A 57,671-nucleotide genomic window follows, 5' to 3' on the forward strand; every position below is an offset into this window, starting at 1 on the left:
ATCGTCTGTGGGTTACCTGTATTGGTATAGGTTGCTGGGTTTGCTATAGCATTCATAGGTGCTTCTGCATCTGCTTGGGTCTCGTAATAGGTTACTGTATAAACCAATGGGTCTTGACCGCCTAATATAGTAGCGTCTTGTGTGGTTAAATCAAACTGAGCTACGCCATCATTGGAAGCGTCATCGCAAACTACCATATCTGATGGCTCTGTTGCTATGGCTCTATAGTTAACTACTAAATTGAACACCGGAAGTGGTGAGGCTATGTAGCAATTAGAATCTCCTGCACTCTCTACTCGTACATAGATAGGTTGTGGGTTAACGGTATTGGTGTAAGGACTCACTAGTGCATTGGACCCTGAATCGGCATCAGCAAAACTTGTGTAATACGTCACTACAAAATCTGTAGAAGGTTGTGCGCCTAAAATACCTAAATCTTGAACCGTTAAATCAAAATCCTCAAATCCATCATTGCTGTCATCATCGCAGACTTCTAGGTCTAAAACTGGATTAATTATAGGCTGACCAGAAACATTTAAAGTGAAAGTCAATATTTCATAACAATCTGATGTTAAATATTCAATTCTGATGTAAATCACTTGTCCATCAGTACCAGAATATGCTCCAGGGTTTGCAATTGCATTTGTATCATCATCGGCATCAAAAGCGGTTTCATGATAAGTGACAACCATATCTCCTGGTATTGGAGAGGAAGCTAGAACAACAGGAGTATTAGAACTTAAATCAAATATATATGGAGGAACTCCTGTATCACAAATGAATAAATCATTTGGTGGATCTGTAACTATCTCAGGTAGTACATTAATACAAACTTGCTCAGTATATTCACATCCAAAGTCATCAGTAACTCTGTAAGTATAACAATGTGTACCTTCAGTAGCAGGTTGAACTGTTATAACATTTCCTGCTGTATTAGTAATTGATGGATCTGCATCCCAAGCTTCAGAAGTAATTACTGGAGTAAATGATAATTCAGGAGGTTGAATATTTGGGTCAAAATTCATTCCCCAAGAAAATACATATCCATTATCTATAGCTAAATTATCTACAATTCTAATACACCAATCTCCATTAAGTGGGCTACCAACTAAACTTGCAAAAGATTCTACAGGCAAATATGTACCTGGTGCCCATGAGTTTCCTGGAGGGTTAGATCCTGCTGTAATAGTTGGAGCATTTTCTAATAAAACAGATCCTGACATTGAAAAACAATAATCTGCTCCAACACCAGGTGTATTGGTTCCATCATCATTAGCACCTCCAAAGTAAGTACCACCTCCTGCTTGTGTAAATAAGTCGGCTTCTTGACCATTCGGTGAAATTATAGTTATATCTAAATCTCCAGAATATGAGTGCTCCATATTAACACAGACATTCAAAAGCTGATTTGGATCTGTTAATGTTTGAGCTGAATCAAAACAATCTACAGTGATGCAAGTTTCATAAACAGCACCCGAACCATCTGGTAAGAATGTTGTACCACTTACTGGAGGCGTACAGTCGTTTATAAAAGGTACTGCATTTACCACACCTTCGATAGTAGTAGATTCTCCAAAACAAATTGTACTTTCAGCAGCTTGAGTACCTGTAAAATCTGGCTCAGTAGCTACCTGAATAACTTGATTTATTAAATTAGTATTTGGACACCCATCAGGATCAACACTTGTATTTGCATCTCTAATATCAAGATTTACAATATACACTCCTGGTGTTGCATATGAAAACGTAGCTGTTTGTCCTGCAATAGTATTACCATCTCCTAAATCCCACTCATATGTTGCTCCTGTACCATCAAACTCAAAGTTACCACTACCTGTAAGTGTAATTTCCTCATTAGGACAAACTCTTATATAACCATCTCCATTTGGAGCTGGCGTAGCTGAATCAATTTGAGAGGTAATAACCTGACAAGGTGTTAAACAAGAAATATCTGCAGCCCAACCTGTTGTTGTACCAGATCCATCTGAAGTAAACTCAATTGTAAGACACCCTGTAGGGTTAGATTCTGTAGCACTTACAAAACCTGGGTTATTAACTCCATCAAACGACCCAAAAGCAGGAGATGCTGTACTATCTCCATTATAAATAGTCATTATATCTGCACCTAACTGGGTGTTAAAAGCTGTAAAGTTTAATTGAACTAATTGACCTGGATTTTCAGGACAAATAGTGAACACCAATGTTTCATTACTTGAATAAGGCCCAGATGCACCTCCTGAGTCATAAAACGTTCCAGAGCATTGGCTTACTGTACCATTCTGCATTGAAACATCTTGAGAGTATGCTGTAAAAGAAAATATAAACAGTATTAAAAATGTAATTTTTTTCATTGCAATTTTTTATTGGAATTGAGACTTAATTATGATAAAGTAATTGGTGTTATCTACTCGGTACATTTCACCAGACAGACCATTAACATTGAATAAGTATTTTAAAGGATTAAAAGTTTGAGGATTAAAAACCGTATCTCTTCGTAAATCACTAACATAATAGTTTAACAATGGTACTTCTGAAAGTAATGGACATTGTTTTTGGTCGTTAGGATTAGAAATAAGTTTTATTTCAATTCTATTCCTTAATAAGTTTTTAATGTCCTTTAATCTTTGAGGTCTGTTTAACACATACTCATTAGACTTATCTCCATAGACTTCATTAATTTGTTTTAACTCTTTACTATTTAAAGGAGCATTAACATTATCATTATACTTAATGAGCGAAATTGAAGGTTTAATGTTTTGAGAATTTGCTGAGTAAAATGTCATAAAACACACACATACAGCAAGTAGAAACGGTAATTTAATTTTCATTGCTTTATCAATTTTTAAAAGACGTGAAATTTAAGAATTTTTTAATAAAGACTATGTTAATATGTTAATGAAATTAACTTTTACACAGCTTATTTATATAACAACTGAAATTAAAAAACACCTACCTTGTGTTCAATTTTTTTAATTGCTTATCTTTGCCTTCTGTTTAAATTGACCTTATTTTTAAAATTGTAATGAAAATAGAAAAAGACATAGAAGATTTTGATTCTATTGGTAATGACCACATTGGCACTTCTGCCGACACTCCAATGCGATCTGATGCTTTTAACCTTACTAATGATGAAAAAATAGACATTATTAAGGATGACGTTAGACACATAATGGAGACTTTAGGTCTAGACCTGACTGATGACAGCCTTAGCGGCACACCTATGCGTGTTGCTAAAATGTTTGTGAAGGAAATTTTTGGAGGTTTAAATCCTGATAAAAAACCTAGCGCGTCAACCTTTGACAATAAATATAAATATGGTGAAATGCTAGTAGAAAAAAACATAACTGTTTATTCTACTTGTGAACATCACTTATTACCAATTGTTGGTAGAGCTCATGTAGCCTACATATCTAACGGTACAGTTGTAGGTCTTTCAAAAATGAATCGTATTGTCGATTATTACGCAAAGCGACCTCAAGTACAAGAACGTCTTACCATACAAATCGTAAAAGAACTTCAAAGTGTTTTAAATACTGAAGATGTAGCTTGTGTTATTGATGCTAAACACTTGTGCGTTAACTCTAGAGGGATTAGAGATATAGAAAGCAGCACAGTCACTTCTGAATTTGGAGGAAAATTTAAAAATGAAGAAACTCGTAGAGAATTCTTAGATTATATTAAATTAGACACTCAATTTTAGTTTAAACATCACACAAAAAGCAAATGCATCTTTACGACCAGCAACACATTAAAATTTACAACTCATTAAGCGGACAAAAAGAACCTTTTAAATCTATTACCGAAGGGTATGTAGGCATGTATGTTTGTGGACCTACAGTTTACAGTAATGTACATTTAGGTAATGTAAGAACTTTTATGTCTTTTGATATGGTTTTTAGATACCTAAAGCATTTAGGGTATAAAGTACGTTATGTAAGAAATATTACTGATGCTGGTCATTTAGAAAACGATGCTGATGCTGGTGAAGACAAAATCACAAAAAAGGCGCGTTTAGAGCAAATTGAACCTATGGAAGTTGTGCAACGCTACACTGTAGACTTTCACAACATTTTAAGTATTTTCAATTTTTTACCACCAAGTATTGAGCCTACAGCTACAGGTCATATTATTGAACAAATTGAACTTATTAGCACCATAATAAAAAATGGTTTTGCTTACGAAGTAAACGGGTCAGTATATTTTGATGTACACAAGTTTAATGAAACGAATGATTATGGCAAGTTAAGTAAACGTAAGTTGGACGATTTAATCCACAACACACGTGAACTTGATGGACAAAGCGATAAAAAAAATCCGCAAGATTTTGCCCTTTGGAAAAAAGCCGAACCACAACACATTATGCGTTGGCCTTCTCCTTGGAGCGATGGTTTTCCTGGTTGGCACTTAGAATGTACAGCAATGAGTACCAAATATCTTGGTGACCGTTTTGATATTCATGGTGGTGGTATGGACTTAAAATTTCCACATCACGAGTGCGAAATTGCTCAAAACGAAGCTGCTAAAGGACAATCGCCTGTTAACTACTGGATGCATGCTAATATGCTTCATCTTAATGGACAGCGTATGTCTAAATCTACAGGTAACACTGTAAACCCTGACGAGTTACTTTCTGGTGACAACAAATTTTTCAGTAAAGCATATTCACCAAGTGTTATACGTTTTTTTAATGCTCAATCGTCTTACAGAAGTGTATTAGACCTTACTGACGATGGCTTATTGGCAAGCGAAAAAGGGTTTCATAGATTAATGGATGCTATTAATTTACTAGATAACATATCGTCTGCTTCTACATCTACATTTAATGTTTCTGAATGGAAACAGAACTGTTATGATGCTATGAATGATGATTTTAATTCTCCAATATTAATAGCTCATTTATTTGATGCTGCTAAATACATCAACCAAATAAAAGACGGTAAAGCCTCTATTACTTCTGATGATTTAAAACTTCTAAAACAAACTATGTACGCATTTACATTTGATGTTTTAGGGTTACAAAACGAATCAAAGAAAGAATCTGGTACTGATAAATTATCTGCTGCTGTTGATATTTTAATTAAATTACGACAAGAAGCCAGAGCTAATAAAGACTTTGCTTTATCTGATAAAATACGTGACGAATTAGCTGAAGCTGGAATTCAGCTTAAAGATGGTAAAGAAGGAACTACTTTTACGACAAACTAGTCATGAAAAAAATTATAATAGCTCCTTTTTTATTTTTAATAAAGGTCTATCAAACATTAATTTCACCTTTTCTACCTTCAACATGTAGATACCAACCTACTTGTTCTTACTACACAAAGGACGCATTATTAAAACATGGCTTATTAAAAGGTGGAAAACTGGCAATAAAAAGGATTTTTAGTTGTCATCCTTGGGGAGGTTCTGGTTTTGACCCTGTTCCTGAAAAGGAAAACTAATTTTCAAAAATACTTAACACTTAGTCACACTCAAAGTAGTATATTTACCTTTGAAAAAATAAAGACATGCATTTTTTACATATAGACTGGAACCCATCAAAAGGAATAGACTTAAGCTTTTTCACACTACATTATTACAGTATGATGTGGATAGTAGCTTTTATACTTGGTTTCTACATCATGAAACGCATTTATAAAAATGAAAACGAAAGCAACGAATCTTTAGACTCGCTCTTTATCTATTCTGTAGTAGGTATTATGCTTGGTGCTAGATTAGGTCATGTTATTTTTTACCAACCTGAACTTTTTAAAGAAGATTTCTTTAGCGTCTTTTTACCTTTTAGCTTTAAAGGAGGTATTCATTTTACAGGGTTTCAAGGACTAGCTAGTCATGGTGCTGCTATGGCTATGATTGTCTCAATGTATTTATACAATAAGAAAGTGCTTAAAAAATCGGTGCTTTGGATATTAGACAGAGTTGTAATTCCTGTAGCTTCTGGAGCTGTTTTTGTTCGATTTGGGAACTTTATTAATTCTGAAATCATAGGAAAACCAACCAACTCTGATTACGGAGTAGTTTTTACAAAATTGGGTGAAGATTTTCCAAGACATCCAGCACAACTTTACGAAGCAATCTGTTATGTGTTCGTGTTCCTTATTCTATTTTATTTCTATTGGAAAACTAAGAAAAGTGAACAAGAAGGGTTTTTATTTGGCTTGTTTTTAGTGTTATTATGGACTGTTAGATTTTTTGTTGAGTTTGTTAAAGAGGCACAAGTTGAAGAACGTGCTACATGGGCTTTAAACACAGGTCAATGGTTAAGTATTCCTTTTATTTTAATAGGACTATACTTTATGTTTGTTTATAAGCCTAAATCAAAGCTTTCTTAATGAGAAAGAAAATTTACAACATAGTATATGTTGCTAGTTTAAGCATATTTTGTTTAGCAAACACATCTTGTAAAGAAGACAAAAAAGCGATTAAACCAGTAGTTATTTCCTTTAAAAAAGAAGGTGAACTAACACTTTACAAAGGCACTTCAGACTCTATAGTTAAAACCTTAGATATAGAAATAGCTGATGATGATTACCAAACACAAACTGGTTTAATGTATAGAGATAGTATGAAAGATTCTCAAGGGATGCTATTTATTTTCCCAGATGAGAAATACCATAGTTTCTATATGAAGAATACCAAAATTCCTTTGGATATTATTTTTTTAAATGCTGATAAAACCATTATCAATATCCAAAAAAATGCTAAGCCTTATGACGAAACATCGTTACCGTCAAAAGCACCTGCAAAATATGTTCTTGAAATAAACGCAGGTTTAAGTGATGAATGGAAGCTTACTGCTGGTGATAGCATTTCATTCACTACTTTATAAATTTTCAAACTATAAAATAAAAACTTAAACAACTATAAAATAAAAAAGCCACTCATTTAGAGTGGCTTTTTGTTATTCAGAATAGTATATAATTCTTACTCTTTATCTTCAGCTGTTTCTCCTTTGTTTTTTAAAGTATCATACATAACTGGTGTTGCAATAAATACAGAAGAATATGTACCTACAACCACACCAACTATAAGTGCAAATAATAAACCTCTTAAAGAATCAGCTCCAAAAATAAACATTGCTAATAATACCACTAACGTAGTTAAAGAGGTATTCAATGTTCTACTTAAAGTACTGTTAATTGCAGAGTTAATATTTTTTCCACCTTTAAAACCAGCTCTTTCTGCTATCACTTCTCTAATTCTATCAAACACAACTACTGTATCGTTTAGAGAGTAACCAATTACGGTTAAGATAGCTGCAATAAACGCTTGGTCAATTTCCATACTAAATGGCATAAATGAATAAGTAATAGAGAACACTCCTAATACAATAATAATATCATGGAAAACCGCAGCAACTGCTCCAGTTGAGAATTGCCATTTTTTAAATCGTAATAAGATGTATAAGAATACAACTACTAATGACCCAAGTACAGCCCAGAAAGACTCTTTTTTGATATCATCGGCAATTGTTGGACTTACTTTACCTGAGAATACTTTACCTACATTGTTTTTAGCTTTAGAGAAATCGTCATACGATGTTCCTTGTGGTAAGTATTTGCTTAATGATTCGTATAATTTAGTTTGAACGATAGAATCTGCTTCTGCTGAATTTTCATTTACCATGAACTTTGTAGATATTTTCAATTGGTGAGAATTACCAATTGTTTTTACCTCAGCACTTTCAAAAACGCTTTCTACATCAGCTTTAACCTCTTCAGGATTCACATCTTGGTCAAAACGTACTTGGTAAGTTCTACCTCCAACAAAATCAATACCTTGATCTAATCCTTTAGTAGCTAAAGAACCAATACTAACAACAATTAAAATTGCTGAAAACACATAAGCTACTTTTCTCTTACTAATAAAATCGATATTCAAGTTTTTAAATAATCCTTTTGTTAACGCAGTAGAGAACTCTAGTTTACCACCTCTGTTTACATACCAGTCAACTAATAATCTAGTGATGAATATTGCAGTAAATAAAGACGTAACAATACCAATTAATAATGTTGTAGCAAATCCTTTAATTGGACCAGTACCAAACACAAATAATATAATTGCAGTTAAACCTGTTGTAATGTTAGCATCTAAGATAGAAGACAACGCATTAGCAAAACCATCTTTTACAGCTTCTTTTTGTCCTTTACCTTTTGCTATTTCTTCACGTACACGTTCAAAAATAAGTACGTTGGCATCTACCGACATACCAATTGTTAATACAATACCTGCTAAACCAGGAAGCGTTAACACAGCTCCTAACCCTGAAAGTACTCCAAATATTAAAAGAATGTTGAATAATAAGGCAATATCAGCAAAAATACCTGACTTACCATAGTATAGTATCATCCATAATAATACTAATGATAATGCAATTAAGAATGATTTAATACCACTATCAATAGCTTCTTGTCCTAAAGTTGCACCAACTTCTTCAGCTTGAACAATATCAGCCGAAGCAGGTAATTTACCAGCTCTTAATACGTTAGCTAAATCTACTGCCTCGTTTAATGTGAATGAACCAGAAATTTCAGAGTTACCTCCTGAAATTGGACCAGTTGTTACACCTGGAGCAGAATACACAATATCATCAAGAACAATTGCTATTTGGCTTTGTTGCTGATACGCTTTTCCTGTCATTTCTTCCCAAATCTTAGCCCCTTTGCTATCCATTTGCATACTTACAGATGGCTTACCTGTTTGGCTATAAGATTGACGTGCATCAGAAATAACAGCTCCACTTAAAGGTGGTTGATTTTCTCTGTTTCCTACAAGTGCATATAAATCTACATAGTCACTATCTTTTGGTTGGATTCCCCAAACAAATTTCACATAACGTTGTTCAGCTGGCAATAATGCTCTTACCTGTGGATTGTTTAAGTATGAAGTAACAAGCTCTTTATCTTTTGCTTCAAAAGTTGCTACTACAGGTCCTCCTGAACCATAACCTCTTAGTAAATCAAAAATTGGGTTTACTGCTACATCTGTAGAATCAGTAGTTGTTTCACCTACTAAATCATCAATTAAACTATCAGTTTTTTCAGCTACAGTAGAATCAACAGCTACTTCAGTATCTTTTTCAGTATTAACTATAGGCTTCAACGTTTCGTTAGCTTGCGCTAAGAATGGAAGAAATTGCTCTCCTCTATACGCATCCCAAAACTCTAACTGTGCAGTACTTTGTAAAAGTTTTTTAACACGCTCAACATCTTTAGCTCCTGGAAGCTCTACTAAAATACGTCCTGAGTTTCCTAAACGCTGAATATTTGGTTGAGTAACACCAAACTTATCAATACGCTTACGTAATACCTCAAATGCAGAAACGATAGACTCATCAACTTTAGTTTTGATAATACCTTTAACGTCATCGTCAGACATGTCATTTGTAATGTCTGGGTACATTGTTCTGTTAGCAAAAATATCAGGAGAAGCTAATTTTTGGTCTCCTTTTATAGCATCAAAAGCTTTGTAGAAAGACTCTAAATATGGCTCTTGAGCGTCTTTTTGAATTTCCTCAGCATCACTTAACGCCTTGTTAAAAACTGGGTCTTTAGAGTCGTTTGCTAATCCTACTAAGATATCTTTTACAGATATTTCAAGGATAACGTTAATTCCTCCTTTAAGGTCAAGACCAAGGTTCATGGCCTTGTCTTTTACCTCGTTGTACGTGTAGTCGGCAATTCCTATATCGAAAACTTTAATGCTTTCTTGTTTTCCGTCTACATCAACTTTGTTTGTTTTAAGAGAGTCTAGGTATCTTACCTCTTCGGCTGCTCTTTCTTCTGGTGTATCAAATTTACTTATTGCTAATTCTTCAGCAGTACTGTCAATTTGATTAGCTTTGAATGTAAATGATAATTGGTATATACTTACCAAACCAAATAACACTGCAAATAGCTTTACTAATCCTTTGTTTTGCATTACTTTATTTTTTGGTCAAATTTTTTAAAAACGAGCAAATATAGAATTTACTCAGAATTTGACAATTATTTTTTATGATTATAAGTGGTTTTAAATGCGCTTTTCGATAAAACACGAAAAACTATCTTTAATAGGAGTGATAAGCTTTTGGGTATAGAAACTTATCTTTTAATAACTGATTAAGCTAAAGGTCCTGCTCTAACTTCAGGAATTTTGTAGGAATACTTATCTATTGCGTTAGCAATATATCTTCTAAACACATAACTAGACGCTCTTAATTGCTCAGTGGCATCAATATTAAGGTAATATGAAGGCGCAAATACATTTGGGTTTATTAATCGGTCGTGGTCAGATTTTAATTCTACAGCAAGTTTACCGCTTAATCCAATGTCGTAGTTACTATGAATTTCGTAAACATCAACATTGTAGTCAATTGATGCATTTCTTGATGGAAGTTTATTACTCTTTGATTTGTCATCAAAAGCAGTAACACCTAAATCTAGAACATTATCCTGAGATAATTGCTTTTTAATATTGGTAACGTCAGAAGTGCTGTAATAGGTAATTTTTAGTTGACCGTTATCTTGCTCTACAACCTTAATATTTTCAGCTCCTGCATGTTGCAACTGCTGTTTTACATTAGCTATAGCATTTTGTGTATCTTCATGACTTACATGTTCTCCTGTAAATTGTAAAACAACTTCCTGATTAGGTACAGACGATTGCTGCTGGCTAGAAAAACCACCTAATACAGATAAAATGATTACCAGAGTACTAATGTACCATCTCAAATTCATGCGCCAAATATATGAAAAAATAACGATTGTGTTATTGCGTTACATCTTGAATAGGTCTTAATTGAGGAATACTTTTTTGCGAGGATAAAATTATTGCTAAATCTTGCGCTTGTGATAGGGTAAAATCTCCAGCTATTTGAGTTAATCCTCCTTGTATTGGCCCTACAGTAACTCCTGGAGCTGAGTAAACCAAATCATTTAAGGTAACAGCAATGTATGAAGCGTTTTTAAATGCGTTTTCAGTTAATCTTTCCCAAGTAATTGCTCCTTCTTTATTCATTTCTATTAAAACAGCTGGTCTATCCACAACATCAGTCACCTGTTTTGCTTTTAAAATAGATTCACCTGTTAATGGAGGTATATTATTTCTATTAGATTTTGCTGCATACAACGGAAGATTATTATTCTCATCAGCAATTCCCCATAAAAACTTGGTATTAATATATTCTGGTTTCATTTGAAATCTTGTGTCTTTATCGTTTAGCATTTTATTTATTGCTACTGTATCTTCTGCTTTACAAAATGCTATAATTGGCCCATACTGATGGCCTAAAGCAGTAAACATATCCAGGAATGGTTTATTTTTAAGAGAGTCTTTTGCTTTATCCTCATAGAAACTCCCGATTTTTAAAATTTCATGAAAGATTTCTTCTACATGATACAGCTCCCAAAATTCAAGTTTTCCTTTATTTAAGATGATTTTATTTAACCTAAGAGTGTCTAACTCATAATCTGTTATTTTAACCTTCAATTTATTTCTTTCAAACTCAGTAATTTCATGTTGATTACTAAATTGATTAAGTCTTTTATTTAAAACGAAAATGGTTTCTGAAACTTCCCCAGAAGATATACTGTCTTCATTTTCAAATTCATAAAAGAAAACAAACTCTTTTTTCTCCCTTGAAGGATTGCAAGCTAGAATTAATAATACAAAAATTAAATAGTAGATTTTTTTCATTATGAGTATTGTGTTTAAAGATTAAATTGATAGAATGACAAATAAAAAAAGGCTATCAAAATTTTGATAGCCTAAATATATTTAAAATAAAGTTCTGATTATAATTCTAACAATCCGTTAGTTTTACTTACACCTTCAGCACTTTCTTGCATGTGTGCTTTTTCGGCATCACTAAGCTCAATGTTTACGATTTCTTCAATACCATTACGTCCTAAAATTACAGGAACACCAATACATAAATCGTTTAATCCGTACTCACCTTCCAATAAAGCTGAACATGGGAACATTTTCTTTTGATCGCAAGCGATAGCTTGTACCAATCCACTTACTGCAGCTCCTGGAGCATACCAAGCAGATGTACCTAATAATTTTGTAAGTGTTGCTCCACCAACTTTAGTATCTTCTTTTACTTGGTCTAATCTTTCTTCTGATAAGAACTCAGATACTTTAATACTGTTTCTTGTTGCATGCGCAGTTAAAGGCACCATACCTTTATCGCTATGACCTCCAATTACCATTCCGTCAACATCACTAATAGGAGCTCCTAAAGCTTCAGCTAATCTGTATTTAAAACGAGCAGAATCTAAAGCTCCACCCATTCCTATAATTCTGTTTTTAGGTAAACTAGTAGTTTTGTGTACTAAATACGTCATAGTATCCATAGGGTTACTTACAACAATCATTATAGTGTTAGGAGAATGCTCTATTAAACTAGATGAAACCGATTTTACAATACCAGCATTGATACCTATTAACTCTTCACGAGTCATTCCTGGCTTACGAGGAATACCTGAAGTAATTACACAAATATCACTATTAGCTGTTTTGCTATAATCGTTAGTTACACCTGTAATTTTTGTATCAAAACCGTTTAAAGATGCGGTTTGCATTAAATCCATAGCTTTACCTTCGGCAAAACCTTCTTTAATATCTAATAATACAACTTCAGATGCAAAGTTTTTAATTGCAATATATTCTGCACAACTTGCACCTACTGCTCCTGCTCCAACTACTGTTACTTTCATATATAAATAATTTTTAAAATTGTGTTGATTTTTAAGACTGCAAAATTACAAATTATTATACTGTAAATGAAAAAAGCACAAGAATAATCTTGTGCCTTTGTTAAATCTATTATTAACCAAGTTTAAAACGAAAAATTAAGACCTAAACTTGCGCTATCAAACTCTGCTACTGTATAGTCAGCATTGATACCAAAAAAACCTAATTTTAAATTGGCTCCAACAGTAGCTCTAATTCCTGATATATCTTGTTCAACCGAAAATGGGTCAATTATTTCTTCTGAAAATAAAACACCATCGGTTACTCTATAAGTTCCTAATAAATCGGTTGTTGATGTTCCTGTAACATACCCTAAACCACCATAAAAGTTGATTATTTTTAATTTAGTACCAACTATTAATTCAAAAAGCATTGTGTTAACTTCAGTATCTATTTTTTGGTTTTCTCCTTCTACATATTCACCATCAGTAAAATCATAGCTTCCATCTAAATGCGTGTAGGCTATTAAACCAGAAATAGCAACAGGAAATACTTTGTCTGCTGGTAACCATGATGTGAATTCTTGTTGTATACCAAAACCATAGAATCCTACTTTAACATCATCAGTATCTACCTTAGGAAAAAAGCGTCCTTTTAGTTGAGTACCTTTAAAAGGTGAAAAACTAGCTTGTAAAAATGCTGTTGGTATTAAGTTTATGTTTTCTGAACCAATACCTGTAGGTAAGGTTATTTCCACTTCTTGTGCTCCAAAAATAGGATCGTCATAGGTTGCAATAACTGTAATATCAGGATCATTATGCCCTAAAGCTGTAGCTACGGTTTTGGTAGGACTATTATCAGGAAATCTAATATTTTCATAATCTGCTACATTCATTTCAAAAGATTTTTTTTCATCTTTAATAAAAGAAGCATTTCCCATAATAGAAATTTCAAAGCCAAAACGTTTTGGTGCTTTTGCATTGTTAAACCAACCATTGTTGATTCCAAAAGCCACTCCTTCAGAAGCTGGACCTATATAATCTGCCGTAAATCGTTGGGCATCCTCAACACCTGCTGTTAATAGGTCATTTACGTTTTCTTGTGCATTTGTAATTGTAGCTGTAATTACAAACAGCATGAACAGAACGCATTTTTTCATAATACTAAGTAGATTAAATTTTTGGTGAAAATAGTAAAATTTATGATTATAACGTATTTTGTCGTTAAAAAATTACACTTTATCGATGTTTTATTTTTTTACAACATAAAAAAAAGCGAATACAAAATGCATTCGCTTTTAGTATATAATAGCTACTATTAATTACGCATCAATATTAGCGTAAATAGCATTCTTTTCAATAAACTCCCTACGAGGTGGTACTTCGTCTCCCATTAACATTGAGAAGATACGATCTGCTTCTCCACCATTATCAATATTTACTTGACGTAGTGTTCTAAACTCTGGATTCATTGTTGTATCCCAAAGCTGCTCAGCATTCATCTCTCCAAGACCCTTATAACGCTGCACACTTACACTGCCTCCAAATTCTTCAGCAATTGCATCACGTTCTTTATCAGTCCAAGCATAGCTTTTCTTTTGACCTTTCTTGACCAAATATAAAGGTGGTGTTGCAATGTAAATATGACCGTTCTCAATAAGTTCTTTCATGTATCTAAAGAAGAACGTTAAAATAAGTGTTGCAATGTGGCTACCATCAATATCAGCATCACACATAATAACTACTTTGTGATAACGTAATTTCGATAGGTTTAACGCTTTACTATCTTCCTCAGTACCAATGGTAACACCTAGTGCTGTGAAGATGTTTTTAATTTCTTCGTTTTCAAACACTTTATGCGTCATTGCTTTTTCAACATTCAATATTTTACCACGTAGTGGAAGAATAGCTTGAAATGCTCTGTCACGACCTTGTTTTGCAGTTCCACCTGCCGAATCTCCCTCTACAAGGAATACTTCACATTTTTCTGGGTCTTGCTCTGAACAGTCACTCAGTTTTCCTGGTAAACCTCCAATGCTCATTACAGTTTTACGCTGAACCATTTCACGCGCTTTTTGTGCTGCATGACGTGCTTGAGCTGCAAGAATTACTTTTTGAACAATGGTTTTAGCGTCCTCAGGATGTTCTTCTAAATAATCAGTTAACATTTCAGAAACCGCTTGACTTACTGAAGCAGACACTTCTCTGTTTCCTAGCTTAGTCTTTGTTTGCCCTTCAAATTGAGGCTCGGCAACTTTTACTGATACGATAGCTGTTAATCCTTCACGGAAATCATCTCCTGCAATATCAAACTTTAGCTTATCTAACATTCCTGATTCGTCAGCATACTTTTTTAAAGTATGTGTCAAACCACGACGGAAACCAGAAAGATGCGTTCCACCTTCGTGCGTATTAATATTGTTTACATACGAATGCAAGTTTTCTGCATACGACGTATTGTAAACCATAGCAACCTCAACAGGAACTCCGTTTTTCTCTCCTTCAAAAGAAATAACATCGTTCATTAAAGGCTCTCTGTTACCATCTAAAAACTTCACAAATTCTGAAAGTCCTTCTTCTGAATGGAATGTTTCTCCTTCGAAACTTCCGTCTTCTTTTTTGTGACGTTTGTCAACTAAATGTACTGTAATACCTTTATTAAGGTATGCCAACTCGCGCATTCTACTAGCTAAAGTATCGTAATTGTACTCTAGTGTTTGTTGAAATATTTGTGGATCTGGTTTAAAAGTTACAATGGTTCCTGTTTTATCTGAATCACCAATAGTTTTTACAGGGTATAAAGTTTTACCTCTTTCGTATTCTTGTTCCCAAATTTTTCCTTCTCTGTGAACTGTGGCTTTTAAGTGTTCAGACAATGCGTTAACACAACTTACACCAACACCATGAAGTCCACCTGATACTTTATAAGAATCTTTATCAAACTTACCTCCAGCTCCAATTTTAGTCATTACAACTTCTAGTGCCGAAACACCTTCTTTTTTGTGTAATCCAACTGGAATACCACGACCGTCATCCTCTGTGGTAATTGAGTTATCCTCATTTATAGTTACTGTGATATTATCACAATGTCCTGCTAAAGCTTCATCAATGGAGTTATCAACTACTTCATAAACCAAATGGTGTAAACCTCTTACACCTACGTCTCCAATGTACATCGATGGACGCATACGCACGTGCTCCATTCCCTCAAGGGCTTGGATACTGTCTGCACCATACTGTTTTTTGTTTTCTTCGCTCATTTTTATTTTAATATGATTTAGTTCTTATTTTACAGAAAAAAAGACGCTAATTGCGTCTCTTTTGAGATACTAACAAAGATAACAAATTATCATGCCTTTTAAAAGTATTTTAACGAGTTAGTTAATAAATTATCAACATTTGTTAATTACTCAAAAGTGCCTTAAAACGTCTAAAAAGCATCTTAAATTTGATTTTGGGATTTTTTTAGACTCATTCAAAATCGATAAAACACTAAAATGCATTAGAGCGGTTTTAATGCGTTTATAGTTTATTAGAATTACCTTAATAAATCATGATTTTGAGTTGTTGTTCCTTAAATTAATTACACAACTTGATTTAATCAAATAATTAACAAATACCAATGTTATGATAGATGGAAATAATCCTTTAAATAAATTAAAGAAAATCCAATTCCAATCTTGCGGAGCGGTTTTTGACAGTTCTATAAACATCAATTCGCCATACGGATAGGATTCATAAAAGAACGTCATTAAAAAGTTATAGCCTAAGTGAAACCCTAAACCTAACATAATTGACTTTGTTTTATAAAATGTATAGGCCCAAACATAGCCTGTAAATCCTGTTACTAAAATCACATACACGATAGGTATTATTCTTTCTTCCATCATACCATACGAGAATACATGGTAAACTCCAAAACACAATGCTGATAGCAGAATAGCCTTTTTTGACTCAATTCTTTGAATTAGTATATATAGCAACGCTCCACGAAAGACTAAATCTTCGGTCAAAGCTGATTTGATGTGATAGAAGAAAGATTGAAATATTAAACTGAAGTCAACAGTCTCTTTTAGTTTCCAGTTCACATTTAAAATATATGTTTCAGCAGCTACCATCAAAAGACACAGAAGCACCATAAACACAAGTCCTATGAAGAATTGAAGCATTCTATTTGGATAAGGAATGAGACCTAAAACATCGATATTTTTTTTCTCAACAAAGCGTAAGAGTGCCCATGAGATTACTAATATTATTAATAATCCTAACATTTGAAATTACGTTTAAATTAAAGTTATGCTTCTTTTGGTTTCAAAAAAGAGATTGAAAATGGATACTTAAAAGTTCCCGTTTGTAGCGATCTTGAAATATTATATATCGTAATGATAATAGCAAAAAGCACAATCGCTCCTGAAATAAAAAAATTGTAACCAGGAATGATAAAAAAAGATAGTAACGACAAAAAGAACAGCAAGGTAATTGTCCCATGAAAATTTACAATTGCTCTACCATGAGCATCATACACCTTACTATCTTCAGCTTTATGAATCCAAAGAAACAGTGGAAACAAAATACTTCCAAACGGAATAATCAATCCTAAAAAAGGAGAACCATGGAGCAACAACATCCATTTACGATGTATGACTTCCTCCTTGGGGTCTTCAAGAATTAGTAATTCGTCAATCTCTATTTCAAGACCTGCTGCCAACAGTTTTACCGTTTGAAGATGTGGCTGCACATCACCTTTTTCTATACGCTGAATGGTTCTAACCGTAACAGTAGTTTTATCAGAAAGTTGCTCTTGCGTATACCCTTTTAGCTTTCGCTGATAGGTTAAATTTTCGCTTAAAGAATTTTTATTCATTTTGATTATTTTTCTGGTACAAATCTACTTCAGGTTATTGGATTTTAACACGACATTTAAATGTCACCTATATGTCATTGTTAGGTTTTATAAGGGTTTTAAGCCTTCATTAAGTAAACTTACCTGAAAACTCAAAATAATACATTGGGTTAGTCTAGTCTTTAAAGGTAGTTATTTTTAAAATAAAAAAGCCGGTTAAAAACCGGCTTTCATTCTTATAGGTTATTAAAATTAATATGCATCAGTATGTACTTTTGCAACTGCTCTTCCACTTGGGTCATTCATGTTTTTGAATGCTTCATCCCACTCTAAAGCAATTTTTGTACTGCATGCTACACTAGGTTCTTGTGGTACACTTAATGCAGCTGCATCACTTGGAAAATGCTCTTCAAAAATAGAACGATAATAAAACTCTTCTTTATTTTGAGGTGTTTGTATCGGGAACCTAAAATGCGCATTCTTCATTTGCTCATCGGTTACTTCTTCATTCACTACTTCTTTCAAAGTATCAATCCAACTGTAACCAACACCATCACTAAACTGTTCTTTTTGTCTCCAAGCTACACTTTCTGGCAGCATGTCTTCAAAAGCTTTTCTCACTACCCATTTTTCCATACGCTCTGGTGTTATCATTTTATCTTGCGGGTTGATACTCATTGCCACATCCATAAATTCCTTATCTAAAAATGGTACACGACCTTCAATTCCCCAAGCTGCTAAACTTTTATTTGCTCTCAAGCAATCATACATATGCAGTTTACTCAACTTACGAACCGTTTCTTCATGAAACTCTTTCGCATTTGGCGCTTTGTGAAAATACAGATAACCACCAAATAATTCGTCAGCACCTTCACCAGACAACACCATTTTTATTCCCATAGACTTAATAACTCTTGCCATTAAATACATAGGTGTACTCGCGCGAATAGTTGTAATATCATAGGTTTCTAGCTGATAAATTACGTCTCTTACCGCATCTAAACCTTCTTGAATGGTAAACTTTATTTCGTGGTGAACAGTTCCAATATGGTCTGCCACTTTTTGTGCTGCAGCCAAATCTGGTGATCCTTCAAGTCCTACTGAAAAGGAGTGTAATTGAGGCCACCATGCATCTGAAGTATCATCACTTTCAATACGTTTTTGAGCATATTTTTTTGCAATTGCTGAAGTCACCGAAGAATCTAAACCTCCTGAAAGCAAAACACCATAAGGCACATCGCTCATTAACTGCCTGTGAACAGCTGCTTCAAGCGCTTCTTTTATTTTTGAAATACTTGTTTCGTTGTCTTTTACCGCATCATAATCAGTCCACTCACGTTTATGCCATTGCACAAACTCACCATCTTTACTAGACATATAATGACCTGGAGGAAATAGTTCAATTTTTGTGCAAACACCTTCAAGTGCTTTCAATTCTGATGCTACATAAAAGGTTCCGTTTTGATCCCATCCAATGTATAATGGAATGATTCCCATGTGGTCTCTAGCTACAAAATATTCGTCTTTTTCAACGTCATAAATTGCAAAACCAAAAATACCATTAAGCTCATCAACAAAATCAGTTCCTTTTTCTTGATACAACGCCAAAATAACCTCACAATCACTTTCAGTTTGAAACTTATAATCTGGAAACTGTTTACGCAACTCTCTGTGGTTATATATTTCACCATTAGCCGCTAAAACAAACCTCTTATCTTCCGAAAACAAAGGTTGCTTTCCTGAAGCAGGATCAACAATCGCTAAACGCTCATGCGCCATAATCGCTTTGTCATTATCAAAAATTCCGCTCCAGTCTGGACCACGATGACGGATTCTTTTTGACATTTCTAATATTTGAGGTCTTAAATCTTCTGTTTTCTGCTTTAAATCAAATGCACATACAATTCCACACATAATTTCTCTTTTTTATATCAATTGTTACATATTATGAAGCAAATATTCATTTAAGATTACAAAATAAAAAACATAATTAACATTTCAATTACAAATTACAACTAAAAACTATAAATTATAATCATTAGAAAAGTTATTCAACTGTATTTTGTTATTTATATTTACAAAATGAAACACTTAAGCCTACTCGTTTACCTTTTGCCATTCATTCTATATAGTCAAACATGGCAACCTACTTCAATTACTCCAAACATAAATGGACAACGTTTTGATGATGTTTTCTTTATAAACGACAATATTGGTTGGGCTGCGAATGGTTATTATGCAGCAGTTTTTAAAACTACTGATGGTGGTGACACTTGGATAGAACAAGCTAGTTCTAGTGATTTAGGTGGCAGCTACTACTTTAGAAATATTGAATTCATTAATGAAAACATTGGTTTTTTAGGGACTTTAAATGGTAAATTTTTCTCAACAAATGATGGTGGGACAACCTGGAATGAAGTCACCAATATTTCTCCAAACCCTCAAGCTATTTGTGGTTTGAATGCTGTAGGTAGTTCAACAATTTATGGTTGTGGAGCCTATTTTACTCCTGCTTACATTATAAAATCCACTGATAGTGGTTTAAATTGGCAATACATTGACATGTCTGCTTATGCTAATGCACTAGTAGAAATTAAGTTTATTAATGAATTGACTGGTTATGCTTGCGGAAGTAATGCTACTGGAGCTGTTGTTTTAAAGACAACTGATGGTGGATTAAATTGGAATGAAATTTACAACTCCAATATTGCTGGAGAATATGTTTGGAAACTTCAAATCTTAGAAAGTAATAATGATGTTGTATTTGGTGCTGTTGAATCAATGGCTCCACATTTTGGGAAATTAATTAAATCTACAGATGCTGGTACTAATTGGAATAGCTACAACGCTCCTGAAACCTCAATACAAGCGGTTGGTTTTATAAATGAAAATAAAGGTTGGATGGGAGGACATACTACTGGTTTTTATGAAACAGTAGATGGTGGACAAACTTGGACGAACCTAAATGTTGGCTCGAATCTAAATAGGATTTTTATTATTAGTCCAGCTTTAGCTTATGCCTCAGGAACCTCTATCTATAAATTCACCGATGCCTCTTTAAATATTAGCGAAGTAGAATCCAACTCAAAAACACTTGATATTCATATTAAAAATAATCCTGTAGACACAACACTAGAGTTTAGCATTTACTTTCACAACAATGACAATCTACTAATTGAGCTATACGATAGTAAAGGAATTTACATAAAACAGCTTTCAAGAGAAATCATTACTTCAACTGAAATTGAAAAGCATTATACCTTTGATGTGAGTGCACTTTCATCTGGAACTTACTTTATAAACTTCCATAATAATTTCCAAAGACAGTCTCTAAAATTCATTAAACAATAAACTTAGCACGATTTTTGTTTAACAAAAATTAACAATCTTAACTCTATTTTTTATAAGTGAAATCTTAAATTTAGAAACTTAATAAAACAACGTATGAAAAAAGTAATGAATTTATCCAAGCTAGCATGTTTAGCAATTTTATTAGTCTCATTTAGTATGAACGCTCAAGATTTTAAAGATCTTGACAAAAGCCCTATGGATGCAGCAGCATTTCCAAGTAGCCATAGAGTATCTGAAAAAACTGTCAAAGTTATTTACAGCAGACCTCAACTAAAAGGCAGAACAGTTCAATCTTTAGCTCCAAATGGAGAAGTTTGGCGAACTGGAGCCAACGAAGCAACTGAAATAACGTTTTACAAAGATGTTACTGTAGGTGATAAAAAGGTTAAAGCTGGCACTTACTCACTGTTTACTATTCCTGGTGAAAAATCTTGGACTATTATTATAAATTCTGATGTTGATGTTTGGGGAGCTTACAGTTATAACAAAGGCAATGATGTAGCAAGAGTTGAAGTTCCTGTTAGCGAAGGCAAGAAAAGCCTTGAAGCTTTTTCTATAGCATTTGACGACGAAGGCAGTATGCATTTAGCTTGGGGAACTCTAAGAGTTGCTGTTCCAATGAAGTAAAAAATATGAAATACTAAAAAAGCCTTGATTTCTCAAGGCTTTTTTTATTTATGGTATGTTCAAATATTTATGTGTTTGTAACGACACTTTCCATTTAGGATTTTTCATTACATAATCAACAATTTCAGGAACAACTTTATCGCGTTTGCTCCACTCAGGTTGTAAGTACAAAATACAACCTTTATTTACTTTTGCTGCTTGCTCTTCAGCAAAACGAAAATCGTCTTTATTGTAAACAATCACTTTTAACTCATTAGCATTATCATACACTTCTTGAGTTGGCAATTTCAATTTTTTAGGAGATAAACAAATCCAATCCCAAGTACCTGTTAGCTTATAAGCTCCAGACGTTTCAATATGCACCTGCAGTCCTTTTGCTTTAAGCTGCGATGTTAAAGCAGTCATATCCCAAGTTAACGGTTCACCTCCTGTAACAACTATAGTGTCACTATACTTAGCGGCATTTTCAACAATTTTAGACGTTTCAGTTGGCGGATGAATGTCTGCATTCCAACTTTCTTTCACATCACACCAATGACAACCAACATCACAACCTCCTACTCTAATAAAGTAAGCAGCTGTTCCTTTGTGATAACCTTCTCCCTGAATAGTGTAAAATTCTTCCATTAAAGGAAGCATCTCACCTTTATCAACCAATATTTGTGTCTCTGTCTTCATTGCCGCAAAGATAAGTTACTATTAGAAGTTTAGTGTTAAAATGTTAAAAAGATTTTCTGTAGGATTAATTCTAGATTAGTATTTTTATAGAAATTTTTTGAATAATGAGCAGAAACGAAGAATTCTTTAACCACATTACCGAAGGAAACACCAATAAAGGTGAATTCATTACACTTGGCTCTGCCATGTTGGATGGTGAAACTATAAAAAACGCCTATGTAAATGTTCCGCTTAAAACCATGAATAGACATGGACTTATTGCTGGAGCTACAGGTACTGGAAAAACAAAAACACTACAAGTTTTAGCTGAAAATCTTAGCGAAAAAGGTGTTCCTGTGTTATTGATGGATATTAAAGGAGACTTAAGTGGCTTAGCGCAACCTAGTCCTGGACACGTTAAAATTGACGAACGTCATGATGCTATTGGTTTACCTTTTGAGGCTAAATCGTTTCCTGTTGAAGTAATGACATTATCTGAACAAGATGGTGTAAGACTAAGAGCAACCGTTAGCGAATTTGGTCCTGTACTTATTTCAAGAATTTTAGATGTAACAGAAACCCAAGCTGGAATCATTTCGGTTATTTTTAAATATTGTGACGATAATAAACTTCCGCTTTTAGACTTAAAAGACTTTAAAAAAATACTACAATATTGCACTTCTGAAGGTAAAGACGAATTTCAAGAAGAATATGGCCGAATTTCAACAGCATCTACAGGAGCAATTCTTAGAAAAATTGTTGAGCTAGAGCAACAAGGTGGCGACTTGTTTTTTGGAGAAAAATCTTTTGACACCCAAGACTTACTTAGAATTGCTGATGATGGTAGAGGTTACATAAACATTATTAGGTTGACTGATATACAAGACAGACCAAAACTGTTTTCAACTTTTATGTTGAGTCTTTTGGCTGAAATCTATTCTACTTTCCCTGAACAAGGCGATACTGGACGACCAGAATTAATCATGTTTATTGACGAAGCACATTTAATTTTCAATGAAGCTTCTGACGCTTTATTAGATCAAATAGAAAGTATTGTAAAATTAATACGAAGTAAAGGTGTTGGGTTGTATTTTGTAACACAAAACCCTACTGATGTTCCTGAAGCTGTCCTAAGTCAATTAGGTTTAAAAGTTCAGCATGCATTAAGAGCTTTTACAGCTAAAGACAGAAAAGCCATTAAGCTTACAGCTCAAAATTATCCTGACACAGAATATTACGATACTGCTGAAGTATTAACTTCACTGGGAACTGGAGAAGCATTAGTTTCAGCATTAAATGAAAAAGGAAGACCAACACCACTTGCAGCAACCATGATGCGTGCACCTATGAGCAGAATGGATGTTTTAACCGATTCTGAATTGAGCAACTTATTGTCTAGCTCTAAAATGGTTAAAAAATACAACGAAACTATCGATAGAGAAAGTGCTTATGAAATATTAAATGAAAAAATTGAGCGTGCTGAGGCTGAAGAAGCTAAGGAAAAAGCTCGAAAAGAAAAAGAAGCACTTAAAAAAGCTGAGTCAAAACGAAGAACTTCGAGCACAAGAAGCAATAGAATGAATCCGGTTGTAAAAGTACTTACAAGCGCAACGTTTATTAGAAGTGTTTTTGGCATCCTTACTAAAGTGATGAAAAAATAATCTTCAATACCAATACATTAAAAAACACTATAACATTAAAATAAAAACCATGAACAAATCCCTGCTTTACCTTATTATTTTCACTTTAGTTCTAACAAGTTGTAAAAAAGAACAAGACCCTTTTCAAGTTAGCAAACAACATATTGGGTTACTTACCGACTCTACACAAGTCAAAGATTTGGAAGCTTTATTTGTAAACGATTCCATTGTAAACTATATAAAAGGTGATGAATTTATTGAAAACAAAAGTGATATTGAAGTGTTTGAAAAAGGTGGTAAAAAATTATTGATTTTATCTCCTAAACAAGTTTTAGACTCAACATCAACTATTGGCAGTGTTCAAATTATCGACTCTAGATTCAAAACAGATAAAAACATTTCAACACTAAGTACTTTTAAAGATATACAAGACAATTACACTGTATCAAGAATTAATAATTTAATTAATTCTATTGTGATTTCGGTTGATGAAATTAATGCATCCTTTACAATTGACAAAAAAGAATTACCAGCTAATTTGAGATTTGACATGAACTTAAAAATTGAAAAATCTCAAATCCCTGACACAGCAAAAATTAAATACTTTTTTGTTCATTGGAATTAGGATTTAAATAGGTTTACTTTAATTAATGAATCCATTTTTTTCCAAAATATTAGTTGATATTGCTCGCAAACGACTCAAAGCTAGCCAAAAGACTACTACCGAGTTTAGTAAACGACAAATTGTACCTGTAGTAAGAAATCTTCAGGTAGAGTTATCTCATGCCATTAAAGAGTATATTTTTATCATTATTGGTGTGTTTTCAGCAGGTTTTGGACTTAAAGGGTTTTTACTACCTAATCGTTTTATTGATGGTGGTGCTACAGGTATTTCATTACTTTTAGAAAACATCACTAACATAGAATTAAGTTTTCTGCTTATACTGGTCAACATCCCTTTTCTTATCTTAGGAGCAAGAACATTAAGCCTAAAGTTTGCCATAAAAAGTATTATTGCCATTGCTTTTCTAGGGTTTGTAGTGCATTATATTGACTATCCTACCATTACTGAAGACAAACTACTAATTGCTGTTTTTGGTGGCTTTTTTCTCGGTTTAGGAATAGGAATGTCCATGAGAGGCGGAAGCGTTATTGATGGCACTGAAGTTTTGGCAATTTATTTAAGCAGAAAATTATCCCTAACAGTTGGTGATGTTCTTTTGCTTATTAATATCATCATCTTTTCATTTGGTGCTTATGTACTATCTATTGAAACTGCATTATACGCCATTTTAACCTATTTAGCAGCTGCTAAAACTGTAGACTTTGTGGTTGATGGTGTTGAGGAATATGTTGGTGTTACTATTATTTCTGAAAAGCATGAAGAATTACGAACAATGCTTATTGAAAAGTTAAGACGTGCCTGCACTATTTATGCTGGAAAAGGCGGTTATGGAGGAAAAGGGCAAAGTTATGACAAAGACATTATTTATACAGTAGTAACCAGATTAGAACTCGCCAAACTACACACTGAAATTGACAAAATAGACAAAGATGCTTTTATCATAATGGGATTGGTAAAAGACTTAAAAGGAGGTATGATAAAACGAAAACCCCTAAAATAGCACCTAAATAATTAACAATAGCACATAACTATATAAGCAACGCTATATATGGTTAACTTTTTACACAAATGAAAAATTACACAGTACAAAACTCTCCTTTTGTAGTTCCCACTACCGATGGAAAAACAATTAAAGAACATTTTGGATTAGCAACCGATGGAAATTCGCAACTAAGTATTGCACACATGACAGCTCCTCCTGGTTGGAGCGAACCTTTTCAAACACCTGAATTTGACGAATACACGTTTATAATTAAAGGGCAAAAACAATTTATAATTGAAAATGAAGTTGTAATTTTAAAAGCAGGTCAATCCATAAAAATTAACAAAAACGTAAGAGTGCAGTATTCTAATCCTTTTACTGAACCTTGTGAATATTTAGCTATTTGCTTACCAGCATTTTCTATGGATTTAGTAAATAGAGAATAAATGAAACAACTTCTTGCAAAATTTTTGGGATTTAGCTTAAACGTGCTAAGTTACATATCGAAGTCTTTTGCTGCCAATAGAGCTTTGGCTTTATTTTCTATGCCTTTAAAAGGAAAAGCAACAGAAGAGCAAACAGAATTTTTAGAAACATCATTTAGAGAAGAATTGATGTACGACAACATCCCAATAATGACTTACCGTTGGGTTGGAAAAAACAAAACTATACTTTTATTACATGGTTGGGAAAGCAACTCTGCACGTTGGAAAAACCTTATACTTAACCTAAAAAAGAAAGACTATAACATTATTGCTATAGATGCTCCAGCACATGGAAAATCTGGAGGCACAAGTTTTAACGCGATTTTGTATTCTGAGTTTATTAATGTAGCAGTATTAAAGTTTAAACCCGAGATTATCATTGGGCATTCGGTTGGTGGTATGGCTTCTATTTTCTTTCAGTACAAATATCAAACTCCTTTTATAAAAAAGTTTATCTTGCTTGGAGCGCCTTCAGAGTTTAAAGATATTCTTGGTAGGTATACAAAAATGATGGGTTACAACCAACGCATCAACGCCAAGATTAACTCAATAATTCTAGAACGTTTTGGGGTAAAACCTGAAGAATTTTCGTCTTCAGAATATATCAAACAAAACAATTCCGAAGGGTTAATAATTCATGATGAACAAGACCAAATTATCCCTTACAAGGATGCATTGCTTATAAAAAATAGTTTTAAAAACAGTAAATTAATTACTACACAAGGCATGGGTCACTCTTTAAACAACGATACTGTTACTTCGTACATTAATGATTTTATTGATGCCTAATCTTGTTTTATCTTTGCACTATGGAAGATAATCTTAAACGTCTTAATAAATACCTAAGTGAAGTAGGCTATTGCTCTCGTAGAGCAGCCGATAAACTTATTGATGCTGGTAGAGTTACTATAAACGGTAAAGTACCTGAAATGGGAACAAAAGTTAGTCCTGATGACGAAGTACATGTTGATGGTAAACTTGTAGAAAACAAAAAAAAGTCTTTTACCTACTTAGCTTTTAATAAACCTGTTGGCATTGTTTGCACTACAGACACTCGTGTTGAAAAGGATAACATTATCGATTTTATCAACTATCATAAACGTATCTTCCCAATTGGTCGTCTGGACAAACCCAGTGAAGGATTAATACTACTTACTGATGATGGTGATATTGTAAACAAAATATTAAGAGCTAGCAACAACCACGAAAAAGAGTATATTGTTACGGTTGATAAACCTATTTCTCAAACTTTTATTAATAGGATGTCTAATGGTGTACCAATATTAGATACAGTTACTAAAAAATGTAAGGTTACTAAAGTTGGCACCTACGAATTTAAAATTATTCTAACACAAGGTCTAAATAGACAAATACGAAGAATGTGTGAGTATTTAAATTACGAAGTACAAACCTTAAAGCGTACACGTATTATGAATATAAAGCTAGATATGCCTATTGGGAGTTATCGCGAACTTACTCAAAATGAAATGGATGAACTTAATGAGTTATTAGAAGGTTCAACCAAAACATTTCAATCTAAAACAGCTTCAAAACGAAGAAAATCATAGCTTTTAAAATGTTAAGGTATTACTAATTAACAGATGGTTTTTAATTTTCATTGGTAACTTTAAGAAAAGTCAACCATAATGAAACAGCTAACTACATTACTTCTACTCTGCTCCTTTACTGTATTTTCTCAAACAGAATATAAACCTTCAAAAGCCTTTCCTTTTGGAAAAGCAAACCCTGAAGCTCCACAACAAATCAAAGATTTTGAACCCATGATAGGTTTATGTAATTGCAAATCTACTTCACTAAATCAAGATGGGTCTTGGAGTGAACCCATTGATATGACTTGGAGATTCAAGTATATTATGAATGGAATGGCAGTACAAGATGAAACCTTGAAAAGTGATGGAAAACATTCAGGAAGCATAAGACAGTTTAATGCAGACAGTAGCAAATGGTATGTGCATTACTATTCGTCATCTAGCTTACCTAAAACATTACCTGCGTGGGAAGGCACAAAAACTGATGACAATAAAATTGTACTCTACAGAGAACAACAAGCACCTAATGGAGCTGATGGCTTCTATAGACTAACATTTTACGACATGACAAAGTCTGGTTACAAATGGATTGGTGAATGGGTTGACAAAACCGAAACCATCGTTTTTCCTACATGGAAAATCAATTGTACTAAGCAAGAAGATTAACTTCTTAACCTACGTGTCTTTCTCTAGCTAATAAAGTATTTTTAAGTAGCATAGCAATAGTCATTGGACCAACTCCACCAGGAACAGGTGTAATATAACTTGCTTTTTTACTTACATTTTCAAAATCAACATCACCAGTAATCACATACCCTTTTGGAGAAGACTCGTCAGGAACCCTAGTAATACCAACATCTATAATAACAGCGTCGTCCTTAACCATTTCTGCTTTTAAGAAATTAGGAACTCCTAATGCTGAAATGATAATATCTGCTTGAGAAGTGATTTGTGTAATGTTTTTTGTATGACTGTGCGTTAATGTAACTGTTGAGTTTCCTGGGAAACCTTTACGTCCCATTAAAATACTCATTGGTCTTCCAACAATATGACTACGACCAATTACAACAGTGTGTTTTCCTTTGGTTTCAACACCATAACGATCAAGCAATTCTAAAATGCCAAAAGGTGTAGCAGGAATAAAAGTACTCATATCCAATGCCATTTTACCAAAGTTTGCAGGATGGAATCCATCTACATCCTTATCAGGATCAACAGCTAAAAGCACTTTTTGAGTATCAATTTGTTTTGGTAATGGTAACTGAATGATAAATCCATCAATATCTGGATTTTCATTTAGTTCTTCAATTTTATCTAACAATTCAATCTCACTAGTTGTATTTGACATTCTAACTAAAGTAGACTCAAACCCAACACGTTCACAAGCTTTTACTTTACTTCCTACGTAAGTTAAACTTGCTCCATCGTTACCAACAATAATTGCCGCTAAATGAGGAACTTTTTCTCCTTTAGCTTTCATTTTTTTTACTTCAGCAGCAATTTCATCTTTGATATCGTTACTAATCTTTTTTCCGTCTAGAATTGTCATGTTATTAGTTGTGTTGTATTGTTGTTATTTGTAATCTTATTTGAAATAAAAAAACATGAGTTACCTCATGTTTTTCATAGCTTGCATCATACGTTTGCCGCCACCACCTTGCATCATTTTCATCATCTTGCTCATTTGGTTAAACTGCTTAAGCAATTGGTTAACTTCTTGTACTGAAGTTCCTGAACCTTTACCTATGCGTTTTTTTCGGCTTGCATCTATTATTGATGGGTTAGTTCTTTCAGCTGGTGTCATAGAATGAATAATTGCTTCAATACCTTTAAAAGCGTCATCATCTATATCAACATCTTTCATCATTTTTCCAGCTCCAGGAATCATTCCGATAAGGTCTTTCATGTTACCCATTTTCTTGATTTGCTGAATTTGCTTTAAGAAATCATCAAAACCAAATTGGTTTTTTGCAATTTTCTTTTGAAGTTTTCTTGCTTCCTCTTCGTCGTACTGCTCTTGAGCTCTTTCAACAAGTGACACAACGTCTCCCATTCCTAGAATACGATCTGCCATACGAGAAGGATAGAACACATCAATAGCTTCCATTTTCTCACCTGTACCAATAAACTTTATTGGTTTATTTACTACAGACTTAATTGAAATAGCTGCTCCACCACGTGTATCACCATCTAACTTGGTAAGAATTACACCATCAAAATTTAAAACATCATTAAAGGCTTTTGCTGTGTTAACAGCATCTTGACCTGTCATAGAATCTACAACAAATAATGTTTCTTGTGGCTGAATGGCTTTGTGGATGTTTGATATTTCGGTCATCATCGCTTCATCTACAGCTAAACGACCAGCAGTATCTATAATAACCACATTATGTCCATTAGCTTTTGCATGAGCAATACCAGCTTGTGCAATAGCTACAGGATCTTGGTTACCTTTATCACTATATACCTCAACATTTATTTGTTCACCTACTACATGCAACTGATCTACTGCTGCAGGACGATACACGTCACAGGCTACTAATAAAGGCTTTTTGGTTTTTTTGTTTTTTAAATAATTAGCAAGTTTACCAGAGAAAGTTGTTTTACCTGAACCCTGTAAACCTGACATTAATATAACACTTGGTGTTCCTGAAAGGTTAATACCTTCGGCATCTCCACCCATAAGTTCGGTTAATTCGTCTTTAACGATTTTAACCATTAACTGTCCTGGTTGTAACGTTGTTAATACGTCTTGACCTAATGCTTTTTCCTTTACTTTATTCGTAAATTCTTTAGCAATTTTAAAATTGACATCGGCATCTAAAAGCGCTCGTCTTACTTCTTTAAGGGTTTCAGCAACATTAACCTCAGTAATACTACCATGACCTTTTAATACGTGTAGCGCTTTATCTAACTTATCACTTAAATTATTAAACATATATCTCTCTACTTTTTAAGTACATATCGGTAAAAAACTTCAATGCTTTTTAGAAAGTTGCAAAGTTAAGAATTTGTAGTGTATTAAGGAAGTATTAGCAATAATTCTATACGAAAAAAGGATTGTAAAATTATTACAATCCTTTTTAACTAACCTAAAAACTAAAAAACACGAGGTTTTTCAACATGTATAAAGACTCAATCACATGTTCTTTCAATAACCATTATATCATTTTCTCGATGTAGCTGCAACCTATCTTCCTCACATTCTACTACAAGCCATTGACCAGTTATAGCTTGAATATCTGATCCTGCTACATTAGAAAACTCAATAATAACTCCATCGTTTGTTTGAGAGGTCGTCCACGTTGCATCTATAGTTGCAGTTTCAGTATAAATAACCACAATATTATTTGACGACTCAAAATCAAAATTCCAAACTATTAAATTATCACTACCATTGTAGTTTACTACATTCCAAGTACAATCTAAAAGAAATGCATCTACATCTTGCTCTGAGCAAGTTTGACCACAATCTTCAACGACAAGATTAACTTCAAAAATTTCAAATGTATTTCCTCCTGCCAATGTTGCTGATACATATATTGTTTGCGAAGAACTTACAACATTGCTATAAGGTGAGGTTAAAGCATTTACTCCAGTTTCTGCATCCATTAATGTTTCATGGAATGTCATTTCTATATTATCATTACTACAATTTGGGAAAATCTCATATAAATCAAAAGTTGCTATTCCGTCGTTAAAAGGCTCTTCATTATCACAGATTACATATTCTGTATTTGAAAAACATTCAAACGGATTGTTACTTGTACATTGCTGGGTCAGCACTAATACATCTTCACCTTGCTGTAATACTAACGAGTCTTCATTACACTCTACAACAGCATATTCTCCATTGTAATCCTCAAGTCCGTTAAAGTTTATAAACACCTTTAATTCTCCTTCAATCATAGCGATATCCCAAGTACCAGAATATAAAAGGTCATTTTCGTATAGAGTAGATATTTCATTTGAGTCATGAAATGTAAATGTTGTAAATGATGGAGTATAACCATTTAGAGCTGGTATTTGTGGACAAGCCACTAAGTAATCTCTTACATCTTGAAAATCGCAGCTAACTTGATTATCATCACAGTTGATTTCCATAACAATTTCGGTAGTTGTGTTTTCAACTGTTCTAACAAGTTCAAATCTGTCATCAGCACAATCAACAACTAACCAATCTCCACCTAAATCTTGTGAAAAAGCTGTAAGTTGCTCTATTGACAATACAATACCTTGGTCTGTAGATTCTAGATTCCAGCTACCTAGTACAACTTCGGTTAAATCACCTTCACTAATTTGTAAGGCTCCACCACCTCCAAATACTAAATCAAAATCTATGAAATTATCGTCTCCATTGTAAGACACAATTTCCCAATGACAATCTTGTAGTGCTTCAGACACTTCTTGTAGTGTGCAATCATTATCATCATCATAATCGCACTCTTCCTCTGCAGCATTTATAGCAGCTTCAAGTTCTTGATTACTATTAACCTCAACCGTGTCTCCATTAGCATAAACCATTGTAACTGGAAAGTTTAAACTTGCTAGAACAACAGCACTATTGGAGGTTTCTAAACTTTGTAAAAACACATATAATTCAAAATCACTACCAATAACAACTGTATCTATAACCTGAAAGTTTGTATCATACATTGAAAACGAAATTGGGTACTGAAAATCTATACATTCAATCACGTCTTCATCAGCAGTACACTCATCAATAAACTCTTGCAACTGCTCTTGGTTTTCAATTGTAATTTCGGTGTAATCGTTTAAAATAATAGTTATAGGAAAAATATATTCCAATACATCATCATCATTATCAAACTCATTGTAAATCGCTTCAATAAGACCTAAATCTTCAAGAGTATTTATTGTAATTGTTATACCATTTACTAAAACTGTTACAGGTAGATTAACAGATAAACAATTGGCTTCATCCATAATATCATCTACTGAACCATCATAAGCCGAAGTAGATTGCATAAGGCTTACAAGAGCTATTTCAGAGTTGATAATGTTTTCGTTTTCTGGGTTTGGTTCAATTTCTTCATCCTGACAAGAAGTAACCATAATTGGGGCTAATAGGACAAAAAAGGCTAAAACTAATAAATGTTTAATTTTCATAATTCTATAGGTTGTCTTTATTTATACAACAGATGATTTTAAAAAACACCTACCATATATTTTAATTTTATAATTTTATGATCTTAATTTTTCTGTATGCCCAAACCATTACATGACAATATTTGTGACGAGATATTATTTACTTCATTATTTGAGAAGCATGCTAAAAATCTGCACAACTTTTTACACTATAAATTTGGTGAACAGTTAAACCCAAAAGACAAAGTGCAAGAAGCTTTTATTAAACTTTGGCAAAACTGTGGTAAGATTCCTTCAAATAAAGCAAAGAGTTTTTTATTTACGACTGCAAATAATTTAATGCTCAATGAAGCTGCTCATCAAAAAGTAGTATTAAAGCATCAGCAAATTAAACCTAAGCATTATACAAATGAGTCTCCTGATTTTGTAATGGAAGAACAGGAATATTTACAAAAACTAGAAAAAGCCATCGCCAACTTAACCGAAGCACAACGCACTGCCTTTTTACTAAACAGAGTTGAAGGAAAACGTTTTAAAGAAATTGCTGAATTACTAGATATTTCGGTAAAAGCTGTTGAAAAACGAATTTATGGTGCACTAAAAAAACTTAGAGAAGATATAAAAGAATTGTAATTAAGGGTAGGATATTTTAACACCTAACTGTTATATAGTTGTAATTGAAGACATGAAACGAGAAGATTTAATACAAAAATGGCTAGACCATAACTTAACCTCTGATGAACTTGAAGCTTTCAAACAGCTTGAAGATTATGATGATTTGGTAAAGTTATCAAATGGCATGCAGCATTTTAAGGCTCCTGAATATAACACTTCTGAAGCTTTAAGTAATGTTATGCAACACATTAATACCTCAAAGCAACCTCCACAAAAAAAGTGGTTATCTATTGCTATGAGTATTGCAGCTGTATTTGTTATTTCTTTTGGAATTTATTTTTTCACCATTAACCAAGACACATTGGTTAACACGCAATTAGCTGAAAAAACTACAATTGAACTACCTGATGCGTCTTCGGTGGCTTTAAATTCACTTTCTGAAATAACATTCAATTCCCATAAATGGAATAAAAACAGAACTGTAGACTTAAAAGGAGAAGCTTTTTTTAAAGTGGAAAAAGGAAGCAGTTTTAACGTTAACACAGTTTATGGAACTGTAACCGTTTATGGTACTCAGTTTAATGTTAAGCAACGAGAAAGCTATTTTGAAGTAATTTGTTACGAAGGTCTTGTTGGTGTTACTTACAAAGGAAAAGAGACAAAACTACATGCTGGTGAAAGTTTTTTACTATTAAATGGAAAACTAATTGAAAAAGAAAAAGAACTTAAAACACAACCATCTTGGTTAAACAATGAAAGCTACTTTAAAAGTATGCCTTATAAAGAAGTTATTGCAGAGTTTGAGCGTCAATACGATGTGAATTTTCATGTTATTAACTTAGACAGTTCTCAATTATTTACAGGAAGTTTTACTCACAATAACATTGAAAATGCATTAAAATCTATTACCTTACCTTTACATTTAACTTACAAAAAAACGGATAATACGATTACACTAAAGCGTGAGTAAAAAAGGTGTTTTTTATCTTTTCATACCTTTATTTTTTTTGAGTGTTATTGGCATTAAGGCTCAAAACAACTCAAAAGAAACTCAATCGCTTGTTTATATTTTAAGTGCTCTAGAACAGCGTTACAACATTCATTTTAACTACATAGATCAAACTATTGAAGGTGCAACTGCTAGCTTACCAGACGAAACACTTTCACTCGCTCAAGCTTTAGACCAACTAAAGCGCGAAACACAATTAGATTTCATCGTTATTGATGATTATAGTGTAGTTATTTCAAAACCATCTAGCCCTTTTAGTAATATCATTACCCAAAAACTAGAAGAAATAGTCGTCAATAATTACCTTACTAAAGGTATTTTGAAAAAGAGTGATGGTAAAGTGGTTATTGAAACCGAAAAATTTGGTATTCTACCAGGATTAATCGAACCTGATATTTTACAAACCATACAAGCGCTTCCAGGTATTATAAGTGTTGATGAAACGGTATCAAACATTAATGTTCGTGGTGGTTCTCATGATGAAAATCTTATTTTATGGGATGGAATTAAAATGTACCAATCCGGTCATTTTTTCGGATTGGTTTCTGCATTCAATCCATATTTAACCAAAACCGTTAATGTATCTAAAAATGGTACTAGTGTTATGTTTGGTGATGGAATTTCTAGCGTTATAGACATTCAGCAATCCAACTCATTAAGCCATAAATTTAAAGCAGGAACAGGTTTTAACCTTATTAGCGCTGATGGTTTTGCCAAAGTACCTTTAGGTAAAAAAACCGAACTTCAGGTTTCAGCAAGACGGTCGATAACCGATTTTATTTTTACACCAACCTACGACCAATACTTTAAACGTGTCTTTCAGGATTCTGATTTATCAAACAACCAATCCAACAATACACTTACCAGTAATGAAACCTTTTATTTTTATGATATAAGTACAAAGCTGCTATATGATATTTCAGATACTGATCAACTTCGTTTTAATTTTTTAACCATAAACAACAATTTAAGCTATGACGAAGAGACCATGACTGACGATATGAATGAGACATTACGCAGTAGCTTAAAACAAAACAATCTAGCTTTTGGTGGTGAATATTTAAAATACTGGAACAGTTCATTAACCACAACCGCTCAACTTTATCTTTCCAAATACAACTTAAACACCACTAATTATGATGTGGCAAACAACCAACGTTTACTTCAAGAAAATGACGTTAGCGATCTTACTTTAAAAATAAATGCCACCAACCATATTGACCCAAATTTAAAAATACACGCAGGCTACCAACTTAATGGTGTTGTAGTAAGTAATTCTGAGGACGTTAACAATCCTGAATTTCATAATTTCACGAAACAAATTAATCAAACGCATAGTATTTATGGTGAAGCTGAGTTTACTTCAGGAAACAAAAACACCTATGCCAGAATTGGTATAAGAACCAACTACATTGACAAGCTTTCAGAAGTATTTACTGAACCACGTTTAGCGGTAAGCCATAAGCTTAGTAATCTTTTTCGTTTAGAGTTTCTCGCAGAATTTAAAAGTCAAACCATGTCACAAATTATCGATCTTCAAAACGATTTTTTAGGCATTGAAAAAAGACGTTGGGTACTCTCAAACGATGTTGATATTCCTATTATAAAAAGCAAGCAAGGTTCTGCAGGAATTCATTATAATAAAAATAAATTACTGATAAGCGCTGAAGCATTTATTAAGGATGTTGATGGTATTACAAGCAGAAGTCAAGGGTTTCAAAACCAATATCAGTTTACCGATGCAATTGGAAGGTATCAAGTAAAAGGTATTGACTTTTTAATAAACAAACAGTTTACTAATACAAGTGCTTGGTTGAGCTACTCGTTTAGTAAAAACGATTACACTTTTGACGACTTAAACAATGGCAATACATTTCCAAACAATCTTGATGTAAGACATTCTTTAACTTTCGCAGGAACTTATCAAATAAACAGCATAAAACTCGCTTTAGGTGTAAATTGGCACTCAGGAAAACCAGTAACTTTACCTGATGCTGTTCAAAATACTTCTAACAATATTATTGAATACAATTCACCTAACGCCTCAAACCTTGAAGACTATTTACGTGCTGATTTTTCTGCTAATTACACGTTTAAAATGGGCAACACAACCAATGCTATTATTGGTTTGTCTATTTGGAATGTACTGAATAAAGTAAACACTATTAACAGCTATTACATCATTGATGAAAACGATGAAATTTCTGCTATAAAAAACAGGTCGTTAGGCATTACTCCTAATGTTAATTTCAGAATTCATTTCTAGCATTTATTACTTTAATTTTAAACTTATTGACAAGTAATTTCATTATCTTGCTCATGCTAACGACGCAACATTTATGAATACTAAAATCATTAAGCTTTTTCTTCGGTTTGCAATTTCTGCAGGTTTTTTATCAGCTTGTTTTGATAGGTTTGGGTGGTGGCCTGAGTCTATTTCTACTTGGGGAAACTGGAACAATTTTTTAGAGTACACGCAACTTATCAACCCTTGGCTTCCTGAAGCAGTAATTCCTGCATTAGGAACACTTGCCACTGCTTTAGAAATTATTTTTGCCATCTTACTAATTATTGGTTTTAAAACAGAACTTATAGCCAAGTTTAGCGGAATACTATTATTAGTTTTTGCCTTATCAATGACATTTTCAACAGGAGTTAAAGGCGCATTGGATTATTCTGTATTTAGTGCAGCTGCAGCAGCTTTTGCATTAAGTCTTATTAAAGAAAAATATTTTGAATTAGACACACTCATTTCTAAATAACACCCAATACTATAAACAAATGAAACAAGCCTTACTTATTTTAATCTTTTTTACTATTTCACTCTCAACACAATCCCAAACTACTAGTGTAGAAAAATCTACCTTTGGTGTACAAACTGGCTTTTTAGGTATTTGGGTACACAATGAATCTAGGCTCTCAAACAGTATTGCTTTACGAAGCGAAATAGGTTTAGATGCTGGGATTTGGGGAAATGACATTTATGATTCTTATGGCTTTTTACTTGCACCTGTAATCACTTTAGAACCTCGTTGGTATTATAACTTAAATAAGAGAGCTGATAAGTCTAGACGAACTGATGGCAACAGCGGAAATTTTGTTTCAATAAAAACAAGCTATCATCCTGATTGGTTTATCATTGCTAATGAAGATAACATTAACTTTATTAGTGATATTTCAATAATTCCTACTTGGGGAATAAGACGACATCTTGGAAATCATTTTACCTATGAAGCAGGAATAGGTGTTGGTTATGTTCACTATCTTGAAGATTTTGATCGTGGAATACTTGAAACTAGTGATGTAGCAGTTAATTTACATTTAAGAATTGGTTACCGATTTTAATTTTTAATCTTATGACTACTGAAGCACTTCAAAAACTAAAATATCCTATTGGGACTTTTAAAAAGCCCGAACTGATTACCCAAGATCATATCACATCTTGGATTAATGATATTGAACAACTACCAAGCACTCTTGAAGCACTAACTAAAAACCTAACTAAAGAAGAACTTAATTGGGTTTACAGACCAGATGGTTGGACTATAAAACAAGTGGTTCATCATTGTGGCGACAGCCATTTAAATAGTATTATTCGTTTTAAGCTTGCTCTAACCGAAGACGCTCCAACCATAAAACCTTACCTCGAAAACCGTTGGGCTGAATTACCGGATTCAACTGATGATGACCTTTCTAACAGTATAACACTCTTAAAAGGAATACATAGCAAACTCACTAAGCTACTTAAGTCATTAAACAATGAAGAATTGAAGCGCGAGTTTATTCATCCTGAACATGGAAAACGATTTTCATTAGAAGAAACAATTGGTATTTACGCATGGCATAGCAACCATCATACAGCGCATATTAAGCAAGCTTTAGCGCATAAAGGTGAGTTTTAAAAACTACTTAGGATATTGCTTTTTAATATTCCTAATTAGGTCTTCCAATCCATTTATTTTTAACTCATAAACGGTTTGAAGCATCTCTCCTAGTTTCCCTTTTGGAAACCCTTTGTTATGATACCAAACCACATAATACTCAGGCAAATCAATAAGGTCTCTTCCTTCATATTTACCGTAAGGCATTTTGTAATGTGCTAATTTTATAAGAAAATCTTTATCGGGTTGTATCACTTAATCTGCAGATTTATAAGCTTCGTATTTTTCAAGTTCTTTAGCAACAAACTTTTGCCATTTAGTTTGAGCTTCGGTATTTATGGAATTATGACTTTCAGTATCGTAAAGTTTTTGCATTTTAGCTAATTCTTCATTGCTGTTTTGGTGCAATCTATCCAGTGTTTTCTTTAGAAAATTATTAATCTTAACTTGACTTATTTGATGTCTTAATTTTCTAACATGCAACTCAGTTATATCAAAATGCAATTGCTCATGAGCCAAAATATATTGATTGGCTCGCTCTTTTATGTACCAGGATTTTTCAGGATAAAAATGCGCTTCAACATTGGCTGTAAAATCAATTACTTCAGAATTTCTATGTTTTAAACTATAAGAAAATGTAATTCCTGACGCAGTTACAGCAACAGCATCAGTATTTTTTTGAGGTTGACCTTTAAAGTGTTCCCAACTTAGTTTGTAGTTATTTCTCCAAGAGATTGTAACCTCGTTTGAAGTAGATAATAACACAATACTTAAAAATAAGAATATGGATTTAAGCTGTAACATGTTTTTAAAACGCTAGTTACACTCTAAATAGTATAAAGTATTTACTTAGCCTCTACAATTGTTAAATCGTCGTACTTAACAATATAAACCGCTTCATTAAAGTAACCTCCAAAAAGTTTTTTAGAATAACGGAATTTATTCTCAACATACTCTGTTTCTATCTCGCTTCCTGAAGCGTCAAATAAGTCTTCTTCAGACGCTAATCGCATTAGCACATCTAGAGTTAAATCAAAACCTCTTACAGCATATTTGTTAGGTTCAACACCATTATGGTCTCTCTTATAAGCATTCACAAATCCATTTGTAGTTGAAGAGCTAAATGTTTTGTTAGCTGAAGGATAATGAAACTTTAAGTTAGACAAATGGTAGTTTGAAATATTTTCACCTTCAAAAGCATTATTTTTATTAGTAGTCATAAGTACTATTTGTTGCTCATCGTTATGAATACCATTAAGCATACTTATAACATTAGATGCAAAAGCTTCGTTTGAGGTTTCTAGAAAAACTATATTTCTTCCTGGTTTAAAAACACCATCCAAATCAGAAATTAAAATATAATTTGAGTCTTTTCCGTCTTTATCCTTTCTTGAAAAGATTTGTTTTGATGCAGCGAGTTCAGATCTTATCATGCTACTAACCGCTTTATTTTTAGCATCAGAAATGATAACAATGTGTTTTGGTAATGTGTCTAACTTCACAAAATTAATCATTGCTTTTTGTAGCAAATCAGAAGATGGTACAGTTTGATACACGTTATCATATAAGTTCTTTGGTGTTGTAAATGGCGAAATCACAGGAATATTATCGCGTTTTAAATCTGAAGCTACACGATCAAAATTATCTGGCATTAATGGACCAATTACAGCATCATAATCTGAAAAGTCATTTGAATTTAAAATCTTAGTAACCTCACTAGCATGATCTCTAGTATCAAACACTTTTAAATACGTAGAAATTCCTAATCGTTTAGCCGAATCTAAAGCATACAGCATTCCTGCATGAAAATCTAATGAGATAGACAAACGACTGTCTGTTCTAATCGCTCTTTTCACATCAGCAATTGAGTCAATATCTATTCGATTCAATCGGTAAGGCATCATTAAAGCAATACGCTTAGTATTGAAGTTTTTAAGATGACTAGTCAAATTGGTATTTGCTACATCATTAGTTGAAATTGTAGTATCAACATCTGATGGTACTTTTAACACCATTCCTAGTTTTAAACCGCTTTCTTTAAGCTCAGGATTTAGAGTTTCTAACTGCTCTTGTGTTAATCCTAACTTTCGGTTTAAAGCCATATAACCTTCGCTCTTTAAAACCGTATAGTAATTGTAATTTTCCTCAATTACTTTTTCTTCATTATTAGAAATATTAGGAACATTAAGCTCGTCTCCAGGTTGTAAAACCTCATTCATATTAGGGTTTAGAGCTTCTAACTGTGGTACAGTTATTCCAAACTTATAAGCAACACGCCATTTTCCTTCCTTTGGTAAAACCTTATACTTTTTGATACTATTATCAATAGTAACTTTAGATACTACAGTTTTATATCTAGGAATTTTTAGCTTATCGCCTTTTCTTAAATTATTGGCATATAAAAAGGTATTGTGCTTTTTAATCTCATCAATTTCAATATCGTATTCCTTAGAAATACTGTAAAGCGTTTCTTTTCGCTTGGTCTTATGAGTTCTAAAACCAATAATTTCTTTAGTTTCGGTAGTGAGATCTTCTTCTTTTACTTTTGAAGTAGGAATTATTAAAACCGTATTAACCTTTAGGCCTTTTTTAGCATCAGGATTTAAAGCATAAATATCAAAAGGTGTTACCAAATATTGTTTGGCAATGTCTTCAATAGTTTCTCCTTGTTTTACTTTGTGTGTTTTAAAATCTTGTGCAAATGCTGTTATACATGTTGCAAAAAAAATGATGGCTATTAAAACAAGTTTCTTCATATAATTTACTTTAAAATCCTAATCCAAAAAGATTAAGAATTCCTGCTTAGCAGGACGTTGTTATTCCCATTCAATAGTTGCAGGCGGTTTTGAACTAATATCGTATACTACTCTATTAACGCCTTTTACTTTGTTTATTATTTCATTAGAAGTTTTTTGTAAAAACTCATAAGGTAAATTTACCCAGTCAGCAGTCATACCATCAGTACTTTCTACAGCTCTTAGCGCAACACATTTTTCGTATGTACGCTCATCTCCCATAACACCTACACTGTTTACAGGTAATAAGATTGCACCTGCTTGCCATACCTTATCGTATAAACCCCAAGCTTTAAGATTATCTATAAAAATAGCGTCTACCTCTTGTAATATACGAACATTTTCTCTGTTTAGACTTCCTAAAATACGAATTGCTAATCCTGGACCTGGAAAAGGGTGACGACCTAAAATGTCTTTATCCATTCCCATTGAAGCGCCTACACGACGAACCTCATCCTTAAATAAAGCTTTTAATGGCTCTACTATTTTTAGCTTCATAAAATCTGGTAATCCTCCAACATTATGATGACTTTTAATTGTTGCACTTGGACCTCCTGTTGCAGAAACACTTTCTATAACATCAGGATAAATAGTCCCTTGCGCTAACCATTTTACATCTTCAATAAGATGTGCTTCATCATCAAAAACTTCAATGAACACGTGACCAATAGCTTTACGTTTAAGCTCAGGATCGCTTACATCTTCCAAAGCATCCAAAAAGCGTGCCGAAGCATCAACGCCTTTTACATTAAGTCCCATGCCTTCGTATTGCTTTAGTACACTTTCAAACTCGTTTTTACGTAGTAATCCGTTGTTTACAAAAATGCAATACAGGTTTTTACCTATGGCTTTGTGTAATAAAATTGCAGCTACCGAAGAGTCTACTCCTCCTGAAAGCCCTAGCACAACTTTATCATTACCTAACTGCGCTTTAAGCGCATCAACCGTTTCTTCAACAAACGATTGAGGTGTCCAATCTTGTTCAACATTAGCTATAGTTACTAAGAAGTTTTCTAATAACTGTTTCCCATCTGTACTGTGATATACTTCAGGGTGAAATTGGATAGCGTAGGTTTGTTCTCCTTCAATTTTATAAGCCGCATTTTCTACATCGTGAGTACTAGCTAATAAAACACCATTAGTTGGTAATTGCTTTATAGTGTCGCTATGACTCATCCAAACCTGACTTCCTTTTGATATTCCAAAAAAGAAGGCTTCATTGTCTTTAACGAAACTTAAATTTGCTCTTCCATATTCCCTAGTGTTAGAAGGTGCTACTTCTCCTCCAGAAAAATGAGCCAAATATTGCGCACCATAGCATACTGCTAGAAGTGGCTTTTTTCCTCTAATTTCTGAAAGGTCAGGATGTAGAACATCTTCTCCTCTCACAGAGTTTGGACTTCCTGAAAGAATTACAGATTTAAAACTGTCTAAATCAGTTGGAATTTTGTTGAATGGATGAATTTCACAGTAGATATTCAACTCTCTAACGCGACGCGCAATAAGTTGTGTGTATTGCGAACCGAAATCTAAAATAAGTACTTTGTTGTGTTGCATGTGCAAAAGTAACAAGGTTTTTAGAATTTCGTTTTAGGAAACCAAGTTTTTTTTCAACTAAAATTCAAGGATCAAAAACTCACCTTTTAATGGTTGCAATTCGCTTATTAGTTTTGAAATAAATGTGTTTCCGTATTCTAAGTAAAATTCAGAAAAGTTCATGTTACGCTCTTGTAAACTATGATTAGGAAATAATTCATTTTGAATTTCCTTTACACGCTCTAAGTGGTCGTTTAGTTTTCGCTTTTGGGCTTTAAGCAATCGCTTTTCTAAATTCTCAAGACCTTTTATTTGTTTACGCTCTTGTGCTGCAACTGCACCTTTAAACGATTTGTCAGTTGCTTCAGCTAGAGCATACAAGGCTTCAAACTGTTGCTGTAAATGTGTTTTTTGTGAAGAAAAATCGATATCCACTTTCGAAATAGCTTTGGTCACTTTTGTCATTAAATCGTCTTGATTTAAAAACAAATCGTTGATAGTAACATCAAGCTTTTTAAGTTTTTCTTTTTTCTTTTCGGTAGTTATCAATACTGAATTTCGCAACAACAACATTGGAAACACCACGTTTTGCGCTTCAAAATTTAATTTGAGCTGTAACCAATACGCTAACTCTCCGCCTCCACCAATGTAACAAAGATTAGGCAAAATAACTTCTTGATATAACGGTCGCATAATAACGTTTGGCGAAAAACGCTCAGGGAACTCGTTAAGCTCTTGTAATATTTCGGTTTGGTTCCATGTAATGTTAGAATTGTGAACTCTAAAAACGCCTTCTTGCTCCACAATTCGCTCTCTTAAACCTTGTTTAATGTAAAATAGATTAATCTCTCTTGGATTAACTTGAATTTTATAATTGCCATCCAAAGCATTCAACTGCTCATTAGCCAAAGTTACTTTAGTAAAAGAGGTTTGTTGCGTGAGTTCTGTTTCTATATAAGGAATAAACAATCGCTTTAGCGCTGCATCATTTCCATCAACAATTACAAGTCCATACTCCTTAAACAAAGCATTCACCAAATAACGCATCGCTTGAGTTAAATCTTGATGCTCTAAATAGGCTTCTTTGAATAATTGCTTTAAGGTTTCAGCATTGGACGACGTGTTCAACTGACTTGCAAATGCTTCAAAAACATGGCCTAAATCGTCTAAATCCAATTCGCCTACAGCTCCTGATGCAGTTCTGTTCCACTGTACCTTTTTTCCTTTAAAATTGAAATAGTTTATTTCTTCAAAATCATGGTCTTCACTCGCCATCCAATATATAGGTACAAAATGCTGCTCAGGAAATTGTTGTTTCAACTCCTTGCACAAATTGATAGTTGAAATGATTTTATAGAAAAAATAAAGTGGTCCTGTAAACAAATTAAGCTGATGACCTGTAGTAATTGTAAATGTATTATCGTGCTCAAGTAACTGAATGTTCTGTTTTGTTAACTGTGATGTTGAAACATTTTCATACTGAGATTGCAGAGCTTTCACTAAAAAAGTTCTCGATTGAGATGAAACCGACAACCGCTTTTCATCGATTTGCGCTTTGAAATTTTCTAGCTTCGGAAATCGGTTATAAAACGGTTTTAAAGGCTCTTGTTCCTCTAAATAGTCACAAATTAGACCTGAAAAATAATGGGTATCTCTAAACGGAATACAGTCAGTTGGCATAAATACATTTCAATTGAAGTGTAAATATACAGTTATTCCATTTTTTAGAATCTAAAAATTAAGTTAAGAGTTTCTCCATCATTCCTTATTCGGCTTAATCGCTTCTAATCGTTCAATGACTTTTGAATAGTATGCTACTAGTTTTTCGCCATTTTCCTTAGTAGGATTTTGTATGGTTTCCATTAAAAACGGAAATCTTGAAAAATCAAAGTCACTATTTTTAAACTGATTGAATGTTTTTTGCGACAACTTCTCCAGTCTTTCTCTTTGGTTTTTACCTTCGACCATATAAGTATTGTTGATATCTACTAAAGTTACTTCAGTAAGTCCGTCTTCAAAATCGTCTTCAACCTCAAAGAAATAAGGTTTATAATTGGTATCTAATTTTGCTAAACTTAATTGCATATTATTCATTAATCCTTGCATTTGCGAAACCACTCCAGCCATATCGTTTGTATTAATTCCTACAGCTGTATTTACATAGGTAAACAGTTTTTCTCCTGAAGATTCTCCCCAAGACACTCCTATAATTCTTTTGTAGTCATTTATTTTCATATCGTTAGGACGCACAGCAATTGCTAAACCGTCTCCATGACCAGAAGGTAGAATATAATCACCTTTATTTGCTTTTCCTATAACCTTTACGGGAACTTGACCCATAAACGCAATACGCTCATACAAATGGGTTTCGTCTTCTTTTGGCATTGCTCCACTTATTAAAGGATTTTGAGAAACAATCATGTAGTTTTCAGCAGTAACAAACGACTTTGAGATTAATCCGCCTTTTACACCTACTACATCTCCAAAAGCAAAAACTTCGTTTTCATCATATTTCTTAAGCCATTCCGCATAATCGGCACTTCCAGATTCAAAAGCAACTCCAATGTTTATCGCATTATACAAGTACCATTCAGCCAATTGCATACCATCAACAGCCATATCAATAAATGACCAAATAGCATCATCACAATCACCTGTAGCGCAAAACCCTGTAGCAGCTACCAGATTAACTCCTAAACGCTGAATAGACACTACAAAGTCCATTGTATAATGATAGGCTGTAAATGAAAAATCATTTTGGTAATACTCATTTTCAAATACATCTTCAATTAACTCTTCTGGGTCAAAACCAAATTCAGGTTCTGGAGTAAAATCGATAAATAAGTCAATTAAATCGGTTACTCCTGGTGGATCTATAATATCAATTAAAAAATCAAAAGCCACAGTTTCTAAGTAGTTGTTACCTTCTATTCGTCCTCTAACCTGATTATTTCCTGCCCAAAACGACAAATAGTTTTTAGTTCTATCAGGATTATTAGCATTGAGTTTTATGGCAATTCCTTGTTCACTTCCTTGAACTTGTAATGGGTAAGATCCATATTGGTTTTCATCGGTTTGTATTGTAGTTGCGTCAATTCGCACCACATCTTGTAAATGAGAAACACCTGCTACGTCAAGGCTTCCTGTAAGTTCAGTTGGACTTTCATTATTAACTTTAAATGCATTATTGATATTGGTTTCTCCATCAGCAGTTAACGTGTTTAAAGCTGAATGTTCATTAACCGTTATATTATCAAAAACACCATCGGTAAAATGTGCTGTCCCTTCAACATACAAATCGCCTGAAAGTGTTGTTGTTGCTTGATTATTTACATTGAGATTGTTGTTTAAGTTTGTTTCTCCATCAACTATTAAACTTCCTGTAAGGTGTGAAGGACTTTCATTATTAACCGTAAAACTATTGTTTAGGTTTGTTGCTCCATCAACATCTAAGGTTGAAGTCGCAATAATTTCTCTATGCTTTACATAAGGAATATAGGTAAGCTCTTGATAACTGAACTCCACAAAACCATTTCCATCAAACAAATCGATATCTACTTTAAGGTATTTGGAATTATTCCAATAGATTTCATTGAACTCACCAATACTTGAAGCTCCTTGACCAACCATTAAATTTATCATGCCATAAGGATCTGTTGTGGTATCATGAGATTCTTTATATTCAATAGCATTAGTGTTATCAATTATTGAAAACTGAACTCTCAATGGCACATTAGGCAAGTTATTTGAAGGAATATCTACACCAGGAATTTCCTGCGGATTATTGTCTATTATAACTGCTTGATAACTGATTCCGTCGGTTTGTGCTGTAACAATACAAGCTAAAAAGCATGATATTAAAAGAAGTGTAATTTTTTTCATAACTGTTGGGTTTTATTTTAATATGGACAATTACAACTTGGTAAATTGATGATAATACCAAAACCAAATTGATGTGACATAAATTTTAATTCTTCATTATCGGTGGAGTTGTCTTTATCAAGCAATGCTGTTTTTCCTAAGGTGTAATTTGCAGTGATCAATGTGTTTTTTGCAATAGGATAGGTCATCATTACACCTCCTCTTAAAAAGAAGATGGTGTTATTAAATTCTTCTTCACCAACCAGATTAAACACTTGGTTATTTACGGTTTGTGTACCTTGGATCATAAACTCAACTGAAGCCAATCCTTTTAGATAAAAAGAAAATTCTCTCATCCTAAACAACCTATAATCCAATCCTGCTTCAAAACCCAAATAGGTTACATCCCATTCAAAAAAATTATCCAAAGTTCGATCGCTTCCTATTGCACCATAACCATTATAAGTTGCTCCAAGTGTTATATGTAATGTTTCATCACTATTCAACACATCTCTATAACCCATTTTCATATAAAAATTAGGTTTAGACAGTAAATTATCTAAAGGTTCTCCTAAAGAATTTTTGTAATCAAAAGCAGACATAGCTTTACCAAATTCGGTAAACAATTGCTGACTTTTGCACTGCCATGACATCACAAAACACAGTATGATTATTATGTATTTCATGACCTTATTTTCTTATCAGTTTTGCAATAAGTACTTCTGTTCGCATTTGAATGTGCAGCAAATAACCTCCTGAACTCAAATCACCAAAATTGATGGTTAATGTTTGAATAGGGTTAAAGCTTTTGCTGTACACCAATCGTCCTAAAATGTCATGCATAGTCACTGAAATGACATCATATACTGGTTCATCAAATCTTACATAAACTCTATCCTCAAAAGGATTGGGATAAAAATATCCTAGTAGGTTGGCATCTAAATGGTCAGAAATAACAGTTGCCGAAATGGGTTGTAAAAACCCCTGTCTTAAGCTATAATTATTAGTATTAAATGTTCTTATTACACTGGCTTGCCCAATGCTTTCTTGTAAAAAATAACTTTTGTTATTAGCATACACAAAATGTGATGATCCTTGTGATGCCAATGTTTCCTTTTTTAAAATCTGTCCAAATCCTGAAAAAAAAGTGAGCAGAAAAAATGTAATTATCCAGTTTTGTTTTGACATGGCTACCTAGTTTTGTTTCAACTAAAGTATAGTGCAGAATGCGGTTAAAAAAGGAAAAAACGTCGTGTCCACCCTTTGTCCACCACCTTAAAAAACAGATGTTTAATAATTTGAAGATATTTATAACATAAATAAACAACTAATAAATAATTTTTCAAAACACTGATTAACAGTTTCTTACAAGTTAAAAATAAATGTTAGTATCTTACCTAATCTAACCACCACAAAACATGGAGTCTAAATATTACACTAAAAATGTCCCTGTCTTTAAAATTGCAAAAGGTGTCCGCAGTATGGTGGACAAATTAGTCGTTCTGTATTTTGCTATAGGAATTTCTCTATTGTCATTTTCGCAAAATCAACAAAAAATTGATAGTCTTTTAAAAGACTTTAGCTCACAAAAAACTACTATTGATAAAGTTAAAACGCTTCAAAATTTAGTTGAAGCTTACAAATATTATGATTTAAATAAAACTGAGTATTATGCTCACAAAAGCTTAAAACTATCAAAAACAACAACTGACACTCTTAGTATTGCTGGTTCACTATACCAACTAGGATCATTAAAAAAGAGTATGTCATATTTAGATTCTTCTGAGTATTATTTTAATAATGCTCTTAAACTCTGGAAACTTACCGATGATAAAAAATGGCTAGCTTCTTGTTACATTGGACTTTCAGATGTATATCGTCTCGAAGGCGACTACGATAAATCTATTGCTGCTATAAACCAATCCATTGTTTTAAGCAAAAGTATTAAAGACACTTTTAGCGAAGCTCTTGCTCTTGGCAATTTAAGTAGTATTTACAGAAATAAAGGTAATTACACCTTAGCATATACCAATATTATTAAATCTCAAAAACTGTTTGAGGACATTGAAGGCAAAACGTTGTACAAAGCTGACACATACAAATCTATTGGTGAAATTGAATATCACAGAGAAAATTACTTCGAAGCGATTAAAAATTACAAAATTGCGCTAGACGTGTATAAAAAAGAAAACGATTATAATTTCCAAGGTTTAACGCTTAATAGGATAGCCAATGCATACATTAGTTTAAAACAATACGAATCGGCTAAAACTTATGCCACAGAAGCACTAAACCTTGCTATAGATAAAAATTTTGAAAATGTCATTTCAAGTTCTGAATTCCTTTTAGGCGAAATAAACTACGAAACAAAAAACTATAAAACAGCAGATTTTCTGTTAAATGAAGCACTAATAAAATACCGTTCCAGTAAAAACATTAACAGTATTTACACCGCTTTATTGGTACTTGGAAAAACCGCCACAAAAACAAAAAACTACAACGCAGCCAAGACCTACTTTAACGAAGGATTACTAATTGCTGACACCATAAATGCTCCAAGAGAATCGCAAGAATTTTATTACTACTTGTCCATACTTAATCTTGAGGAAAAAGATTACCAAAACGCTCATAACAATTTAAAGCGCTATTCAATTATTAAAGATAGTCTTTCAAAAGTTAACAATGCTAGAGATATTGCAGAACTAAAAACCATTTATGAAACTGAGAAAAAAGAAAAAGAAATTGCACTAAAAGCTGCCGAAATAGAAGTACTCAAACAAAAAGAAGCTATTGCAAAAAACCGTCAAATACTTTTGGGTATCATCATATTTTCAATTGTATTGCTTGCAAGCGCTTTGTTTTATGGGTTACGACAAAAAATGAAACGCAACAAAGTAGAACGCGAAAAACTGGATGCTTCGCTTCAGTTTAAAGAAAAAGAACTCACTACACACGCGTTACATTTAGCTCATAAAAACGAAGTATTGCTCGATTTAAAATCGCAATTGAAGGAACTTAAATCTGGTACAGACAATTCTAGAAGCTTCCAAAAAGTCATAAATGCCATCAACCTTGATATTAACAATGATAACAATTGGGAACAGTTTAGAACCTATTTTGAAGATGTGCATAAAGATTTCAACTCTAAGGTAAAACGCACCTTTCCTGAAGTGACTTCTAACGACCTTAGATTGATGTCTCTACTTAAAATGAATCTATCTTCAAAAGAGATTGCAAACATCTTAAATATTTCATCCGAAGGTGTCAAAAAAGCACGCTATCGTCTACGCAAGAAGTTAAGTCTATCCACCGAAGAATCGCTCCAAGAATTGATTATAGAGCTATAAACCAATAATTTACACATACCTTGTCCACCTTTTGTCCTTTAGGCAAAAGTGATTTGTCCGCTAATTGTCCACACTCAAAATTTTAGCTCATAGCAACTTGACATTATGTTTGTTATGTCATTAATATGACAAACCAGTTTTGTGGTGTCTTGCTCTGGTGAAGGCTGCAGACTCAACCAGTTGCAAGTCGCTGCAAAACTCAATACAAACCACAAAACAAAAGTATTATGAACACAAAAATTAAACTTTCAACTCTTTTATTGGCTTTCATTTTAGTGTCTTGTTCCAATGAGGACGACACTTCTGGAGAGGCACCAACAAACAATACTATTGAGGTTTCCATAAACGAATATCCTACAAGTGGCGATTTAGTTACGACCATAACCTCTAACTTAATAGGCGACCTTAGCTTTAGCATTGCCTCACAGTCTGTTTCACAAGCTATGGGAATTGACTCCAATAGTGGAGAAATACGTGTATTGGCATGGCAAGAATTTGATTACGAAACTACAACTGAAATCACGCTTACTGTTTCCATTACTAACGGAACAGACACTGAAGAAAAAAATGTTATCGTATCCATTATTAATGTAGATGATATTTGGGCGTTCTTGAATAGCTCCAGAAACGCTTATGAAAATGCCGCAGACGGAACATGGGTTATGGTGACTGAAAGCGAATACAATGATTTGGCAAACTATATGGCTGAAGTCACCAAAAGTGGTGCTACTGATAGCGACCTTTTAAGTTCTGCCAATATAAACGCAAACCCAGGGCAAGCTCTAATTGCAAATTTAAACGGAAGCAATATACCAGCATCTAGCTATGTGTATGCCTTTAAGCATTACTCTTGGGCTAACAATGTTTCTGGAACTAAAGTAAAATTGTCTACAGGCACTGAACTAGGTGCTTATGAGGCATTAGGTGAAGCTCTACCAGAACACAATGCTGAATACAACCATTTTGTTCTTAAAGGCAATGCAACACCAACCACTAGTGTTGGTTATTTGGCGATATATGTCAATAATAGTATTGGTTATAAAAATATATCTGGTTCACCTTATGGCTGGGGAAGCGATGGTGACACCGACTTTTTAACCAGTGGTAATGTTGGTGCTGTATTTTTATACCAAGGTTTAAGCACTACCTTAAAACAATGGGACTAGTTTAAACACTTCATTTACAACACAAAGGGAAAGCGGTTTTGTTTTCCCTTTTTTATTGGGTTTGTTAGAAAAATAGTCGAAATTAGTTGAATAACTTTTGTTATTAAAAACTAACCAAATATTAATCAACCCATTAAACATAAAAATTAAACATGAAATTAGTTACTCGTTGTCAATCTTGTAAAAAGGATATTAAAATAAAGTCTAACGCTCCAACTAGACCAGATTTACAAATGGAAAAAGGAGATGAGTTTAATGTGAATTGTCAAAATTGCGGAAATATTGAAAAGAAACATGTAAATGACATACAAGCAGAACCTAATAATGTCTTAATTCTTATTGGAGTTGGAATTGGTATTGCATCTACCATAGTATTATGGAGTTTATTTGGAATTATTGGAACTGTAAGTGTTGTAATTCCTATTCTTTTTTGGTATCAACAAATGAATGCTACAAAAGGATTTAACTCCTATACTATTCGACGAAAATAAGATAATCTTTTAATAAAAAAACAACTCTTGAATACTATAGAGCATTATGATAATGAATAAAAAGACTACTACTCCTTAACCCACAACCTCAGCATAAAGGTCAAAATCTTCAGCTTCAATAATTTTTACGGTTGCAAACTCGCCTGTTTTTAAATAGGTTGTGCTGGCATCAATAAGTACTTCGTTGTCTACATCTGGTGAGTCAAACTCTGTTCTACCTACAAAGTAATTACCTTCTTTTCTATCGATAACCACTTTAAACTCCTGTCCTATCTTTTCTTGGTTCAGTTCCCAAGAAATTTGCGATTGTATCTCCATAATCTGATTTGCTCTGTCAATTTTCACATCTTCAGGCACATCATCTTCTAGGTTGTAGGCATGAGTGTTTTCTTCATGCGAGTAAGTAAAACAACCTAAACGCTCAAAACGCATCTCCTTAACCCAATCTCTTAGAGTTTCAAAATCGTCTTCGGTTTCTCCAGGATATCCAACAATAAGAGTGGTTCTAATAGTCATTCCTGGTACTGCTTTTCTAAATTCTTTAAGCAGCTTTGTGGTTTTTTCTTTGGTAGTACCACGACGCATACTTTTTAAAATAGCATCAGAAATATGTTGTAATGGAATATCTAGATAGTTACAAATTTTTGGTTCTCTATTCATAACCTCCAACACATCCATTGGGAAACCAGTAGGAAATGCATAGTGTAAACGTATCCACTCAATACCATCAACTTTTACAAGGTGTTCAAGTAATTCGGCAAGATTACGTTTTTTGTATAAATCCAGTCCGTAGTAAGTTAAATCTTGAGCAATAAGTATCAATTCTTTAACTCCATTGGCTGCAAGTTTTTCAGCTTCGGTAACTAAATCCTCAATAGGTGTGCTTTTGTGTTTTCCACGCATTAATGGAATTGCACAAAAACTACAAGGTCTGTCGCAACCTTCAGCAATTTTTAAATAGGCATAGTTTTTTGGTGTAGTCGTTAAACGCTCACCTATTAATTCATGCTTATAATCGGCACCAAGTGCTTTTAATAAATGAGGTAATTCAGTAGTACCAAAATATTGGTCAACATTAGGAATTTCCTTTTGTAAGTCTGGTTTATAACGTTCGCTCAAACAGCCTGTAACAAATACTTTGTCAACTTCGCCAGCTTCCTTTTTTTGCATAAATTCCAAAATGGTATTCACGCTTTCTTCCTTTGCATTGTTGATAAATCCGCAGGTATTGATAACAACTACGTTACCTTCTTGCTCATGCACCACATCTTTACCACTAGCTTTTAGCTGTCCCATTAACACTTCGCTATCGTACACGTTTTTACTGCAACCAAGTGTTACTACATTAATTCTGTTCTTTTTAAGCGATTTCGTTCTCATATGTATTTCCGCGAAAGCGGGAATCTTTTATACTTTACTTCTTTTTTAGTCCGCAAAGATACAATCTAATTTAAACCTTTAGTATATTTAATGGTCTTAAATACAAAGCTTTTATTATGAAATACCTTTTTTGCCTCTTTGTTTTAATAGGTTTTTATAATTGTTCATCCTCTGATGATGCAACCGATGACAGTCCTGAAGACCAAACTCCTGTTGATGAAATTTATTTTCCGCCATTAATTACAAGTACTGATAACCCTTGGGAAACGGTTAGTCCTTCGGAATTGGAATGGAATGAAAATGAAATACAACCACTTCTTGATTTTTTAGAAGAAAAAAACACCAAGAGTTTTATAATACTACACAACGGAAAAATTGCTCTCGAAGCTTATATGAACGAGCATTCTAGCACTACCAATTGGTATTGGGCAAGTGCAGGAAAAACCTTAACTGCAACGGTTTCAGGAATTGCACAAGATGACGGTTTACTAAATATTAATGCAAAAGTGTCTGATTATTTAGGTACAGGTTGGACGAGTGCTTCTCTTGAAAAAGAAAACCTAATTACTTGTAAACATTTACTATCAATGAGTAGTGGTTTAGACGATACAACAGGCGATGATGTTTCTCCTGAAAACCTACAATACATTGCTGATGCTGGTACACGTTGGGCTTACCATAATGTATATGTAAAAATGCAAGATGTGGTTGCTGAAGCGAGTGGACAAACATGGAATGATTATTTTAACGATAAGTTGAAAAACAGAATTGGGATGAATGGTTTTTGGACTAATTTGAACAGTCTTAGCGTTTACTGGAGTGACACTAGAAGTATGGCAAGGTTTGGGTTAATGATTTACGCAAATGGTAAATGGGAAGACCAACAAATAGTATCAGAGAATTACATTACCGAGTCGACAAATACTTCACAAGACATTAACAAAGCCTATGGTTACCTTTGGTGGCTTAACGGAAAAACTTCATATCACTTACCACAAAGTCAGCTAGAGTTTTCAGGAGAACTGGTTCCTAATGCTCCAAGCGACATGGTTGCAGGCTTAGGTTTAAACGACCAAAAAGTATATGTTGTACCAAGTAAAAAACTGGTGATTATACGTATGGGAAATGAAGCTGATGAAGCAAATTTTGCACTCTCCAGTTTTGATAATGACCTTTGGGAAAAAATCAATGCTGTAACTAACTAGTTATAGTTTTTTGGAGCAACTCTCTTTTTTGAAGCCACTTCATAAACATAAGCCCAATTCAATAAGTTTTTTTCTGAGAGTGGTGTACTTATAAAGGTCAACCCTTTAGGAACACCATCTATTGTATAACCCATTGGTACTGTTAAAGCAGGATATTCAGCAACAGCAGCAAAACCTGCATGATAGTTGTTTATTGATAAAAATCCGTCGAGATCATGCGCTTTTTTTGACACATCAAAGTACAGTTTTCCATTAGTTTTTAGCGTTGCTTTTATACTTTCAAATTCACTATCAGTAGCAGAGTCAGCTACAATACCTTCAAATAATTTTTGTCCATAAGGCATTGTGTTTATAGAGTCTTTCTTGTTAAACTCGATAACATTTTGCACTGATGAAACACCAACATTTGCATTGGCAGACGTTGATAAATATGTTGGCAAATCGGCTTTCATATCTAAATTCAATAAGCGAATAAAATCAGGCAGCTCAACCTCTTCTTCTTCAATTTCAATTATTTCAGCCCCTTGAGCTTTTAAAACTGAAAGTGCATTGACATAAAGAGAATCTTCCATTAGTCGTTTAAATGCACCAAAACGTTTTCCTTTTAAATCATCTTTACTAAAATCACCATCAACATAATACGCTTTAGGCCATTTTAGATTAAGCGACTTATCATCTGCTTCATCAAAACCATACATAGCAGCAAGTAAAATGGCATTATCTATAACATTTTTAGTCATTGGTCCTGGAGTATCCAACGTTGAAGAAATTGGAACAATACCACTACGACTCAATAAACCAATAGTCGGTTTTAAGCCTACAATAGAATTTTGACTTGAAGGTGATAAAATTGACCCTGAAGTTTCACTACCAACTGCAGCTACACAAAAATTAGCTGCTACAGCTACTCCACTTCCTGAGCTTGAACCTCCAGTGTCAATAATTTTTCGTCCATAAGGGTTTAAGGTTTGTCCTCCAATAGCACTATAACCACTTGGGCAATCACCACAGAAAAAATAAGCCCATTCACTAAGGTTAGCTTTCCCTAAAATAAGTGCACCATCACGCTTTAATTGCGAAACAATAAAGGCATCTTCAGTAGTATTGTTTTGAAGTGCAACTGCTCCTGCTGTAGTAGGCATTCCAGATGAATTAATATTGTCTTTTAAAAGAATTGGCATACCATAAACTGTGAAATTAAATTGCTCTGTAATGTCCATATTTTTCAGTTGCTCGTCTTTAGCTTTAGCCTCAGCAATTACATTAGGATTTAATGCTATTACTGAATTGAGAGATAATTCGTTTTCTCTATCAAATGCTCTAATACGATATAAATAAAACTTAGTTAAAAGCTCATAAGTTAACTTTCCTTCTTGCACATTTTTATGCAATGTTGGAATGTCCTGTTCAAGAACAAAAGGTTTTAGACTATTGTAAGTCGCTTCAGTAAAATCTTCTAACTCTGAATTAAAAACCTCCCAAAGTTCAGTAGTATTAATGTATTTTGAATCTAAGACCTTAAATTCTCTAAACTCTTTTGTGGAAATGTCACTAATATCAGTTGATGGCTTTTTATCTGTTTCAACATTAGACTTTGACTCTTTACACGATAAAATCATACAAAGCGCAATAAGGGAAAGTATTAATCTCATGACTTCTATTTTTTAATAAAAATACAAAAACACTTTAATCTTAAATTATCTTAAAAAAATAAATGATTGCACAAGTTTTTATTCTAACTATCATCTAAAAGTTATATCACATAATTTAATCTGTTAATTACTATTATATTTTGTTTAAAAACTATTTATTTTCAATTTTAATTGTTCTCTCTGTAAATCAGCTTATCAATGCTCAATTATGTGAAGGCAACCTTGGAGATCCTGTTGTTTCAATTGATTTTGGTTCTGGTCAAGGACGAGGAGATGCCTTAGGAAATTCGGTTACTGCGTTTACTTATGTTGCTTCTGGAGAGCTCGACGAAGGAGAGTATACTATACACAATACAACAAGTGGATTAAAGGGTAATGCATGGCATGTGACTACAGATCATACAGGTAACACAAATGGTTATATGATGATTATTAATAGTGCTGTTTTGGCTAGCGAAGGTGTTTTTTACACTAAAACAGTTAGCGGACTTTGCGCTGATACTACTTATGAATTCTCTGCTTGGTTAATGAATATTATGAATCCATCTATTGGCACAGATCAATACCATCCAGATGTTACCTTTAGAATTAGTGATACTTCTGGTAATGTTTTAGGAACTTACAACACAGGAGATATCGCTCAATCTTCTTCAGGCGTATGGATTCAATATGGATTTTTCTTTACATTAGAAGCAGATACCGAAGTTGTTATTACAATATTAAACTCAGCTCCAAGCGCACATCCTGGTAATGATATTGCATTGGACGACATAAGCTTTAGACCTTGTGGGCCTGATATCATTACCTCTATTGACGGAAGCTTAAGTAACTCATTAAGTGTATGTCAGGATGAAATTGTAAGTTATAACTTAGAAGCTAATGTTTCTTCTGGTTACGATAATCCACAATATCAATGGCAGTTCTCTAATGACTTTGGTATTAATTGGACGGATATTAGTGGAGAAACTTATACTAACTATACATATACAGACACAAGCACACCTGGCATTTTTTTGTATAGATTAACAGCTGCTAATGGCTCCAATATTAATACAGAAAATTGCCGAATTGTATCTGATGAATTTTATATAGAAATTATAGAGACACCTGAGGCTCTTAATGGTGAAACAGAACAAGTTTTTTGCATAACTCAAAATGCAACTATTAATGATATTGAAGTGAGTGATTCTGCAATATGGTACAGCGAAGCATCAGGAGGAAATCCTTTACCTGGAACAACTTTGCTAATAAATGGCTCAACATACTATGCCAGTAAATTATCATATACTGGATGCGAGAGTGATGAACGCTTTTCTGTTACAATAGAAATTGTATTTCCAACATTAATGCTTAATAATGTTACTGATATTGTATGCGACACAAATAATGACAATATTGAAGAAATAGACTTGACACTACATGAGTCTGAAATTACTAATTGTAACGATTGTATTTTTAGCTACTTTCTTACGTATTCCGATGCCGAAAACTTTGATGAAGATGGATACATAGCAAATCCTGATATTTATGAATATACTTTAGATCAACATATAATTTACGTAAGAGTAGATTCTTCTGACAATTGCTATCAAATTGCTGAGATCTCCTTAGAATTTGGAGAAACACCCATTATACCAATTGAAGACATCTTAAGCATTTGTGAAAACGAAGCATATATCACTATAAATGCTGGAGAAGGGTTTAACAGCTATTTATGGTCTAATGGAGAAACAACTCAATCTATTTCTTTAACCTATGACGACATTGGCAGTTATTGGGTAACAGTAGAAAAAGACTATGGCTCATACATCTGTAATTCTACAAAAGAATTTGAAGTATTGCCATCTAACGCTGCAATTATAACCTCTATTGAAATACAAGATTGGACAAGTAATAACAACACAATAACTGTTATTCTATCTGACACCAGCATTGGTGATTATGAGTACTCTTTAGACAATATCAATTTCCAAGACAATAATGTGTTTACAAACTTAACTCCAGGTGAATATATTGTTTATGTAAGGGATAAGTATGGTTGTGGACTCACTACGGAAGAAGCATATATAATAAACTATCCAAAGTTTTTTACACCAAATAATGATGGCATAAATGATTATTGGTACATAAATAATTATTACATAGAACCATCAATGACCATAAAAATTTTTGACAGATACGGAAAAT

At 33.4% G+C, this 57,671-nt stretch carries 50 protein-coding genes (1 of these 50 running past the window's edge); 25 read left to right on the forward strand and 25 right to left on the reverse strand.

Annotated features, from left to right (window positions below; all coding sequences use genetic code 11):
* Positions 1 to 2,351: PKD domain-containing protein (locus DMZ43_RS00005; protein ID WP_131505693.1), on the reverse strand; the 2,351-nt coding region annotated here is incomplete at its 3' end.
* A gap of 9 nt (positions 2,352 to 2,360) precedes the next feature.
* A complete protein-coding gene (locus DMZ43_RS00010) occupies positions 2,361 to 2,828 on the reverse strand; it encodes a hypothetical protein (RefSeq protein ID WP_129758971.1) in 468 nt (155 codons plus the stop codon).
* A 194-nt stretch (positions 2,829 to 3,022) separates the two neighbouring features.
* Between DMZ43_RS00010 and folE the strand changes: the two genes are divergently transcribed.
* The 5 genes from folE to DMZ43_RS00035 all read left to right on the forward strand — a co-directional run bounded on the left by folE (position 3,023) and on the right by DMZ43_RS00035 (position 6,829).
* Entirely contained in the window at positions 3,023 to 3,700 is a 678-nt protein-coding gene (gene folE / locus DMZ43_RS00015; protein ID WP_129758972.1) for a GTP cyclohydrolase I FolE, read from the forward strand.
* A gap of 23 nt (positions 3,701 to 3,723) precedes the next feature.
* Positions 3,724 to 5,205, forward strand: a complete 1,482-nt coding sequence (gene cysS / locus DMZ43_RS00020) for a cysteine--tRNA ligase (protein ID WP_131505694.1) — start codon at positions 3,724 to 3,726, stop codon at positions 5,203 to 5,205.
* A gap of 2 nt (positions 5,206 to 5,207) precedes the next feature.
* A complete protein-coding gene (gene yidD / locus DMZ43_RS00025; protein ID WP_131505695.1) occupies positions 5,208 to 5,441 on the forward strand; it encodes a membrane protein insertion efficiency factor YidD in 234 nt (77 codons plus the stop codon).
* 66 nt (positions 5,442 to 5,507) lie between these two features.
* Positions 5,508 to 6,332 carry a prolipoprotein diacylglyceryl transferase gene (lgt, locus tag DMZ43_RS00030; RefSeq protein WP_131505696.1) on the forward strand — a complete coding sequence of 275 codons (825 nt, stop codon included), beginning with the start codon at positions 5,508 to 5,510 and terminating at the stop codon, positions 6,330 to 6,332.
* Positions 6,332 to 6,829, forward strand: coding sequence for a DUF192 domain-containing protein (locus DMZ43_RS00035; protein ID WP_131505697.1), 498 nt, complete (start codon positions 6,332 to 6,334; stop codon positions 6,827 to 6,829). The genes lgt and DMZ43_RS00035 overlap by 1 nt, the downstream gene beginning before the upstream one ends.
* A 95-nt stretch (positions 6,830 to 6,924) precedes the next feature.
* On the opposite strand, the gene secDF is transcribed toward DMZ43_RS00035, so the two are convergent.
* The 9 genes from secDF to asnB all read right to left on the reverse strand — a co-directional run bounded on the left by secDF (position 6,925) and on the right by asnB (position 19,434).
* Positions 6,925 to 9,921: a protein translocase subunit SecDF gene (secDF, locus tag DMZ43_RS00040; RefSeq protein ID WP_131505698.1), complete on the reverse strand. Its 2,997-nt coding sequence runs from the start codon at positions 9,919 to 9,921 to the stop codon at positions 6,925 to 6,927.
* A gap of 179 nt (positions 9,922 to 10,100) precedes the next feature.
* Positions 10,101 to 10,718, reverse strand: coding sequence for a hypothetical protein (locus tag DMZ43_RS00045; RefSeq protein ID WP_131505699.1), 618 nt, complete (start codon positions 10,716 to 10,718; stop codon positions 10,101 to 10,103).
* Positions 10,719 to 10,749: 31 nt separating this feature from the next.
* Positions 10,750 to 11,676, reverse strand: coding sequence for a hypothetical protein (locus DMZ43_RS00050; RefSeq protein WP_131505700.1), 927 nt, complete (start codon positions 11,674 to 11,676; stop codon positions 10,750 to 10,752).
* A 98-nt stretch (positions 11,677 to 11,774) separates the two neighbouring features.
* Positions 11,775 to 12,701, reverse strand: coding sequence for a malate dehydrogenase (gene mdh, locus DMZ43_RS00055; protein WP_129758979.1), 927 nt, complete (start codon positions 12,699 to 12,701; stop codon positions 11,775 to 11,777).
* Between the two features lie 122 nt (positions 12,702 to 12,823).
* The gene (locus DMZ43_RS00060; protein WP_131505701.1) at positions 12,824 to 13,837 is read right to left on the reverse strand and encodes a DUF6588 family protein; all 1,014 of its coding nucleotides are present in this window, start codon (positions 13,835 to 13,837) and stop codon (positions 12,824 to 12,826) included.
* 162 nt (positions 13,838 to 13,999) lie between these two features.
* Positions 14,000 to 15,937 (reverse strand): DNA topoisomerase (ATP-hydrolyzing) subunit B, encoded by a 1,938-nt coding sequence (gyrB, locus tag DMZ43_RS00065; protein WP_131505702.1) that lies wholly within the window; start codon positions 15,935 to 15,937, stop codon positions 14,000 to 14,002.
* A 291-nt stretch (positions 15,938 to 16,228) separates the two neighbouring features.
* Positions 16,229 to 16,948, reverse strand: a complete 720-nt coding sequence (locus DMZ43_RS00070) for a CPBP family intramembrane glutamic endopeptidase (protein WP_131505703.1) — start codon at positions 16,946 to 16,948, stop codon at positions 16,229 to 16,231.
* 23 nt (positions 16,949 to 16,971) lie between these two features.
* A complete protein-coding gene (locus DMZ43_RS00075; protein ID WP_131505704.1) occupies positions 16,972 to 17,541 on the reverse strand; it encodes a helix-turn-helix domain-containing protein in 570 nt (189 codons plus the stop codon).
* Positions 17,542 to 17,772: 231 nt separating this feature from the next.
* On the reverse strand, positions 17,773 to 19,434 hold the full coding sequence (gene asnB / locus DMZ43_RS00080; protein ID WP_131505705.1) for an asparagine synthase B: 1,662 nt from the start codon (positions 19,432 to 19,434) through the stop codon (positions 17,773 to 17,775).
* 168 nt (positions 19,435 to 19,602) lie between these two features.
* On the opposite strand from asnB, the gene DMZ43_RS00085 reads away from it, so the two are divergent.
* Together DMZ43_RS00085 and DMZ43_RS00090 are read left to right on the forward strand one after the other, a co-directional pair.
* Positions 19,603 to 20,871 (forward strand): YCF48-related protein, encoded by a 1,269-nt coding sequence (locus tag DMZ43_RS00085; protein WP_131505706.1) that lies wholly within the window; start codon positions 19,603 to 19,605, stop codon positions 20,869 to 20,871.
* A gap of 93 nt (positions 20,872 to 20,964) precedes the next feature.
* Positions 20,965 to 21,498, forward strand: coding sequence for a DUF2911 domain-containing protein (locus DMZ43_RS00090; RefSeq protein WP_131505707.1), 534 nt, complete (start codon positions 20,965 to 20,967; stop codon positions 21,496 to 21,498).
* 48 nt (positions 21,499 to 21,546) lie between these two features.
* Here DMZ43_RS00090 and DMZ43_RS00095 read toward each other — a convergent pair whose 3' ends face one another.
* Positions 21,547 to 22,176 (reverse strand): 7-carboxy-7-deazaguanine synthase QueE, encoded by a 630-nt coding sequence (locus DMZ43_RS00095; RefSeq protein ID WP_131505708.1) that lies wholly within the window; start codon positions 22,174 to 22,176, stop codon positions 21,547 to 21,549.
* Between the two features lie 104 nt (positions 22,177 to 22,280).
* Between DMZ43_RS00095 and DMZ43_RS00100 the strand changes: the two genes are divergently transcribed.
* The 7 genes from DMZ43_RS00100 (at position 22,281) to DMZ43_RS00130 (ending at position 28,103) form a co-directional block, all read left to right on the forward strand.
* The gene (locus DMZ43_RS00100; protein WP_131505709.1) at positions 22,281 to 23,816 is read left to right on the forward strand and encodes a helicase HerA-like domain-containing protein; all 1,536 of its coding nucleotides are present in this window, start codon (positions 22,281 to 22,283) and stop codon (positions 23,814 to 23,816) included.
* A gap of 49 nt (positions 23,817 to 23,865) precedes the next feature.
* A complete protein-coding gene (locus DMZ43_RS00105) occupies positions 23,866 to 24,420 on the forward strand; it encodes a hypothetical protein (protein ID WP_129758987.1) in 555 nt (184 codons plus the stop codon).
* Between the two features lie 25 nt (positions 24,421 to 24,445).
* On the forward strand, positions 24,446 to 25,420 hold the full coding sequence (locus DMZ43_RS00110; protein WP_131505710.1) for a YitT family protein: 975 nt from the start codon (positions 24,446 to 24,448) through the stop codon (positions 25,418 to 25,420).
* 68 nt (positions 25,421 to 25,488) lie between these two features.
* On the forward strand, positions 25,489 to 25,848 hold the full coding sequence (locus DMZ43_RS00115) for a cupin domain-containing protein (RefSeq protein ID WP_131505711.1): 360 nt from the start codon (positions 25,489 to 25,491) through the stop codon (positions 25,846 to 25,848).
* Positions 25,849 to 26,676, forward strand: a complete 828-nt coding sequence (locus DMZ43_RS00120) for an alpha/beta hydrolase (RefSeq protein WP_131505712.1) — start codon at positions 25,849 to 25,851, stop codon at positions 26,674 to 26,676.
* Between the two features lie 20 nt (positions 26,677 to 26,696).
* The gene (gene rluF, locus DMZ43_RS00125) at positions 26,697 to 27,455 is read left to right on the forward strand and encodes a 23S rRNA pseudouridine(2604) synthase RluF (protein WP_131505713.1); all 759 of its coding nucleotides are present in this window, start codon (positions 26,697 to 26,699) and stop codon (positions 27,453 to 27,455) included.
* A gap of 78 nt (positions 27,456 to 27,533) precedes the next feature.
* Positions 27,534 to 28,103: a hypothetical protein gene (locus DMZ43_RS00130; RefSeq protein WP_131505714.1), complete on the forward strand. Its 570-nt coding sequence runs from the start codon at positions 27,534 to 27,536 to the stop codon at positions 28,101 to 28,103.
* Between the two features lie 4 nt (positions 28,104 to 28,107).
* Here the strand turns inward: DMZ43_RS00130 and DMZ43_RS00135 are convergent, their stop codons facing one another.
* The 3 genes from DMZ43_RS00135 to DMZ43_RS00145 all read right to left on the reverse strand — a co-directional run bounded on the left by DMZ43_RS00135 (position 28,108) and on the right by DMZ43_RS00145 (position 32,567).
* On the reverse strand, positions 28,108 to 28,986 hold the full coding sequence (locus DMZ43_RS00135) for a bifunctional 5,10-methylenetetrahydrofolate dehydrogenase/5,10-methenyltetrahydrofolate cyclohydrolase (protein ID WP_131505715.1): 879 nt from the start codon (positions 28,984 to 28,986) through the stop codon (positions 28,108 to 28,110).
* 60 nt (positions 28,987 to 29,046) lie between these two features.
* The gene (ffh, locus tag DMZ43_RS00140) at positions 29,047 to 30,375 is read right to left on the reverse strand and encodes a signal recognition particle protein (protein ID WP_129758993.1); all 1,329 of its coding nucleotides are present in this window, start codon (positions 30,373 to 30,375) and stop codon (positions 29,047 to 29,049) included.
* A 197-nt stretch (positions 30,376 to 30,572) separates the two neighbouring features.
* Positions 30,573 to 32,567: a hypothetical protein gene (locus DMZ43_RS00145; RefSeq protein ID WP_131505716.1), complete on the reverse strand. Its 1,995-nt coding sequence runs from the start codon at positions 32,565 to 32,567 to the stop codon at positions 30,573 to 30,575.
* 96 nt (positions 32,568 to 32,663) lie between these two features.
* Here DMZ43_RS00145 and DMZ43_RS00150 point away from each other — a divergent pair, with 96 nt between their 5' ends.
* The 6 genes from DMZ43_RS00150 to DMZ43_RS00175 all read left to right on the forward strand — a co-directional run bounded on the left by DMZ43_RS00150 (position 32,664) and on the right by DMZ43_RS00175 (position 38,072).
* Positions 32,664 to 33,179: an RNA polymerase sigma factor gene (locus DMZ43_RS00150; protein ID WP_131505717.1), complete on the forward strand. Its 516-nt coding sequence runs from the start codon at positions 32,664 to 32,666 to the stop codon at positions 33,177 to 33,179.
* Between the two features lie 52 nt (positions 33,180 to 33,231).
* The gene (locus DMZ43_RS00155; RefSeq protein ID WP_131505718.1) at positions 33,232 to 34,131 is read left to right on the forward strand and encodes a FecR family protein; all 900 of its coding nucleotides are present in this window, start codon (positions 33,232 to 33,234) and stop codon (positions 34,129 to 34,131) included.
* Between the two features lie 37 nt (positions 34,132 to 34,168).
* On the forward strand, positions 34,169 to 36,436 hold the full coding sequence (locus DMZ43_RS00160; RefSeq protein ID WP_131505719.1) for a TonB-dependent siderophore receptor: 2,268 nt from the start codon (positions 34,169 to 34,171) through the stop codon (positions 36,434 to 36,436).
* Positions 36,437 to 36,509: 73 nt separating this feature from the next.
* On the forward strand, positions 36,510 to 36,932 hold the full coding sequence (locus DMZ43_RS00165) for a DoxX family protein (RefSeq protein WP_131505720.1): 423 nt from the start codon (positions 36,510 to 36,512) through the stop codon (positions 36,930 to 36,932).
* Positions 36,933 to 36,951: 19 nt separating this feature from the next.
* Positions 36,952 to 37,515, forward strand: a complete 564-nt coding sequence (locus tag DMZ43_RS00170; RefSeq protein ID WP_129758999.1) for a hypothetical protein — start codon at positions 36,952 to 36,954, stop codon at positions 37,513 to 37,515.
* A gap of 11 nt (positions 37,516 to 37,526) precedes the next feature.
* Complete coding sequence (locus DMZ43_RS00175; RefSeq protein ID WP_131505721.1) at positions 37,527 to 38,072, forward strand: YfiT family bacillithiol transferase; 546 nt, start codon at positions 37,527 to 37,529, stop codon at positions 38,070 to 38,072.
* Positions 38,073 to 38,075: 3 nt separating this feature from the next.
* Here the strand turns inward: DMZ43_RS00175 and DMZ43_RS00180 are convergent, their stop codons facing one another.
* The 8 genes from DMZ43_RS00180 to DMZ43_RS00215 all read right to left on the reverse strand — a co-directional run bounded on the left by DMZ43_RS00180 (position 38,076) and on the right by DMZ43_RS00215 (position 47,431).
* Entirely contained in the window at positions 38,076 to 38,303 is a 228-nt protein-coding gene (locus tag DMZ43_RS00180) for a DUF3820 family protein (protein WP_129759937.1), read from the reverse strand.
* Positions 38,304 to 38,306: 3 nt separating this feature from the next.
* Positions 38,307 to 38,855, reverse strand: a complete 549-nt coding sequence (locus DMZ43_RS00185) for a DUF922 domain-containing protein (RefSeq protein WP_131505722.1) — start codon at positions 38,853 to 38,855, stop codon at positions 38,307 to 38,309.
* A gap of 41 nt (positions 38,856 to 38,896) precedes the next feature.
* The gene (locus tag DMZ43_RS00190; RefSeq protein ID WP_131505723.1) at positions 38,897 to 40,807 is read right to left on the reverse strand and encodes a LysM peptidoglycan-binding domain-containing protein; all 1,911 of its coding nucleotides are present in this window, start codon (positions 40,805 to 40,807) and stop codon (positions 38,897 to 38,899) included.
* A gap of 60 nt (positions 40,808 to 40,867) precedes the next feature.
* Positions 40,868 to 42,403 (reverse strand): glutamine-hydrolyzing GMP synthase, encoded by a 1,536-nt coding sequence (gene guaA, locus DMZ43_RS00195; RefSeq protein WP_131505724.1) that lies wholly within the window; start codon positions 42,401 to 42,403, stop codon positions 40,868 to 40,870.
* A gap of 57 nt (positions 42,404 to 42,460) precedes the next feature.
* Positions 42,461 to 44,062: a bacillithiol biosynthesis cysteine-adding enzyme BshC gene (bshC, locus tag DMZ43_RS00200; RefSeq protein WP_131505725.1), complete on the reverse strand. Its 1,602-nt coding sequence runs from the start codon at positions 44,060 to 44,062 to the stop codon at positions 42,461 to 42,463.
* A 78-nt stretch (positions 44,063 to 44,140) separates the two neighbouring features.
* Positions 44,141 to 46,264, reverse strand: coding sequence for a hypothetical protein (locus tag DMZ43_RS00205; RefSeq protein ID WP_131505726.1), 2,124 nt, complete (start codon positions 46,262 to 46,264; stop codon positions 44,141 to 44,143).
* Between the two features lie 17 nt (positions 46,265 to 46,281).
* The gene (locus tag DMZ43_RS00210; protein ID WP_131505727.1) at positions 46,282 to 46,929 is read right to left on the reverse strand and encodes an outer membrane beta-barrel protein; all 648 of its coding nucleotides are present in this window, start codon (positions 46,927 to 46,929) and stop codon (positions 46,282 to 46,284) included.
* 4 nt (positions 46,930 to 46,933) lie between these two features.
* Positions 46,934 to 47,431: a T9SS type A sorting domain-containing protein gene (locus tag DMZ43_RS00215; RefSeq protein ID WP_131505728.1), complete on the reverse strand. Its 498-nt coding sequence runs from the start codon at positions 47,429 to 47,431 to the stop codon at positions 46,934 to 46,936.
* A 230-nt stretch (positions 47,432 to 47,661) separates the two neighbouring features.
* On the opposite strand from DMZ43_RS00215, the gene DMZ43_RS00220 reads away from it, so the two are divergent.
* The 3 genes from DMZ43_RS00220 to DMZ43_RS00230 all read left to right on the forward strand — a co-directional run bounded on the left by DMZ43_RS00220 (position 47,662) and on the right by DMZ43_RS00230 (position 51,247).
* The gene (locus tag DMZ43_RS00220) at positions 47,662 to 49,590 is read left to right on the forward strand and encodes a tetratricopeptide repeat protein (protein WP_131505729.1); all 1,929 of its coding nucleotides are present in this window, start codon (positions 47,662 to 47,664) and stop codon (positions 49,588 to 49,590) included.
* A 227-nt stretch (positions 49,591 to 49,817) separates the two neighbouring features.
* Positions 49,818 to 50,756 carry a cadherin repeat domain-containing protein gene (locus DMZ43_RS00225; RefSeq protein WP_131505730.1) on the forward strand — a complete coding sequence of 313 codons (939 nt, stop codon included), beginning with the start codon at positions 49,818 to 49,820 and terminating at the stop codon, positions 50,754 to 50,756.
* A gap of 152 nt (positions 50,757 to 50,908) precedes the next feature.
* Entirely contained in the window at positions 50,909 to 51,247 is a 339-nt protein-coding gene (locus DMZ43_RS00230; protein WP_129759004.1) for a hypothetical protein, read from the forward strand.
* A gap of 75 nt (positions 51,248 to 51,322) precedes the next feature.
* On the opposite strand, the gene rimO is transcribed toward DMZ43_RS00230, so the two are convergent.
* Positions 51,323 to 52,627, reverse strand: coding sequence for a 30S ribosomal protein S12 methylthiotransferase RimO (gene rimO / locus DMZ43_RS00235; RefSeq protein WP_131505731.1), 1,305 nt, complete (start codon positions 52,625 to 52,627; stop codon positions 51,323 to 51,325).
* Positions 52,628 to 52,743: 116 nt separating this feature from the next.
* Between rimO and DMZ43_RS00240 the strand changes: the two genes are divergently transcribed.
* The gene (locus DMZ43_RS00240) at positions 52,744 to 53,832 is read left to right on the forward strand and encodes a serine hydrolase (RefSeq protein ID WP_131505732.1); all 1,089 of its coding nucleotides are present in this window, start codon (positions 52,744 to 52,746) and stop codon (positions 53,830 to 53,832) included.
* Here DMZ43_RS00240 and DMZ43_RS00245 read toward each other — a convergent pair.
* Positions 53,829 to 55,484, reverse strand: coding sequence for an amidase family protein (locus DMZ43_RS00245; protein WP_131505733.1), 1,656 nt, complete (start codon positions 55,482 to 55,484; stop codon positions 53,829 to 53,831). The two genes, DMZ43_RS00240 and DMZ43_RS00245, sit on opposite strands and share 4 nt — an antisense overlap.
* A gap of 140 nt (positions 55,485 to 55,624) precedes the next feature.
* Here DMZ43_RS00245 and DMZ43_RS00250 point away from each other — a divergent pair, with 140 nt between their 5' ends.
* Positions 55,625 to 57,671: the 5' portion of a T9SS type B sorting domain-containing protein gene (locus DMZ43_RS00250; protein ID WP_131505734.1), read on the forward strand. It continues 137 nt past the right edge of the window; the window shows 2,047 of its 2,184 coding nt (coding positions 1-2,047); the start codon lies at positions 55,625 to 55,627; its stop codon lies off the right edge, out of view.

Origin of the sequence: Meridianimaribacter sp. CL38, assembly GCF_004328055.1 — a bacterium.
GTDB classification, from domain to species: domain Bacteria; phylum Bacteroidota; class Bacteroidia; order Flavobacteriales; family Flavobacteriaceae; genus Gaetbulibacter_B; species Gaetbulibacter_B jejuensis.

Bases quoted from the DNA above. Each gene is read 5' to 3' on its own strand.
- DMZ43_RS00135 (WP_131505715.1), bottom strand. From the start codon at position 28,986: ATGACAATTCTAGACGGAAAAAAGATTAGTAACGATATCAAAGATGAA.
- asnB (WP_131505705.1), bottom strand. From the start codon at position 19,434: ATGTGTGGAATTGTATGTGCATTTGATTTAAAGCAGAAAACAGAAGAT.
- DMZ43_RS00230 (WP_129759004.1), top strand. From the start codon at position 50,909: ATGAAATTAGTTACTCGTTGTCAATCTTGTAAAAAGGATATTAAAATA.
- DMZ43_RS00095 (WP_131505708.1), bottom strand. From the start codon at position 22,176: ATGAAGACAGAGACACAAATATTGGTTGATAAAGGTGAGATGCTTCCT.
- DMZ43_RS00105 (WP_129758987.1), top strand. From the start codon at position 23,866: ATGAACAAATCCCTGCTTTACCTTATTATTTTCACTTTAGTTCTAACA.
- DMZ43_RS00045 (WP_131505699.1), bottom strand. From the start codon at position 10,718: ATGAATTTGAGATGGTACATTAGTACTCTGGTAATCATTTTATCTGTA.
- DMZ43_RS00010 (WP_129758971.1), bottom strand. From the start codon at position 2,828: ATGAAAATTAAATTACCGTTTCTACTTGCTGTATGTGTGTGTTTTATG.
- DMZ43_RS00215 (WP_131505728.1), bottom strand. From the start codon at position 47,431: ATGTCAAAACAAAACTGGATAATTACATTTTTTCTGCTCACTTTTTTT.
- secDF (WP_131505698.1), bottom strand. From the start codon at position 9,921: ATGCAAAACAAAGGATTAGTAAAGCTATTTGCAGTGTTATTTGGTTTG.
- DMZ43_RS00190 (WP_131505723.1), bottom strand. From the start codon at position 40,807: ATGAAGAAACTTGTTTTAATAGCCATCATTTTTTTTGCAACATGTATA.
- DMZ43_RS00120 (WP_131505712.1), top strand. From the start codon at position 25,849: ATGAAACAACTTCTTGCAAAATTTTTGGGATTTAGCTTAAACGTGCTA.
- DMZ43_RS00070 (WP_131505703.1), bottom strand. From the start codon at position 16,948: ATGTTAGGATTATTAATAATATTAGTAATCTCATGGGCACTCTTACGC.
- bshC (WP_131505725.1), bottom strand. From the start codon at position 44,062: ATGCCAACTGACTGTATTCCGTTTAGAGATACCCATTATTTTTCAGGT.
- DMZ43_RS00165 (WP_131505720.1), top strand. From the start codon at position 36,510: ATGAATACTAAAATCATTAAGCTTTTTCTTCGGTTTGCAATTTCTGCA.
- DMZ43_RS00245 (WP_131505733.1), bottom strand. From the start codon at position 55,484: ATGAGATTAATACTTTCCCTTATTGCGCTTTGTATGATTTTATCGTGT.
- guaA (WP_131505724.1), bottom strand. From the start codon at position 42,403: ATGCAACACAACAAAGTACTTATTTTAGATTTCGGTTCGCAATACACA.
- DMZ43_RS00185 (WP_131505722.1), bottom strand. From the start codon at position 38,855: ATGTTACAGCTTAAATCCATATTCTTATTTTTAAGTATTGTGTTATTA.
- ffh (WP_129758993.1), bottom strand. From the start codon at position 30,375: ATGTTTAATAATTTAAGTGATAAGTTAGATAAAGCGCTACACGTATTA.
- DMZ43_RS00205 (WP_131505726.1), bottom strand. From the start codon at position 46,264: ATGAAAAAAATTACACTTCTTTTAATATCATGCTTTTTAGCTTGTATT.
- yidD (WP_131505695.1), top strand. From the start codon at position 5,208: ATGAAAAAAATTATAATAGCTCCTTTTTTATTTTTAATAAAGGTCTAT.
- DMZ43_RS00060 (WP_131505701.1), bottom strand. From the start codon at position 13,837: ATGAAAAAATGCGTTCTGTTCATGCTGTTTGTAATTACAGCTACAATT.
- lgt (WP_131505696.1), top strand. From the start codon at position 5,508: ATGCATTTTTTACATATAGACTGGAACCCATCAAAAGGAATAGACTTA.
- DMZ43_RS00130 (WP_131505714.1), top strand. From the start codon at position 27,534: ATGAAACAGCTAACTACATTACTTCTACTCTGCTCCTTTACTGTATTT.
- DMZ43_RS00075 (WP_131505704.1), bottom strand. From the start codon at position 17,541: ATGAATAAAAATTCTTTAAGCGAAAATTTAACCTATCAGCGAAAGCTA.
- DMZ43_RS00155 (WP_131505718.1), top strand. From the start codon at position 33,232: ATGAAACGAGAAGATTTAATACAAAAATGGCTAGACCATAACTTAACC.
- DMZ43_RS00110 (WP_131505710.1), top strand. From the start codon at position 24,446: ATGAATCCATTTTTTTCCAAAATATTAGTTGATATTGCTCGCAAACGA.
- DMZ43_RS00085 (WP_131505706.1), top strand. From the start codon at position 19,603: ATGAAACACTTAAGCCTACTCGTTTACCTTTTGCCATTCATTCTATAT.
- cysS (WP_131505694.1), top strand. From the start codon at position 3,724: ATGCATCTTTACGACCAGCAACACATTAAAATTTACAACTCATTAAGC.
- DMZ43_RS00090 (WP_131505707.1), top strand. From the start codon at position 20,965: ATGAAAAAAGTAATGAATTTATCCAAGCTAGCATGTTTAGCAATTTTA.
- rluF (WP_131505713.1), top strand. From the start codon at position 26,697: ATGGAAGATAATCTTAAACGTCTTAATAAATACCTAAGTGAAGTAGGC.
- DMZ43_RS00035 (WP_131505697.1), top strand. From the start codon at position 6,332: ATGAGAAAGAAAATTTACAACATAGTATATGTTGCTAGTTTAAGCATA.
- DMZ43_RS00175 (WP_131505721.1), top strand. From the start codon at position 37,527: ATGACTACTGAAGCACTTCAAAAACTAAAATATCCTATTGGGACTTTT.
- folE (WP_129758972.1), top strand. From the start codon at position 3,023: ATGAAAATAGAAAAAGACATAGAAGATTTTGATTCTATTGGTAATGAC.
- DMZ43_RS00150 (WP_131505717.1), top strand. From the start codon at position 32,664: ATGCCCAAACCATTACATGACAATATTTGTGACGAGATATTATTTACT.
- DMZ43_RS00240 (WP_131505732.1), top strand. From the start codon at position 52,744: ATGAAATACCTTTTTTGCCTCTTTGTTTTAATAGGTTTTTATAATTGT.
- gyrB (WP_131505702.1), bottom strand. From the start codon at position 15,937: ATGAGCGAAGAAAACAAAAAACAGTATGGTGCAGACAGTATCCAAGCC.
- DMZ43_RS00100 (WP_131505709.1), top strand. From the start codon at position 22,281: ATGAGCAGAAACGAAGAATTCTTTAACCACATTACCGAAGGAAACACC.
- DMZ43_RS00220 (WP_131505729.1), top strand. From the start codon at position 47,662: ATGGAGTCTAAATATTACACTAAAAATGTCCCTGTCTTTAAAATTGCA.
- DMZ43_RS00210 (WP_131505727.1), bottom strand. From the start codon at position 46,929: ATGAAATACATAATAATCATACTGTGTTTTGTGATGTCATGGCAGTGC.
- DMZ43_RS00145 (WP_131505716.1), bottom strand. From the start codon at position 32,567: ATGAAAATTAAACATTTATTAGTTTTAGCCTTTTTTGTCCTATTAGCC.
- DMZ43_RS00170 (WP_129758999.1), top strand. From the start codon at position 36,952: ATGAAACAAGCCTTACTTATTTTAATCTTTTTTACTATTTCACTCTCA.
- DMZ43_RS00225 (WP_131505730.1), top strand. From the start codon at position 49,818: ATGAACACAAAAATTAAACTTTCAACTCTTTTATTGGCTTTCATTTTA.
- DMZ43_RS00050 (WP_131505700.1), bottom strand. From the start codon at position 11,676: ATGAAAAAAATCTACTATTTAATTTTTGTATTATTAATTCTAGCTTGC.
- rimO (WP_131505731.1), bottom strand. From the start codon at position 52,627: ATGAGAACGAAATCGCTTAAAAAGAACAGAATTAATGTAGTAACACTT.
- DMZ43_RS00115 (WP_131505711.1), top strand. From the start codon at position 25,489: ATGAAAAATTACACAGTACAAAACTCTCCTTTTGTAGTTCCCACTACC.
- mdh (WP_129758979.1), bottom strand. From the start codon at position 12,701: ATGAAAGTAACAGTAGTTGGAGCAGGAGCAGTAGGTGCAAGTTGTGCA.